This window comes from Stenotrophomonas maltophilia R551-3, assembly GCF_000020665.1.
Taxonomy (GTDB): domain Bacteria; phylum Pseudomonadota; class Gammaproteobacteria; order Xanthomonadales; family Xanthomonadaceae; genus Stenotrophomonas; species Stenotrophomonas maltophilia_L.
Window position 1 is genome coordinate 2,114,582 of sequence record NC_011071.1, and the last position, 55,939, is coordinate 2,170,520.

At 66.2% G+C, this 55,939-nt stretch carries 55 protein-coding genes (2 of these 55 cut by a window edge); 11 read left to right on the forward strand and 44 right to left on the reverse strand.

From position 1 onward, the window contains the following. From SMAL_RS09605 to rpoN, 9 genes are all read right to left on the reverse strand, one after another. Positions 1-1,331, reverse strand: the 5' portion of a protein-coding gene (locus SMAL_RS09605; RefSeq protein WP_006365721.1) for a FliI/YscN family ATPase. 55 nt of this gene lie to the left of the window's left edge; only the first 1,331 of its 1,386 coding nucleotides appear in the window; its start codon is at positions 1,329-1,331; its stop codon lies off the left edge, out of view. Further along, positions 1,328-1,969, reverse strand: coding sequence for a FliH/SctL family protein (locus SMAL_RS09610; protein ID WP_012510971.1), 642 nt, complete (start codon positions 1,967-1,969; stop codon positions 1,328-1,330). The genes SMAL_RS09605 and SMAL_RS09610 overlap by 4 nt, the downstream gene beginning before the upstream one ends. Continuing rightward, positions 1,966-2,952 (reverse strand): flagellar motor switch protein FliG, encoded by a 987-nt coding sequence (gene fliG / locus SMAL_RS09615; RefSeq protein ID WP_024958226.1) that lies wholly within the window; start codon positions 2,950-2,952, stop codon positions 1,966-1,968. Before fliG ends, SMAL_RS09610 begins: the two co-directional genes overlap by 4 nt. A gap of 7 nt (positions 2,953-2,959) precedes the next feature. Continuing rightward, positions 2,960-4,606: a flagellar basal-body MS-ring/collar protein FliF gene (gene fliF / locus SMAL_RS09620; RefSeq protein ID WP_012510972.1), complete on the reverse strand. Its 1,647-nt coding sequence runs from the start codon at positions 4,604-4,606 to the stop codon at positions 2,960-2,962. 12 nt (positions 4,607-4,618) lie between these two features. Beyond that, the gene (gene fliE, locus SMAL_RS09625; RefSeq protein ID WP_005409552.1) at positions 4,619-4,984 is read right to left on the reverse strand and encodes a flagellar hook-basal body complex protein FliE; all 366 of its coding nucleotides are present in this window, start codon (positions 4,982-4,984) and stop codon (positions 4,619-4,621) included. A gap of 438 nt (positions 4,985-5,422) precedes the next feature. Further along, entirely contained in the window at positions 5,423-5,839 is a 417-nt protein-coding gene (locus SMAL_RS09630; protein ID WP_012510973.1) for a hypothetical protein, read from the reverse strand. A gap of 197 nt (positions 5,840-6,036) precedes the next feature. Further along, positions 6,037-7,542, reverse strand: a complete 1,506-nt coding sequence (locus tag SMAL_RS09635; RefSeq protein WP_012510974.1) for a sigma-54 dependent transcriptional regulator — start codon at positions 7,540-7,542, stop codon at positions 6,037-6,039. Next, on the reverse strand, positions 7,539-7,916 hold the full coding sequence (locus SMAL_RS09640) for a response regulator (RefSeq protein WP_012510975.1): 378 nt from the start codon (positions 7,914-7,916) through the stop codon (positions 7,539-7,541). Before SMAL_RS09640 ends, SMAL_RS09635 begins: the two co-directional genes overlap by 4 nt. Positions 7,917-7,930: 14 nt before the next feature. Beyond that, positions 7,931-9,340: an RNA polymerase factor sigma-54 gene (gene rpoN, locus SMAL_RS09645; protein WP_012510976.1), complete on the reverse strand. Its 1,410-nt coding sequence runs from the start codon at positions 9,338-9,340 to the stop codon at positions 7,931-7,933. Between the two features lie 413 nt (positions 9,341-9,753). Here rpoN and SMAL_RS09650 point away from each other — a divergent pair, with 413 nt between their 5' ends. Both SMAL_RS09650 and SMAL_RS09655 read left to right on the forward strand, forming a co-directional pair. Beyond that, on the forward strand, positions 9,754-10,698 hold the full coding sequence (locus SMAL_RS09650; RefSeq protein WP_012510977.1) for an IS481-like element ISStma3 family transposase: 945 nt from the start codon (positions 9,754-9,756) through the stop codon (positions 10,696-10,698). An 84-nt stretch (positions 10,699-10,782) separates the two neighbouring features. After that, entirely contained in the window at positions 10,783-11,727 is a 945-nt protein-coding gene (locus tag SMAL_RS09655) for an IS481-like element ISStma3 family transposase (RefSeq protein WP_012510977.1), read from the forward strand. 121 nt (positions 11,728-11,848) lie between these two features. Here the strand turns inward: SMAL_RS09655 and SMAL_RS09660 are convergent, their stop codons facing one another. From SMAL_RS09660 to SMAL_RS09755, 20 genes are all read right to left on the reverse strand, one after another. Beyond that, positions 11,849-12,481, reverse strand: coding sequence for a response regulator (locus tag SMAL_RS09660; protein ID WP_032970105.1), 633 nt, complete (start codon positions 12,479-12,481; stop codon positions 11,849-11,851). Positions 12,482-12,572: 91 nt separating this feature from the next. Continuing rightward, entirely contained in the window at positions 12,573-13,151 is a 579-nt protein-coding gene (locus SMAL_RS09665; protein WP_006365893.1) for a PilZ domain-containing protein, read from the reverse strand. Further along, complete coding sequence (locus SMAL_RS09670) at positions 13,148-13,441, reverse strand: flagellar protein FliT (protein ID WP_012510978.1); 294 nt, start codon at positions 13,439-13,441, stop codon at positions 13,148-13,150. The genes SMAL_RS09665 and SMAL_RS09670 overlap by 4 nt, the downstream gene beginning before the upstream one ends. Continuing rightward, complete coding sequence (gene fliS, locus SMAL_RS09675) at positions 13,438-13,854, reverse strand: flagellar export chaperone FliS (protein ID WP_005416447.1); 417 nt, start codon at positions 13,852-13,854, stop codon at positions 13,438-13,440. The genes SMAL_RS09670 and fliS overlap by 4 nt, the downstream gene beginning before the upstream one ends. A gap of 130 nt (positions 13,855-13,984) precedes the next feature. After that, positions 13,985-15,403, reverse strand: a complete 1,419-nt coding sequence (gene fliD, locus SMAL_RS09680) for a flagellar filament capping protein FliD (RefSeq protein ID WP_012510979.1) — start codon at positions 15,401-15,403, stop codon at positions 13,985-13,987. 441 nt (positions 15,404-15,844) lie between these two features. Next, positions 15,845-17,023 carry a flagellin gene (locus tag SMAL_RS09685; protein WP_012510980.1) on the reverse strand — a complete coding sequence of 393 codons (1,179 nt, stop codon included), beginning with the start codon at positions 17,021-17,023 and terminating at the stop codon, positions 15,845-15,847. Positions 17,024-17,109: 86 nt separating this feature from the next. Then, positions 17,110-18,297, reverse strand: a complete 1,188-nt coding sequence (locus SMAL_RS09690) for a flagellin (protein WP_012510981.1) — start codon at positions 18,295-18,297, stop codon at positions 17,110-17,112. A 72-nt stretch (positions 18,298-18,369) separates the two neighbouring features. Next, positions 18,370-19,587: a flagellin gene (locus SMAL_RS09695; RefSeq protein ID WP_012510982.1), complete on the reverse strand. Its 1,218-nt coding sequence runs from the start codon at positions 19,585-19,587 to the stop codon at positions 18,370-18,372. Positions 19,588-20,004: 417 nt separating this feature from the next. Next, a complete protein-coding gene (gene flgL, locus SMAL_RS09700) occupies positions 20,005-21,207 on the reverse strand; it encodes a flagellar hook-associated protein FlgL (RefSeq protein WP_012510983.1) in 1,203 nt (400 codons plus the stop codon). After that, positions 21,204-23,084: a flagellar hook-associated protein FlgK gene (gene flgK / locus SMAL_RS09705; RefSeq protein ID WP_012510984.1), complete on the reverse strand. Its 1,881-nt coding sequence runs from the start codon at positions 23,082-23,084 to the stop codon at positions 21,204-21,206. Before flgK ends, flgL begins: the two co-directional genes overlap by 4 nt. An 8-nt stretch (positions 23,085-23,092) precedes the next feature. Next, positions 23,093-24,292 (reverse strand): flagellar assembly peptidoglycan hydrolase FlgJ, encoded by a 1,200-nt coding sequence (gene flgJ / locus SMAL_RS09710; RefSeq protein WP_012510985.1) that lies wholly within the window; start codon positions 24,290-24,292, stop codon positions 23,093-23,095. A 1-nt stretch (position 24,293) separates the two neighbouring features. Further along, positions 24,294-25,430 (reverse strand): flagellar basal body P-ring protein FlgI, encoded by a 1,137-nt coding sequence (locus SMAL_RS09715; RefSeq protein WP_006366094.1) that lies wholly within the window; start codon positions 25,428-25,430, stop codon positions 24,294-24,296. A 2-nt stretch (positions 25,431-25,432) separates the two neighbouring features. After that, on the reverse strand, positions 25,433-26,125 hold the full coding sequence (flgH, locus tag SMAL_RS09720; protein ID WP_012510987.1) for a flagellar basal body L-ring protein FlgH: 693 nt from the start codon (positions 26,123-26,125) through the stop codon (positions 25,433-25,435). Positions 26,126-26,147: 22 nt separating this feature from the next. Further along, positions 26,148-26,933, reverse strand: coding sequence for a flagellar basal-body rod protein FlgG (flgG, locus tag SMAL_RS09725; protein WP_005409571.1), 786 nt, complete (start codon positions 26,931-26,933; stop codon positions 26,148-26,150). Positions 26,934-27,035: 102 nt separating this feature from the next. Next, positions 27,036-27,785, reverse strand: coding sequence for a flagellar basal body rod protein FlgF (locus SMAL_RS09730; protein WP_012510988.1), 750 nt, complete (start codon positions 27,783-27,785; stop codon positions 27,036-27,038). A gap of 32 nt (positions 27,786-27,817) precedes the next feature. Continuing rightward, a complete protein-coding gene (gene flgE, locus SMAL_RS09735; protein WP_006366152.1) occupies positions 27,818-29,041 on the reverse strand; it encodes a flagellar hook protein FlgE in 1,224 nt (407 codons plus the stop codon). Positions 29,042-29,073: 32 nt separating this feature from the next. After that, positions 29,074-29,757: a flagellar hook assembly protein FlgD gene (locus tag SMAL_RS09740; RefSeq protein WP_012510989.1), complete on the reverse strand. Its 684-nt coding sequence runs from the start codon at positions 29,755-29,757 to the stop codon at positions 29,074-29,076. Between the two features lie 23 nt (positions 29,758-29,780). Then, complete coding sequence (flgC, locus tag SMAL_RS09745; protein ID WP_005416461.1) at positions 29,781-30,188, reverse strand: flagellar basal body rod protein FlgC; 408 nt, start codon at positions 30,186-30,188, stop codon at positions 29,781-29,783. Between the two features lie 3 nt (positions 30,189-30,191). Then, positions 30,192-30,587 carry a flagellar basal body rod protein FlgB gene (flgB, locus tag SMAL_RS09750; RefSeq protein WP_006366156.1) on the reverse strand — a complete coding sequence of 132 codons (396 nt, stop codon included), beginning with the start codon at positions 30,585-30,587 and terminating at the stop codon, positions 30,192-30,194. Positions 30,588-30,736: 149 nt separating this feature from the next. Continuing rightward, on the reverse strand, positions 30,737-31,681 hold the full coding sequence (locus SMAL_RS09755; RefSeq protein ID WP_006366257.1) for a chemotaxis protein: 945 nt from the start codon (positions 31,679-31,681) through the stop codon (positions 30,737-30,739). Between the two features lie 211 nt (positions 31,682-31,892). On the opposite strand from SMAL_RS09755, the gene flgA reads away from it, so the two are divergent. From flgA to SMAL_RS09775, 4 genes are all read left to right on the forward strand, one after another. Then, positions 31,893-32,549 carry a flagellar basal body P-ring formation chaperone FlgA gene (gene flgA / locus SMAL_RS09760; RefSeq protein ID WP_006366321.1) on the forward strand — a complete coding sequence of 219 codons (657 nt, stop codon included), beginning with the start codon at positions 31,893-31,895 and terminating at the stop codon, positions 32,547-32,549. A 75-nt stretch (positions 32,550-32,624) separates the two neighbouring features. Beyond that, positions 32,625-32,930: a flagellar biosynthesis anti-sigma factor FlgM gene (gene flgM / locus SMAL_RS09765; protein WP_006366323.1), complete on the forward strand. Its 306-nt coding sequence runs from the start codon at positions 32,625-32,627 to the stop codon at positions 32,928-32,930. Continuing rightward, a complete protein-coding gene (locus tag SMAL_RS09770; RefSeq protein ID WP_012510990.1) occupies positions 32,927-33,265 on the forward strand; it encodes a flagellar protein FlgN in 339 nt (112 codons plus the stop codon). The genes flgM and SMAL_RS09770 overlap by 4 nt, the downstream gene beginning before the upstream one ends. Positions 33,266-33,356: 91 nt before the next feature. Then, positions 33,357-34,577 carry an ATP-binding protein gene (locus tag SMAL_RS09775; RefSeq protein ID WP_006366327.1) on the forward strand — a complete coding sequence of 407 codons (1,221 nt, stop codon included), beginning with the start codon at positions 33,357-33,359 and terminating at the stop codon, positions 34,575-34,577. A gap of 93 nt (positions 34,578-34,670) precedes the next feature. On the opposite strand, the gene SMAL_RS09780 is transcribed toward SMAL_RS09775, so the two are convergent. Further along, complete coding sequence (locus SMAL_RS09780) at positions 34,671-36,443, reverse strand: EAL domain-containing protein (RefSeq protein WP_006366330.1); 1,773 nt, start codon at positions 36,441-36,443, stop codon at positions 34,671-34,673. A 4-nt stretch (positions 36,444-36,447) separates the two neighbouring features. Beyond that, the gene (locus SMAL_RS09785) at positions 36,448-38,550 is read right to left on the reverse strand and encodes a sensor histidine kinase (RefSeq protein ID WP_012510991.1); all 2,103 of its coding nucleotides are present in this window, start codon (positions 38,548-38,550) and stop codon (positions 36,448-36,450) included. Positions 38,551-38,681: 131 nt separating this feature from the next. Here SMAL_RS09785 and SMAL_RS09790 point away from each other — a divergent pair, with 131 nt between their 5' ends. Continuing rightward, positions 38,682-41,441 (forward strand): bifunctional diguanylate cyclase/phosphodiesterase, encoded by a 2,760-nt coding sequence (locus tag SMAL_RS09790; RefSeq protein WP_006366334.1) that lies wholly within the window; start codon positions 38,682-38,684, stop codon positions 41,439-41,441. Between the two features lie 117 nt (positions 41,442-41,558). Here SMAL_RS09790 and SMAL_RS09795 read toward each other — a convergent pair whose 3' ends face one another. The 7 genes from SMAL_RS09795 to SMAL_RS09825 all read right to left on the reverse strand — a co-directional run bounded on the left by SMAL_RS09795 (position 41,559) and on the right by SMAL_RS09825 (position 46,516). Continuing rightward, positions 41,559-42,086, reverse strand: a complete 528-nt coding sequence (locus SMAL_RS09795; protein ID WP_012510992.1) for a hypothetical protein — start codon at positions 42,084-42,086, stop codon at positions 41,559-41,561. A gap of 67 nt (positions 42,087-42,153) precedes the next feature. Further along, positions 42,154-42,369: a hypothetical protein gene (locus SMAL_RS09800; protein ID WP_041864514.1), complete on the reverse strand. Its 216-nt coding sequence runs from the start codon at positions 42,367-42,369 to the stop codon at positions 42,154-42,156. Between the two features lie 104 nt (positions 42,370-42,473). Next, entirely contained in the window at positions 42,474-43,664 is a 1,191-nt protein-coding gene (locus tag SMAL_RS09805; protein WP_012510994.1) for a methyl-accepting chemotaxis protein, read from the reverse strand. Between the two features lie 165 nt (positions 43,665-43,829). Further along, the gene (gene hflD, locus SMAL_RS09810; protein WP_006366435.1) at positions 43,830-44,444 is read right to left on the reverse strand and encodes a high frequency lysogenization protein HflD; all 615 of its coding nucleotides are present in this window, start codon (positions 44,442-44,444) and stop codon (positions 43,830-43,832) included. Continuing rightward, a complete protein-coding gene (mnmA, locus tag SMAL_RS09815; RefSeq protein WP_012510995.1) occupies positions 44,441-45,583 on the reverse strand; it encodes a tRNA 2-thiouridine(34) synthase MnmA in 1,143 nt (380 codons plus the stop codon). Before mnmA ends, hflD begins: the two co-directional genes overlap by 4 nt. Next, on the reverse strand, positions 45,580-46,041 hold the full coding sequence (locus SMAL_RS09820; protein WP_012510996.1) for an NUDIX hydrolase: 462 nt from the start codon (positions 46,039-46,041) through the stop codon (positions 45,580-45,582). The genes mnmA and SMAL_RS09820 overlap by 4 nt, the downstream gene beginning before the upstream one ends. Before the next feature lies 1 nt (position 46,042). Further along, positions 46,043-46,516 (reverse strand): hypothetical protein, encoded by a 474-nt coding sequence (locus tag SMAL_RS09825; RefSeq protein ID WP_006366498.1) that lies wholly within the window; start codon positions 46,514-46,516, stop codon positions 46,043-46,045. A 112-nt stretch (positions 46,517-46,628) separates the two neighbouring features. Between SMAL_RS09825 and clpS the strand changes: the two genes are divergently transcribed. Continuing rightward, positions 46,629-46,955, forward strand: a complete 327-nt coding sequence (gene clpS, locus SMAL_RS09830) for an ATP-dependent Clp protease adapter ClpS (RefSeq protein WP_006366596.1) — start codon at positions 46,629-46,631, stop codon at positions 46,953-46,955. Positions 46,956-47,035: 80 nt separating this feature from the next. Here clpS and SMAL_RS09835 read toward each other — a convergent pair whose 3' ends face one another. Continuing rightward, positions 47,036-47,848, reverse strand: coding sequence for an APH(6) family putative aminoglycoside O-phosphotransferase (locus SMAL_RS09835; RefSeq protein WP_012510997.1), 813 nt, complete (start codon positions 47,846-47,848; stop codon positions 47,036-47,038). A 138-nt stretch (positions 47,849-47,986) separates the two neighbouring features. Between SMAL_RS09835 and clpA the strand changes: the two genes are divergently transcribed. Further along, the gene (clpA, locus tag SMAL_RS09840; protein WP_006366657.1) at positions 47,987-50,272 is read left to right on the forward strand and encodes an ATP-dependent Clp protease ATP-binding subunit ClpA; all 2,286 of its coding nucleotides are present in this window, start codon (positions 47,987-47,989) and stop codon (positions 50,270-50,272) included. A gap of 75 nt (positions 50,273-50,347) precedes the next feature. Here the strand turns inward: clpA and SMAL_RS09845 are convergent, their stop codons facing one another. From SMAL_RS09845 to aat, 4 genes are all read right to left on the reverse strand, one after another. Beyond that, positions 50,348-50,731, reverse strand: coding sequence for a hypothetical protein (locus SMAL_RS09845; RefSeq protein ID WP_012510998.1), 384 nt, complete (start codon positions 50,729-50,731; stop codon positions 50,348-50,350). 128 nt (positions 50,732-50,859) lie between these two features. Next, positions 50,860-51,132 (reverse strand): hypothetical protein, encoded by a 273-nt coding sequence (locus SMAL_RS09850; protein WP_006366661.1) that lies wholly within the window; start codon positions 51,130-51,132, stop codon positions 50,860-50,862. Positions 51,133-51,303: 171 nt separating this feature from the next. Then, complete coding sequence (gene infA / locus SMAL_RS09855) at positions 51,304-51,522, reverse strand: translation initiation factor IF-1 (protein WP_005409596.1); 219 nt, start codon at positions 51,520-51,522, stop codon at positions 51,304-51,306. Positions 51,523-51,608: 86 nt separating this feature from the next. Next, positions 51,609-52,349, reverse strand: coding sequence for a leucyl/phenylalanyl-tRNA--protein transferase (gene aat / locus SMAL_RS09860; RefSeq protein ID WP_012510999.1), 741 nt, complete (start codon positions 52,347-52,349; stop codon positions 51,609-51,611). A 72-nt stretch (positions 52,350-52,421) separates the two neighbouring features. Between aat and SMAL_RS09865 the strand changes: the two genes are divergently transcribed. Next, the gene (locus tag SMAL_RS09865; protein WP_012511000.1) at positions 52,422-53,690 is read left to right on the forward strand and encodes a hypothetical protein; all 1,269 of its coding nucleotides are present in this window, start codon (positions 52,422-52,424) and stop codon (positions 53,688-53,690) included. Between the two features lie 177 nt (positions 53,691-53,867). Here SMAL_RS09865 and SMAL_RS09870 read toward each other — a convergent pair whose 3' ends face one another. Next, complete coding sequence (locus SMAL_RS09870; protein ID WP_006366667.1) at positions 53,868-54,992, reverse strand: GNAT family N-acetyltransferase; 1,125 nt, start codon at positions 54,990-54,992, stop codon at positions 53,868-53,870. 177 nt (positions 54,993-55,169) lie between these two features. On the opposite strand from SMAL_RS09870, the gene SMAL_RS09875 reads away from it, so the two are divergent. Then, a protein-coding gene (locus SMAL_RS09875; RefSeq protein WP_157628461.1) for an N-acetylmuramoyl-L-alanine amidase family protein crosses the window boundary here: on the forward strand, positions 55,170-55,939 show its 5' portion. The gene runs 742 nt beyond the window's last position; only the first 770 of its 1,512 coding nucleotides appear in the window; the start codon lies at positions 55,170-55,172; its stop codon lies off the right edge, out of view.

A 55,939-nucleotide genomic window follows, 5' to 3' on the forward strand; every position in this document is an offset into this window, starting at 1 on the left:
GCGGCCTTGGCAACGTCCTGGCCGAGGAATTCCATGATTTCCGGCCAGCGTTCCAGGGCTTCGTCGGTGGCCGCGTCGTTGCCGCGCTGATAGGCACCGATGGCGATCAGGTCACGGTTGGCCGAATAGGCCGAGACCAGTCGCTTCAACTTGCGGATGCGTAGGCGCCACGGCTCGTCGGCGATTTCCGTGACCACGCGGCTGACCGACGATTCGACGTCGATGGCCGGATACAGGCCGCTGTCGGCCACGCGGCGCGACAGCAGGATGTGGCCATCGAGGATCGCGCGCGCCGCATCGGCGATCGGATCCTGCGGATCATCGCCTTCGGTCAGCACGGTGTAGAACGCGGTGATCGAGCCACGGCCCTTGGCACCATTACCGGCGCGTTCGACCAGCGCCGGCAGCTTGGCGAACACCGAAGGCGGGTAGCCGCGGGTGGTCGGCGGTTCACCAACCGACAGTCCGATCTCGCGCTGCGCCTGCGCGAAGCGGGTCAGCGAATCCATCAGCAGCAGTACGTTCAGGCCCTGGTCGCGGAACCATTCGGCGATGGCGGTAGCGCGGTAGGCGCCGTGCAGTCGCGCCAATGGCGGCCGGTCGGCGGGACTGGCCACCACCACGGCGCGGCGCAGGCCTTCCTCGCCCAGCGTGGTCTCGACGAAATCGCGTACTTCGCGGCCACGCTCACCGATCAGGCCGACCACGATCACGTCGGCGGCGGTGTAACGGGTCATCATGCCGAGCAGCGTCGACTTGCCGACGCCGGAGCCGGCGAACAGGCCGACACGCTGGCCACGGCCGATCGGTAGCAGCGCGTTGATCGCGCGCACGCCCACGTCCAGCGGCTGGGTAATGGGTTCGCGCGCCAGCGGATTGATCGAGACACCCGCCATGCCGACATGGCCTTCGGCGCGGATCGGTCCCTTGCCATCCAGCGGCACGCCATCGCTGTCGATGACGCGGCCGAGCAGGCCTTCGCCCACTTCCACGCCGCCACGGCGCGCCGACGGCACCACCCGTGCATTGGGCAGCAGGCCATGCAGCTCGGCGCTGGGCATCAGGTAGGTGCGCTCGCCGGCGAAGCCGACCACTTCGGCATCGACCCAGCCGCCGTCGACCACTTCCACCTTGCAGCTGGCACCCAGCGGCGCCTCGCAGCCGACCGCTTCCAGGGTCAGACCGACTGCCCGGCGCAGCACGCCCTCGCGGATCAGGCCGCGTCCATGCCCGGTGTCCACGCGCAGGCCGTCCAGGCGACGGGCCAGGCGCAGGTTGCGGGCCACGGCCCAGTCAGCCGGCGGCAGGTTCGGTTGCGCTTCGGGGGTCATGCGCCTGCTCCGGTCTGGCGGATCACAGCGTCCAGCGCGCCGCGCAGGCGGGCTTCGAGGGTGCCGTCGATGCGCACCGCTTCGGCATGCACGCGCAGGTCGCCACGGCTGAGGCTGGTATCGGGTACCAGGCGCTGCTGCGGCGACAGGTTCAGGAGGGGAGCGAGCGCGGCGATGTCGTCCGGGTGCAGGCGCACTTCCACTTCGCGGGTGCTGCCACCGACCGCGTCGATGGCTTCACCGACCAGCTGCGCCAACAGCTCCGGATCGGTCTCGTAGGCACGGCCGACCAGCGCACCGGCGATGCGTACCGCCAGCTCGCCCAGCGCACCGACCACTTCGTTTTCCAGTCGCACCAGCGGGCGGCTGAAGTTGTCGAGAATGCCCTCGATCTGCGCGGCGAGGCGACGCACCTCGGCCTGACCCTGGCCGTAGCCATCCGCATGGCCGTGCTGGAAGCCTTCCTTCTCGGCACTGTCCTGGATCGCCTGGATTTCTTCCAGGGTGGGCAGGTGCAGCGGCGGTTCCGGTTCGTGCTCCGGGTCCGGCTCGGTGAATTCGAACGCGCTCTCCTGGTCCAGCGCCGGTTCGGGCGGGGCCAGCAGGTCCGGGGCAAGCCAGCGCACGACGTTGCTCACAGCATCGCCTCCGCGCTTCCGCCGATGGTGACGGTGCCTTCATCGGCCATGCGCTTGACGATGGCCAGGATCTCGCGTTGTGCGCCTTCCACGTCGGACAGGCGCACCGGACCGCGTGCTTCCATGTCTTCCAGCAGGATCTCGGCCGCGCGCTGCGACATGTTGCGGGTGATCTTGTCGCGCACCTTGATGTCGGCGCCGCGCAGGGCGAGGCCCAGGCGCTCGCCACTGACCTCGCGCAGCACCAGCTGCATCTCGCGATCGTCCAGGTCGACCAGGTCGTCGAACACGAACATCAGGTCCTGGATGCGGTTGCTCAGCGGCGCGTCGATGCGCGCGATCTCGCCCAGGATGGCCTGGTCCTGGCCGCTGTCCATGAAGTTGAGGATGTTGGCCGCGCACTGCACGCCGCCGATGTTGGACGACTTCAGGTTCTGGTTGCCGGCGAACTGGCGCTCCATGATCTCGTTGAGCTCATTGAGTGCGTTCGGCGGGATGCCGTCGAGGGTGGCGATGCGCAGCAGCACGTCCACGCGGGTGCGGTCGGGCAGCAGTTTCAGCGCGTCAGCAGCCTGGTCGGTTTCCAGATGGGCCATGACGATGGCGATGATCTGCGGGTGCTCGTTGCGCACCAGATCGGCCACCGCGCGCGGGTCCATCCACTTCAGCGCGTCCAGGCCGGTGGTGTTGCGGCCGAGCAGGATGCGATCGATCAGGTTGCCGGCCTTTTCGCTGCCCAGCGCCTGCACCAGCATGTTGCGGATGTAGTCGTCCGAGCCCACGCCCAGCGAGGTCTTCGAGCCCAGCTCCTGGCCGAACTGGTCCATCACCCGTTCCACCTGCTCGCGGGTGATGTCGGTCATGGTGGCCATGGCGATGCCGATCTTCTGCACTTCCTTGGGTTCCATGTGGCGCAGCACTTCGGCTGCATCCAGCTCACCCAGGGACAGCAGCAGCACGGCCGCGCGCTGTACGCCGGTCAGTTGTGCCTCAGTCATTGGCCACCCAGCCCTTGACCACCTGGGCCACGCGCTTGGAGTCGGTCTTCACGGCTTCACGCGCCATCCGCAGTCGTTCCTCATATGAATCCACCGGCAGAGCCAATGCGTCCGGCCCGCCCAGGCTGGCCCGGTCGGCGCCCAGCGCCGGCAGCGGCATGCCATCGTCATCGACCAGCTGCACGTCCGCGGTATGCGGTTCCAGTGCCTGCTCGTCGTTCTTCTTGTTCTGGCCGGTGATCGCGCGCAGTGCAGGGCGCAGCACGCCGAACAGCAACGCCAGCACCACCACGGCACCCAGCAGCATGCGGCCGGCGTCGTGTACCCACGGCAGCTCCCACCATGCCGGGCCTTCGACCGGCGTGGTGTCACGCACAAACGGGGCATTCATCACCGACACGGTGTCGCCACGCTCGGCGTTGAAGCCGACCGCCTGCTTGACCAGCGCCTCGACGCGGGTCAGTTCGGCGGCCGACAGCGGCTGAGGTGCGACCTTGCCGTTGGCACCGGCGCGCGGCACGTTGTCCACCAGCACCGCCACCGAGACGCGCTTGATGCGGCCGGCCGGCTGGCGGGTGTGCTGCAGGGTGCGGTCCAGCTCGTAGTTTCGGGTCGCGTTCTTGCTGCTTTCGGTCGGAGTCTGTGCGGTTGCCGGCGCAGCGGCCTGGCCCGGCGGACTGTTGCTGGTGGCCCCCGGCACGCCCTGCGGACCCGGCGTGGTGGTGCTGTTCTCGCTCATCTGCTCGCTGCGCAGCTTCTGCGGCTCGCCGTTGTACAGTTCGCGCGCTTCCTCGGTCACCGAGAAGTCCATATCCACGCTGACTTCCGGGTTGACCCGGCCGGGGCCGGTCATCGGCTCAAGCAGTTCGCGGATGCGCTGGTTGAACGAGGTTTCCTGGCGGCGCACCTGCTCGAACTGGGCGGCGTTGACCGCGGCCTCGCTGTTCGGGTCGCTGACGCTGAGCATGCGGCCGCTCTGGTCGACCACGGTCACGCGTTCCGGTGCCAGGTCCGGGATGCTGGCTGCGACCATGTGCACGATGGCGTCGACCTGGCTGCGTTCCAGCTGCTGGCCGCCACGCAGTTCCAGCGTCACCGAGGCACTGGCGACGTCGCGCTGGCGGGTGAACGCGCTGGGCTTGGGAATGGCCAGGTGCACGCGCGAATCGCGCACCGGGCGCAGCGTGTTGATGGTGCGCGACAGCTCGGTCTCCAGCGCATGCTGGTAGCGCGCGCTTTCCACGAACTGGCTGACACCGAAGCCCGGGTCGCGTTCCATCAGCTCGAAGCCGAGTTTGCCGCTGTCGGTCAGGCCGGAGCCGGCCAGCTTCAGGCGGGCGTCGTGCAGGTTCTTTTCCGGCACGGTGATGCCACCGGTGGCCGGGTCCAGCTGGAACGGAATCTGGGCGGCGCGCAGCAGGTCGGTCGCCTCAGCGGTGGCCTTCTGGTCCAGGCCGGTATACAGCGGGACCATGCCGGGCTTCTGCGACCAGAAGAACACGAACAGCCCGGCCGCTACGGCCACGGCAATCATCGCCATCAGTCCGAGCCGACGGGTGATCTGCAGGCTTTGCAGCCGATCGAACCACTGGCCCGCCTTTTCGGCGTTCAGGGATTCCTTGGAGAGCGACAGGGCCATGCGGTTCTATCCTTACAGCGGCATGTTCATCACGTCCTGGTAGGCCTGGACGAGACGGTTGCGGACTTCCACGGTGGCGCGGAAGGCGATCTGGGACTGCTGCGAGGCGACCATGACCTTGGCGAGGTCGGCGCTGGGGTCGCCCATTTCGAAGGCTTTGGCCAGGGCGCCGGACTTCTGTTGCGCGTCGTTGACGCCGGCAATCGCACCACGCAGGGTTTCGGTGAAGCTGGCCGGCTGGGCCTGCGGTGCATCCAGCACCGTGCCCGGCAGGGCGTTGCTGCGCGGCGTTTCGCCCAGCGGGTTGAGCGCCGGTTGTCCCATCTGGGTCTGATAGGAGCGGATCTGCGAAAGGATCGACGTGACGGAGTGGGACATCTGCAACGGTTCCAGAAACAGGGGATGGGGTTGTCTGCTGGAGCAGGTGCAAGTGCCGTGCCGAAACCGGTTTTCGATTCAGTGAAGTGAGGGTTTTGGGTGTGCTGGCAGGGCTGCGCCCTGCACCCGCCGAATCAACGGCAACGGCAACGTCAACGGCGGGCTATCCGTGGGGTGGCGGGGTGGGTCCGGTTGCGGGGGACGGCGCAAGTACGTCCATGTAGCCTCGGTCGCGCCATCCATGGCGCTCACGCCCCCGCAACCGGACCCACCCCGCCTTCGACAGTTTCCCGCGATCTGTCGGACGGGCATGGACTGCCCTTGGTGGGTGTCGACCTTGGTCGACACGTTTTGTTCGGCACGGGGTCGGATCCCGTTGCGACGCAACGGGCTCTGACCCCATTGGAGGCGCCATTTAACCGGCGTCGGTTTTCTGGCCTACGGCTGCAGGGTCCAGCGGCCGGAATTCTGGCGTTGGCGCGGGGCAATGGGGCCGTCGTGCTGGGTGTAGATGAAACGGCCCTGGTGATTGGTCTGGCAGGTCAGCAGCAGGGTGTAGCGGGCCGGTCCTTCGGGGTGGGCTTCAGTCATCTGGATTTCCGCGATGTGCGGGGCCAGGCGCTGGTAGTGGTAACTGCCGCCGATGCGGAGGTCGGTGCCGAGGATGTCCAGCACGTACTGGTTACCGGCAAAGCTGACCTGCACCATGCGTCCGGCATTGGGGTTGTCCGGTGCGTAAAGCGGGTCGCTGAGGTTGGTGAACTGGCGCTGGTCCAGCGCGGTGGGCAGGGTGCAGTTGGCGGCGGTGGCCAGGGCCGGGCAGAGCAGGGCGGCGAGCAGGGTGAGGCGATGCATGCTGGGACCTCCTTGGGATGTCCATGCAATGCACCGCAGTTCGGCTCCGCTGTCTTTAGGAAAACGTGTAAATGCAGAAGGGGGCTGCGGAAAGGGTCAGATCTCTCCCGCAGGGAGGGCTCTGACCCCGAGTACTGGAAACACCAACGCCCGGGCTAGCCCAGGCGTTCGTGCCCCCTTCATGCTGGTGACGCGCTTCAGCTGGCCAGTTCGGCCTGCTCGCGTTCAACGCCGTACTTGCGCAGTTTTTCCACCAGGGTGGTGCGGCGCAGGCCGAGCAGCTGGGCGGCGTGGGCGACCACGCCCTGGGTGCGCTCCAGTGCCTCGTTGATCAGGCCCAGTTCGATGTTGGCCATGTGGTTGCGCAGGTCCATGCCTTCGTCAGGCAGTGCGACCGGTGCCGCTGGGCGATTGACGGCGATGCCGTGTTCCAGTGCAGGCTGGTTGCCGCTGCCCGGGGTGTGGAACGAGAAGCTGCGCAGGTCCAGGCGTTCTTCGCTGGCGACCGGCTGCGCCGGTGCCGGTGCGGCCACTGCTGCCAGGACGGCATCGCCACGGTAGCGCGCCGGCAGATCCTGCACGCGCACGGAGCCACCCGGATGCAGCACGGCGAGGCGCTCGACCAGATTGGTCAGCTCACGCACGTTGCCCGGCCACTCGTAGCCGGCCAGTGCCTGCAGCGCTTCGGCGGTAAAGCGCACTTCGCCACGGCCGGTGCGGGCCAGCTGCGCGGCGATGGTCTCCACCAGCACCGGCAGGTCTTCGCGGCGTTCGCGCAGGGCCGGCACGTCGATCGGGAACACGTTGAGGCGGTAGAACAGATCCTCGCGGAACTTGCCTTCGGCGATACGGGTTTCCAGGTCGCGGTGGGTCGCGGCAACGACGCGCACGTTGCAGCGGATGGTCTGGTTGCCACCCACGCGTTCGAAGCTGCGCTCCTGGAGCACGCGCAGCAGCTTCACCTGCATCGGCAGGCTCATGTCGCCGATTTCGTCGAGCAGCAGGGTGCCGCCCTCGGCCATTTCGAAACGGCCCTTGCGCGCGGTCAGTGCACCGGTGAAGGCACCCTTTTCGTGACCGAACAGCTCGCTTTCCAGCAGGTCCGGCGGAATGGCGCCGCAGTTGATCGCCACGAACGGGCCATCACGGCGCGGCGAGCGCTGGTGGATCGAGCGAGATACAACTTCCTTGCCGGTACCCGATTCGCCCAGCACCAGCACGGTGGTGTCGAAGGCGGCTACCTGTTCGATCATGGTGCGCAGTTCGGTTACCGCCGGGCCATGACCGGTCGGGCCCTGTTCCTGCACGGCACCGGCCTGGTGCTCGGCATCCAGGCGCTTGAGGCTGGCGCGACGCAGCAGCGCTTCCATCTGCGTATGCCGCAGCGGGGTTTCCAGCGGCCAGATGTTGGCTTCATGCAGGCCGTGCTGCTGCGCGAATGCGGTGGCTTCGCCATCGGCCAGCAGCACCGGCGGTGGCAGGCTGCTGCCGCCGAGCCAGTTGTACAGCGCGGCGCTGGCGGCGCTGTCGTCGAGGCTGCCGACGATCACTGCCATCCAGTCGTTCTGGCGCTGGCGGCCCAGGTCGAAGTCGGCCGCGTCGGAGACCCAACGCGGGTTGAAGTCCATGAATTCGAGCAGGGCAACGGTGCGCTCTGCGCGCACGGCGTCGTTGTCCAGCACCAGGATGCGCGATTCGCTCACGACTGATCCTCCCTGAGGCCTTCCAGGATCGGCATGACTTCCTGGATGTAGGACAGCTTGCTGACGAAGTTGTCGGCGCCGGCGCGCAGCGCGTGTTCGCGGTGCTCGACGTCGTCGAAGTGGCTGGCGATCACGATGTACGGGGCATCGTCCTGCGACTTGATCAGGCGGGTGGCCTGCAGGCCGCCCATCTCCGGCATTGCCAGGTCCATCAACACCACCTGCGGGCGCAGCGTTTCCGAACGCTCGATCGCTTCCAGGCCGTTGCCGGCACTGCCGACGATCTGCAGCCAGTCGATCTTGCGGAAATGGCGCATCGCCGCGTTGATGAAGCCCTCGTGGTCATCGACCAGCAGGACCGTGAGCTTGTTCATGTCCAACATCCTTTTCAGCCCACCCGGGCCAGCTGCGGTTGCCTGGCGCTGAGCCGGCGCCGTTCACGGGCCGGGGCGATATCCAGTTGTTCTCGGTATTTTGCGACGGTTCGGCGGGCAATGTTCACCCCCTGGCGCGACAGCAGGCCGGCAATGGCCTCGTCGGCCAGCGGCCGGCCGGCCGGTTCGGCGTCGATCAGGCGGCGGACCATGGCCTTCACGGCCTGGCCGGAGACGCTGGCGCCTTCCAGGCGCACGGCGAAGAAGTGCTTCAGTTCGAAGGTGCCGCGCGGGGTCTGCAGGAACTTGCCGGTGGTGATGCGCGAGACGGTGGACTCGTGCATGCCGATCTCTTCGGCCACTTCCTTCAGGGTCAGCGGTGCCATGGCTTCCTCGCCACGCACCAGGAAGGCGGCCTGGCGTTCGACGATCACCCGCGCGGTGCGCAGCAGGGTGTCATAGCGCATCGATAGTCCGCGGCTGAACCAACGCGCCTCCTGCAGCATTTCGCGCAGCGCCGGGGCGGCCTCGCTGGTCTCGGCCAGGGCCTGTTCGTACTGGCTGTTGATCGAGACGCGGCGGCTGGTGGCGGGGTTCAATGCCACTTTCCACTGGTTATCGGCGTGCCAGGCGACCACGTCCGGTACCACCACGGCATTGCGTTCCGGCAGCAGGCTGTCGCCCGGGCGCGGCTGTAGTGACAGGATCAGGCGCACCGCTTCGCGAACGTCGTCGATCTCGGCGTCGTGCTGGCGGGCGAGGGCGGGGTAGTCGTGCGCGGCCAGTGCATCCAGCGCGCCGTCGAGGATGCGTGCTGCCAGGTGGCGTGCAGGTACCACGCCGTGCAGGCTGCGCAGCTGTGCCTGCAGGCCTTCGCGCAGGTCCTGTGCGGCCATGCCGGCTGGCTCGCCATGCAGCAGCTGCTGGCGGATGGCTTCCACGCCATCGGCGGCGATGTCGAACTGGGCGCTGGCCAGCAGTTGCAGTTGGGCCAGCGGCGCCTGCAGGTAACCGGCCTCGTCGCAATGGTCCAGCCAGAACGCAGCCACGGCGAGCTCACGGTCATCCATGTCCAGCGAAAGACGCTGCAATACGCGCAGCTGCGGGTCGCTGGATTCGCCGGCCGCGATGCGTGCCATGCGGTCATCGTCGCCGTCCTGCCAGCTACTGCCGGCCACATCCCACATCGAGGATTCGGGCAGTTCGTCGAAGGCGGCCGTTTCCAGCGTGGTGGCGTCGGCATCGGTGGACTCGGCAGCCGGGGCTTCAGCTTCTTCGATCTCCAGCAGTGGGTTGGAATCCAGCAGCCGCTGGATTTCCTGTTCCAGGTGCAGACCGTCGAGCTGCAACAGCCGGATCGACTGCAGCAACTGCGGGGTGAGGTGAAGTTGTTGGCCCAGCTGGGTCGAGAGTGCAGCCTTCATCGTGGTTCCCCGGCACCGCTCCCCGGCGCCTTGTGGAACGCATCTTGCTTTTGATCCGGCGGGGGCGGAATCGGGGGGTTCCTGAGGGCCCTGGTGGATATCCCGACAGCGCGTGGGGATATTCCCTACATTGGCGCGGAATGTTGACGATGCGTGTCGCCAAGTTGTTGATTCGTCGTGGGTGACGAAGAGTGGCGGCGGACCTGCGTGTACGGATTCCTGTCGGGACGTGTCGGGGTGACGGGAATTCGTCGTCAGTGAAGGGGCTGGGTGTGGGTTGGCTGCGTCGGCTGTTGATAGAGACGATTGCCGGTAGAGTCGACTGTTAGTTGTGATCTCTCTGTAGGTTGTTCATCCGGGACATCTTTGGAAAATGGTGGTTACCACACCGTTCCAGTCCCCAAAGAGCCCGGATGAACAATCATAAAAATGCCCGTTTGACGCCGTTTAGTCGAGCGCTTCTGGTCCGCCGCATCCTCCACGAGGGCCTACGCCCGGAAGAAGCAGCTCAAGCGTGTGGCGTAAGTGTGCGTACGGCCTACAAGTGGCTGGCCCGATTCCGCCAGTTCGGGGCACCGGGCCTGGAAAACCGCAGCTCACGGCCTCACCAGACGCCGCATGCCACACCTGCTCCGGTAGTCGAGCAAATCAAGGAGCACCGCCGTAAGCGGCAGACCTACCTGACCATCTCCAAGGCGCTGGGGGTCGGCCACAGTACGATTTCAAGGCTGATGCGCGCCCACGGCCTCAATCGGTTGTGTCGGCTTGATCCGCCCAAGGAGGTCATCCGATACGAATACGATCAGCCCGGAGGGCTGCTGCATCTGGACATCAAGAAGCTGGGCAACTTCCAGCGGCCAGGGCACAGAACCGATGCCAAGCGCAGGGGAAACGCCGCCGGCGGTGGCTGGGGCTACGTCCACGTGGCCATCGACGATCACTCCCGGGTCGCCTTCAGCAGCGTCCACCCCAACGAACAGGGCGAAACCGCCTGTCAGGCGTTGCTGGGCGCTCTGGAGTACTACGCCAGCCTGGGAATCACCTTCAAGCGGATCCTGACCGACAACGGTGCCTGCTATCGCTCTACCGCCTTTGCCAAGCTGCTCAAATCCCTTGGGATCAAGCACATCAGAACCAAGCCCTACACGCCGCGGACCAATGGCAAAGCCGAGCGCTTCATCCAGACCAGCCTGCGCGAGTGGGCTTACGCCTGCGAGTACGCATCCTCGGACCAGCGCAATTCCGTGTTGAACCAATGGCTGCACCACTACAACTGGCACCGTCCCCATATGGCGATCGGCGGCCAGCCACCTATCTCAAGAGTACGGCTGAACAACGTAGTGGGTTTACACAGTTAGTTGTGATCTCTCTGTAGGTTGTTCATCCGGGACATCTTTGGAAAATGGTGGTTACCACACCGTTCCAGTCCCCAAAGAGCCCGGATGAACAATCATAAAAATGCCCGTTTGACGCCGTTTAGTCGAGCGCTTCTGGTCCGCCGCATCCTCCACGAGGGCCTACGCCCGGAAGAAGCAGCTCAAGCGTGTGGCGTAAGTGTGCGTACGGCCTACAAGTGGCTGGCCCGATTCCGCCAGTTCGGGGCACCGGGCCTGGAAAACCGCAGCTCACGGCCTCACCAGACGCCGCATGCCACACCTGCTCCGGTAGTCGAGCAAATCAAGGAGCACCGCCGTAAGCGGCAGACCTACCTGACCATCTCCAAGGCGCTGGGGGTCGGCCACAGTACGATTTCAAGGCTGATGCGCGCCCACGGCCTCAATCGGTTGTGTCGGCTTGATCCGCCCAAGGAGGTCATCCGATACGAATACGATCAGCCCGGAGGGCTGCTGCATCTGGACATCAAGAAGCTGGGCAACTTCCAGCGGCCAGGGCACAGAACCGATGCCAAGCGCAGGGGAAACGCCGCCGGCGGTGGCTGGGGCTACGTCCACGTGGCCATCGACGATCACTCCCGGGTCGCCTTCAGCAGCGTCCACCCCAACGAACAGGGCGAAACCGCTTGTCAGGCGTTGCTGGGCGCTCTGGAGTACTACGCCAGCCTGGGAATCACCTTCAAGCGGATCCTGACCGACAACGGTGCCTGCTATCGCTCTACCGCCTTTGCCAAGCTGCTCAAATCCCTTGGGATCAAGCACATCAGAACCAAGCCCTACACGCCGCGGACCAATGGCAAAGCCGAGCGCTTCATCCAGACCAGCCTGCGCGAGTGGGCTTACGCCTGCGAGTACGCATCCTCGGACCAGCGCAATTCCGTGTTGAACCAATGGCTGCACCACTACAACTGGCACCGTCCCCATATGGCGATCGGCGGCCAGCCACCTATCTCAAGAGTACGGCTGAACAACGTAGTGGGTTTACACAGTTAGTCGACTGCTCTCTGATCAGACCAAGGAAAAGGCCCGCGCTCCGCGCGAAAGTCGACTAACAGTCGACTCTACCAATTGCCCACTCTACCCAGCCATCGTTTCGCGCCGCCGAGGCTGGCGCTTATTCCAGCTCGTGCTGGTGGCGCGCGGCGAGCAGCAACAGGTCGTTGGCGCGGCGGCAGCCCAGCGACTCCATCATGCGTGCACGGTGGGTTTCCACCGTCTTGACGCTGATGCCGAGGTCGGCGGCGATTTCCTTGTTGCTCTCGCCCTTGCCGATGCGGCGCAGGATCTCGCGCTGGCGCGGCGACAATGCGGCGATGCCGGTGGGTTTCTCGCGCCCAAGCATCGGCGCCAGCATCTTGGCGGAGATCTGCGGGCTCAGGAATACCTGGCCGGCGTGCGCGGCGCGCAGCGCCAGTTCCAGTTCCTGCGGTGCGGCATCCTTGACCAGGAACCCGACCGCACCGCGATCGAGTGCATCGCGCACGTGCGCGGCGTCGTCGTGCATGGTCATCATCACCACCCGGGTGCCAGGGGCGCGCAGGCGGATGTCGCTGAGGGCTTCCAGGCCGGTGCGGCCGGGCAGTGACAGGTCCATCAGGATCACGTCCGGGGCGTGCTGCAGGGCCAGCTGCAGTGCCTGCTCGGCATTGCTGGCCTCGGCGACGAGCTGCACGTCGGCAAACCCCTGCAACAGCCGCGCCAGGCCGGCGCGGACAAGGGTGTGATCGTCGACGATGAGAACTCGCACAGGCACGTTGGAGGTCCGTGAGGGGAGTCCACCTTAACTTAGCTGAACGGGCACGCCAAGGGCCGTCCGTACTGCTTCATGCTGACAGCTTTCAGCGTGCGCGACGCGCTTCGGCCACCTGGCGACGATGCAGGCGGAACAGATGCCGCTCCATCGCCATTTCCAGGCCGTCACCGAGGCGCTGGAAGCGCAGCCAGAGATAGTGACCACCGCCGCCATCAGCGGCTTCGGCAATCACCTCCACCGGCAGGTCAATATGGTCGGGCAGCCAGTCGCTGGGCTGCAGGCGAACCACGCCGGCCTGGCCGGGACTGGCGCCGCTGCGCGGACCCAGTTGCAGGCGGATGCCGCGGCGTGACCAGCGCACCGGGCGCAGGGTCAGCTCCTGGCCCTGCTGGCGAACCAGCCGGCCGAGCAGCACCATCGCCAGGTCCAGCTTGGCCTCCAGGCGCTGCAGCTGCAGGCTGGCTTCACTGCGTTCTTCATGTTCGTCGACCCGGCTGTCCTCGACCAGCGCCAGGCTGCGCAGCAGGCCTTCGGCGCTGCTGGTACGGCCAGCGGCGCTGCCCGCTTGAAATTCGGCCGGCAGTGCCAGTTCGCAGCTGAGCGTTTCGTCGAACAGTTCGCTCTCGGCTGGGTGGTGCAGCGACGTGGTCGGCAATTGGGTCATGCCAGCGATTCTGCCTGCAGGTAGGCATGCGCCGCGCGAAGGGAACGGCGGCCATCATGCAGCTGCACCGATACCGCATCGCGGCGCTGGCGCAGCAGGCCGAGCAGGCTCTGCTGACGTTCCAGCAGCGCCGACAGCGGCGCGTGGTCGGCATCGGTCAGTGGCTGGCTCAGCAGGGCGTGCAGGGCGCTGTCGTGGCCATCCAGCAGGCTGTCGGCCTGTTCGAAGGCTTCTTCGCCGAGCGCCTTCTCGAAGGCATCGAGCTGTGCGTTTAGCTCAAGCACGCTCATGGTGCCACCGCCGCCGGGCGTCGCTGCTCATGCGGAATCGCATTCCAGGCGCTGTCGATCTCGCCCAGCAGCTGCAGCGACTCATCCAGCGCGGCACGGTCGTTGTGCAGGTTGGCCTCGGTCAGGCGCTGCAGCACATAGTCATACAGCGCCGACAGATTTCCGGCGATCTCGCCGCCGGCTTCATGATCCAGCGAGCCGTTGAGGTGGCCGACGATCGCACAGACCTCGCCGATCGCCTTGCCCTTGCCGGCCTGGTCGCCACGCTCGAGGCTGGCCAGGGCACGCCGCACGCGCTCCAGCGCGCCGGCCAGCAGCATCGCCACCAGCTTGTGCGGATCGGCATCGGCGACCGCACTGGTCACTCCCACCTGGCGGTATTGCTCGGCGTACTGACGGCTGGAACCGTACATTCGTGATTCTCCCTTGCGCTGGGTGCCGGCGTGCGGTCGAAAGGGACCGTTGGCGCCGGCGCTGCGATGATTGCTGTTGCGTCCGTTATCGGTGCGTACGACGCCAAACTTGAGCGTCGCACGCGTTTCCTCAGCGGTTCAGCTGTGACAGCTGCTGCGACAGCGTGTTGCTGCTCTGCTGCAGCTTGCCCATCAGGCTGTCCAGTGCCACGAACTGCTTCTTGTAGCGGGCTTCGACACCGACCATGCGTGCGTCCAGGTCCTTGCGACGCTTGTCGATGTTGTCCAGGGTGCTGTTCAGGCCCTTGGTGCGGGCGACGAATGCACCTTCCTTGCCGACCGTGGTGCTGACGTAGCCGTCGACCATGGTGTACAGGCGGCCGGCACCGCCGGTGTCGCCGGTGATCGCCTGGCGGATCTTCTCGGGCTGGGCGGCGAGGGCGGCGGCGAACTTGGTGGTATCCAGCACCAGGGTGCCGTCGGCGTTGGGGTAGCCGCGGGTCTGCAGGCCCAGCGCCTTGGCGTCCAGTTTGTCGCCTGCCAGGTCCAACAACACGCCGGACATTGTCGAACGCAGCTGGGCGAGCGCGCCGCGCATCTGTGCATCGCCGGTCAGCGCGGAGGCTTCCTTGGTCTTGGCGTCGTACTTGGTTTCGGTGTTGATCGCCGCGATGGCCGCGTTGTAGGCGGTCACGAACTCCTGCATCACCTTGGTCGCGGCGGTGGTGTCGGTGCTGATGACGACGGTGCTCAGTCCCTTCACCTTCAGATTCAGGGTCAGCCCCGGCACTGCGTCGGTCACGGTGTTGCTGGCACTCACCACTTCCACGCCGTCGATGGTCAGCAGTGCATCGGTGGCCGGGCTGTTTTCCTTAAGGCTGCCGACCAGCGCGCCCAGTTTCGGGTCGCTGCCACCGTACTCCAGCTTGATCGCGCTGGCCGCGCCGGTCTTTTCCTGCGCGATGGACAGGTACTGGTTGTCGCCGGAACTGATCAGCGTGGCCTGTACGCCTTCCTTTCGGCCGGCGGCATCGATCTTGTTGCGCACCGTGGTCAGCGTGTCGCCGGCCTCGACCTCGATGTTCATGGTCTTGGCCTTGTCGCCCACGCCGACGGTCAGCGTCAAGGTTCCGGCGCCGAAGGTATCGGTCTTGGGCACCGAGGTGTCGGCGATCAGCTTGTGCGCCGACGCCAGGTTTTTCACGTCGATCTTGTGGGTGCCGTTGGCGGCGGCTGCCTTGCTGGTGCCCAGGTCGTACAGCGCCACCGACGCGGTCAGCACATCGTCGGCATTGTTGGGGCCGGCCTTGCCGGTGGCGGTGACGGTGCGGGTGTCGAAGGCCGTGGTGGCTTTCAGTGCAGTCAGAGCGGTCTTCAGCTTGTCGAAAGCCGAGGTGACCGTGCCGACAGACGACAGCTGCATCTTGGTCTTGGACTGCTGCAGGTTCAGTGCGTTGTCGGCGGGCTTGCGGTCGGCTGCGACCAGCTTGTTGACGATGTCCGAGATGTTGAGTCCCGAGCCAATGCCACCGTATCCAAAGTCTGCCACGTCGTTTCTCCTGGTATACGGGCCTGGCCGTCGTGCGGTGGCCCGTCGTCAACGAAAATAGCGGCCTGCGCCGCTGGGTCTTGAGGACTTCGTTGATGCATGCGCCGTGCCAATGGTCTGGCGCGGGTTCTGGCACGCAGGTTGCAGGAGGGTTGGGGCAGGGTGCGGGGAAGTTCACCGCGGGCTGCCGGGAGTCTGCAAAAGACCCTCCCCCAATGCAGGGGAGGGATCAGGCTACTGACAATCGGGGGGAGACGAAGCCGCCCGGTACGTACAGTCAAAGGTACAGCGCTGAAAGAGAGGTCCGCAGGAGCGGGCGATGCCAAGCCGGTTCGGGAGAGTTCCCGGGCCGGGCATGGCCCGCGCCTTCGTGCACCGTGGCTTCCGGGTTGCCGCTGCCATCGGTTCAACCCGACGGCAGCGGCGCCTTCTTGCCGTGGATCAGCGCAGCAGGCTGAGCACGCCCTGCGGCACCTGGTTGGCCTGGGCCAGCATGGCCGTACCGGCCTGCTGCAGGATCTGGGTGCGGGTCAGTTCGGCGGTTTCCTTGGCAAAGTCGGTGTCCTTGATGCGGCTACGCGAAGCCGACAGGTTTTCCGACGAGGTCTGCAGATTCGCGACGACCGAGGTGAAGCGGTTCTGGATCGCACCGAGGTCGGCGCGGGTGCTGTTGATCGCACCCAGGGCCTTGTCGACCACTTCCAGCGCCTGCTGGGCACCGAGCACGGTGCTCACGTCCAGCTTCTGCACGTTGGCAGCGGTGTCGGTACCAGCGGTGTACGCACCAGCCGCAGCCTTCGCGCTCCACACGCCGGTAGCGGCGGTCAGGTCGCTACGCTCAAGAGCGATGTCGGCAGCGACGACGGCCTTGCCTTCTTTCACCGAGCTCAGCTTCATCGAACCATCGGCATTGGCTTCGGCGTAGATGCCGGCCTCACCGATCTTGGCGTTGATCGCGGTGGCGACCGCCTTGGAAGCATCGGCAGTGGTAGCACCGGCCTTCAGTTCGACCGTGCCGATGTCCACGCCCATCACCTTACCGGTAATGCGCGAGCCATCGGTGCTGGCGGCCAGCACGTCAGTGGCACCGGCAGCGAAAGTCGAGGTGCCCAGCGAGCCAGCCTTGGCGTCGATGGTCTTGTCGATGGCGATGGACTGGCCAGCATTGGCACCGACCTGGAACAGCTGGCTGGAGAACGAGCCGTCCAGCAGCTTGGTGCCGTTGAAGTCCGACTGCTTGGCGACGCGGTCGATTTCCGAAACCAGCTGGGTCACTTCGGCCTGCAGCGCCTTGCGGTCGCTGGCCGAGTTGGTGGCGTTGGAGGCCTGCACCGACAGCTCGCGGACGCGCTGCAGGTTGTTGCCGATCTCGGTCAGTGAACCTTCGGCGACCTGAGCCAGCGAAATGCCGTCGTTGGCATTGCGGATGGCGACGTCGGTACCACGGATCTGGGTGCCGAAGCGCTCGGAGATCGCCAGGCCAGCGGCGTCGTCCTTGGCGCTGTTGATGCGCGAACCGGAGGACAGGCGCTGGATGGTGGTGGCCAGCGAGCTGCCGCTGGTGCTCAGGTTGCGCTGAGCGTTCAACGACATCGTATTGGTGTTGATGACTTGTGCCATGGTGCTTTTCCTTTGGCGAAGGTGGAGCGTGTTTCAGGATCCGGGCGCCGCTTCATGCGGCGCCCAGAGGTCGATCAGAGAGCGGATCAGCGCAGCAGGCTGAGCACGCCCTGCGGCACCTGGTTGGCCTGGGCCAGCATGGCCGTACCGGCCTGCTGCAGGATCTGGGTGCGGGTCAGTTCGGCGGTTTCCTTGGCAAAGTCGGTGTCCTTGATGCGGCTACGCGAAGCCGACAGGTTTTCCGACGAGGTCTGCAGATTCGCGACGACCGAGGTGAAGCGGTTCTGGATCGCACCGAGGTCGGCACGGGTGCTGTTGATCGCACCCAGGGCCTTGTCGACGATTTCCATCGCCTGCTGGGCGCCCTTTACCGTGCTGACGTCCAGATCGCTGGCGTACTTGGCGGCCGGGGCGGCAGTAGAGGCGGTGAAGGTCGGAGCGGCGGCGCCGCCGGTCCAGGTGCCCGGGGTGGCGGTGATGGCCTTGAACGAGCCATCGGCATTGACGCTGTCCTTGACCGAGGTCAGGGTGACGCCGGCGGTGCCGTTCACTTCGGCGTAGACGCCGGTCTCGCCGATCTTGGCGTTGATCGCGGTCACCAGGGCTTCGCGGGACGCCTTGCCGGTGGCAGTAGCGTCGGCACCCTGCTTGACGTCGATGCCAGCAATGGCGACGCCATTGATCGACATGCCGGTGGTCTTGAAGTCGCCGTTGGCGGCCGGATCGGCCAGGGCCAGCGCGTTGGTATCGAACTTGGCACCGCCCAGGGCATTGGCCTTGGCGTCGATGGTCTTGTCGATGGCGATGGCCTGGCCGGCGTTGGCGCCGACCTGGAACAGCTGGCTGGAGAACGAGCCGTCCAGCAGCTTGGTGCCGTTGAAGTCCGACTGCTTGGCAACGCGGTCGATTTCCGAGACCAGCTGGGTCACTTCGGCCTGCAGCGCCTTGCGGTCGCTGGCCGAGTTGGTGGCGTTGGAGGCCTGCACCGACAGCTCGCGGACGCGCTGCAGGTTGTTGCCGATTTCGGTCAGTGAACCTTCGGCGACCTGGGCCAGCGAAATGCCATCGTTGGCATTGCGGATGGCGACGTCGGTGCCGCGGATCTGAGTGCCGAAGCGCTCGGAGATCGCCAGACCGGCGGCGTCGTCCTTGGCGCTGTTGATGCGCGAACCGGAGGACAGGCGCTGGATGGTGGTGGCCAGCGAGCTGCCGCTGGTGCTCAGGTTACGCTGAGCATTCAACGACATCGTATTGGTGTTGATGACTTGTGCCATGAGGAGAGGTCCTTGAGCGGTTGCACGTGAGTTGGGTTAGACGCCCCCGACGTGCCCCGGGGGCGGCTCATGTCAGCGCTGCAACAGGCTGAGCACGTTCTGCGGTACCTGGTTGGCCTGGGCCAGCATGGCCGTACCGGCCTGCTGCAGGATCTGGGTGCGGGTCAGTTCGGCGGTTTCCTTGGCGAAGTCGGTATCGCGGATGCGGCTGCGCGAGGCCGACAGGTTCTCCGAGGAGGTCTGCAGGTTGGCCACCACCGAGGTGAAGCGGTTCTGGATCGCACCGAGGTCGGCGCGGACGCTGTTGACCGATTCCAGGGCCTTGTCGACGATCGACAGCGCCTTCTGCGCGCCTTCGGCGGTGGTGACGTTCAGGTCCTTGACGAAGCTGGCCGAGGTGCCGGTGAGCGTGCCGCCATTGGTGCTGGTCTCGGTCAGGCCGAGGCCGGCGATGGTCGCGGCGGTGGCGCCGGTCGGCGGGGTCGCGGCGCTGACGCCGAGGGTGAAGGTCTGGCCGTCCTTGACCGAAGCCAGGCTGATCACGCCGGCATTGACCGAGGCCATGACGCCGGTTTCGCCCAGCTTGTTGTTGATCGCAGCGGAGGTGGCCGAGGTGATCGACTCGCCCGCCTTCACGGTGAAGTCGTTGACGGTGATCGTGGTGGCGGTGCCGCCCGGCGGGGTTACCGAGATCTGCAGGCCGGAGTAGGTGGTGTCGGCGGTGGCCTTGTCGGTCGCCAGCGCGGTGCCGGTGTAGCCGTTGGCGAAGGAGGCGGCGCCCAGCGAATCGGCCTTGGCGTTGACCACGCTGTTGATGGCGATGGCCTGGCCGGCGTTGGCACCCACCTGGAACAGCTGGCTGGTGAAGGAGCCGTCCAGCAGCTTGGTGCCGTTGAAATCGGCCTGCTTGGCGACGCGGTCCACTTCCGAGACCAGCTGGGTCACTTCGGCCTGCAGCGCCTTGCGGTCGCTGGAGGAGTTGGTGGCGTTGGAGGACTGCACCGCCAGTTCACGGATGCGCTGCAGGTTGTTGCCGACTTCACTCAGCGAACCTTCGGCGACCTGGGCCAGCGAGATGCCGTCGTTGGCGTTGCGGATGGCCACGTCCAGACCACGGATCTGGGTGGTGAAGCGCTCGCTGATGGCCAGGCCGGCCGCATCGTCCTTCGCGCTGTTGATGCGCAGGCCGGACGAGAGGCGCTGGATGGTGGTAGCGAGCGAGCTGCCGCTGGTGCTCAGGTTGCGCTGAGCGTTGAGCGACATCGTATTGGTGTTGATTACCTGTGCCATGGGGTCGTCTCCTCTTATATGGAACCCGTTGGTGAATGAAACGAAGCGCCGCCTGTTTTTTTGTGTGGCTGTGTGCTTCGCTGTTGCCAAATGAATAACGGCGCTTTGTCAACAACCTTTAGCCGTGAATTCCGTTGAGGCCGGATTTCGTTGCCGGAGGCCGTTTTCCCGGGCTTTTCGAGCCCCGGAGGAGGCGGTTGGGCATGCCCAGCCAGCGCTGATGAAGGTATCGGCGGGGCAGCGGCGGGCTTGATGGGTAATCACGGAAAATCCGCCGGGCATGGCCTGGCGCTACCAGAGCCAGCCATTCGGTAGCGCCGGGCCATGCCCGGCGAGCGCAGCGGGCGATGGCCGCAGAAACGAAAAAGGCCGCGATGCAGGGCATCGCGGCCTTTCAGGGGTGACGCAGGAGATGCGTCAGCGGATCTTGTTGAACAACGACATCGACTGCATCTGCGAGAAGATCGTCTGCGCAGCCTGCAGTGCCGTGCTCTGCAACTGGTACTGGCTCAGCGCATCGGCATAATCCAGGTCGCGCATCTGCGACAGCGTGGTCTTCAGGGTCACGCCGTTGGCTTCACGCATGTCGGCGGCATTGTCCAGCGCCTTCAGCTGCGCGCCGCCGGCTGCACGTGAGTCGATCATCCGTTCCGACGCGCGTGCCACGTCGCGCAGCGCATTCTGCAGCTCGTTCTGCTGTGCGCTCATCTTCGCCGTGGTACCGGTATCGGCATCCAGCGCGGCGATCAGTTTGTCCATGGTGTCAAAGATGTCGCGGCTGGTCGCAGGCTTCACATTGAAGCTGTCGCCCGCAACGGGGGCACCGGTGATCTGCAGGCGCACCCCGTTTACTTCGAGATTGTCACCGGCCTTGTAGGTGCCGGTACCGGTCACGTTGCCGGCGCCATCGAGCACTTCGTACTGGTTGGCTGCGGTGAAGCGGACGCTGAAACTCTGGCCGTTCCAGCTGTCGCTGCCGTCGCGGGTGATGTTGGTCAGCACGCCATTGCCGGTATTGCCCGCCGCGGCACCGCCGTCGACGAAGCCGTCGCCGGTGGGGATGCGCATGAAGATCTCGCTGCCGGGCAGGGAATCACGCACATAGGTATCCGGGCCGACTTCGACCTGGCGCTGGGTCTGGTCACCACGGTAGACCACCTTGCCATTGATCTTGGCGAATGGCGGGTCGCCGTCATTGGTGCCGCCGAACACGTAGCGGCCGGTGCCGTCGTCGGCGTTGGCCAGCGACAGCAGGCCGTCGCGGATCTGGTTCAATTCGGTGATCAGCGTCTTCTTGTCGGCCGCGCTCAAGGCGGGGTTGCTGGCCTGGATGGTCAGGTCGTTGACCCGGCCCATCAGATCGTTGACCTGCGCCAGGGTGTTTTCCTGCACGCCCAGACGGTTCTGCACGTTGCCGGCATTGAGCTTCATCCGGTCCAGTGCGGCCAGGCTGCGGTCCAGGCCAACGGCAGCACCGGCGCCGACCGGATCGTCCTTGGCGCTGACGATCTTGCTGCCGGTGGCGATCTGCTGCTCCAGGTGGCTGAGCTTGGCCTGCTTGGCCATCATCAGCGACACGGACTGGTTGAACATCATGCTGGTGGAGATGCGGCTGCTCATCGGCGGACGGCTCCCAGGATGGTCTGGAACATGCTGTCGGCGGTGGAGATCAGCTGCGAGGCGGCCTGGTAGGCCTGCTGCAGGCGCAACATGTCGGCTGCTTCTTCATCCAGATTGACGCCGGATACCTCGTCGCGGGCCTCCTGCGCCTTGTCATTGATCACCAGCTGGGCATCCAGCGAGTACTCGGCCGAACGGGCCGCGGCACCGACCTGGGTGGTCAGGCCACCCAGCGCGCCGTTCAGCGTCACCGTGCCGGCGTTGAACGCCTTGGCGCTCTCCACCTTGGCCAGCTTGGAGGCATTGCTGTTGTCGGAGGAGCCGGCCGGGGTCGGGGTGATGTTGAAGGTGTCGCCGACCTTGGGCGCACCGTCCAGCACGAAGCTCCAGCCGTTGGCGCTGATGGTCTGGCCAGGGGTGTAGGTCTGTGGCGGGCCGCCATCGATGGTGTAGGTGGTGGCCGAGGTGAACACGATCGCCGCCGGATTGCGCAGGTTGGCGTTGTTCGAATCGGTGACGGTGACGCCGCTCAGCTTGCCGGTGCCGGTGTTGGCGGTGGCTGCGGCGCCCTTGACTGCCGCAGCGGCAGCAATGCGCGACGGATCGGTGATCGCGATCTCCATGCTGCCGGCCACGCCGGCGGTCGGCTGCAGCAGGAAGCGGTCATTGGCAGCCGGAGTGCCGCCGACAACCATTTTGACGCCGTTGATCACCAGCGGATCGGCGGCCGTGCCGGTGCCGGTCAGCGGAACATTGGCGCCGGTGTCGGCACGGCTGGCCTTCCAGTTGCTGCCATCGAACTGCAGCACCACGTTCTGCGCGTCCAGCTTGCCCAGGTCGCCATAGGTGGCGGTGAGGCTGGCGGTGCCGGTGTTGGCATTGTTGGCGGTGACGCGCGGATTGCCGATGTTGAAGAAGTCGCCGCCCAGCTTGCCGTACAGGTCCACGCCCTGGTGGTGGGCCTGGTTGAAGCTCTCGGCCAGGCCCACGGCCAGCTTGCCCAGTTCGGCCTGGGCCGGGGTCAGCACGGTGTCGCGGAACTCCAGCAGGCCGCCGATCTGGCCACCGACCGCCTTCGGGTCGAGCCGGATCGTATTGCCCTGGGTTTCAAGCGCCAGCTGCAGGCGTTCCGGTTGGTACGGGTCGGCCACGGTAGTGACCTTGGTCGCCGTGGTGCCCACCACCAGCGCGTTGCCGCCGGCGGTGTAGACATTCATGATGCCGCCGTCCTGGATCACCGCCGTGCCGCCGGTGTAGCCAATCAGCTGGGTGATCAGCTGGTCGCGGCGGTCGAGCAGGTCGGGGGCGGCGTTGGCGATGTTGGTGCCGATGGCACCATTGATCTGCGCGATCTCCTGCGCCAGGCGATTGACCTCGGTGGCACCGGCCAGCAGGCCGTTGTTGACCTCGCCGTTGAGGTTGTTCAGGTGCGTGTTGAGCTGCACGAAACGATTGGCCAGGGCCTTGCCGCCATCAAGCATGTTCTGGCGGTCGGCGGTGCCGGCGGCATTGGAGGACAGGCCGCTGACCGAGTCGAAGAAGTTCGACCACACACCGGAGACGTTGGTGGCCGGATCGGACACCAGCGCATTGACCCGGTCGGCCATGCTGGAAAGCTGCTTCAGGCGCGCCAGTTCGCCACTGCTGTCGAGCAGGCGCGAGATCGCCAGCTGGTCGGCCGTGCGGCGGATGTCGGTGATGCGGGTACCGTTGCCGACCGTGCCGTAACCGTAGTTCTGCGGATCGGCGGTGGCGAAGTTGACCTTCTGCCGGCTGTAGCCAGGCGTGTTGAGGTTGGCCACGTTGTGGCTGGTGGTCGCCAACGCACGCTGGAAGGCGAGCAGGGCACCGGTACCGGTGGAAAGTACGCTGGACATGGGGTTCCTCAACGACGAGTGATACCCAGCGCCGCGGTTGCGGTGCTGGCGAAGGTCTGGCCAAGGCGGCTGCCTGCATCGGCCACGGCGCTTACGGCGCGCTCGATGGTCGGGCCGCCGGCAATCGCGGCGATCTTGGCCGCGTAACGCGGATCGGTGGCATAGCCGGCGCGCTGCAGGCCGCGAGCGAAGCCCTGCACATCGGTGCCGGCCTGCAGGGCCTGCTGGTAGCGCGGGCTGGTCTTCAGCAGGCGCACGTAGTCGGCGAAGCTCTCGGCCGGCGAGCTGTAGGCACGGAAGCTGGCGGTCTCGTTGCGGCGCACGCCATCGACATACTCGTGGGTGCCGGCCACGGCGCGCTGGCCGTTCCAGCCATTGGCCTTGATGCCGAACAGATTGTGCGAGGTGCTGCCGTCGGCGTGCTTGATGTGGCGCTTGCCCCAGCCGGTTTCCAGTGCGGCCTGGGCCACCAGGGCGCGGGCATCCACGCCCAGTTCCTTGGCCGCGCTCTGCGCGTGCTGCCAGATGCTGGCGACGAAGCCTTCCGGGGTGTGCTCGCCTAGCTGAGCCACGGCGGTACGGGTGGCCATCGCGTCAGCCGGGTTGATCGCCGTACCGCGATTGCTCGCCGTTGCGGACCACTGGTCGCTGCTGGCCGCCCAGTCATCGCCCTGCAGGCTGCCGATGTACGGATCGTCGGTGCCCAGCGAGCGGTGCATGCTGCTGCTTTCACGGCCAGCGATCAGGTCCAGCGCCTGTTCCATCGGCGCAACCGCGGCCTGGGCGCCATGTTGGGCACCGGCAGCCATCTGCTGCAGCAGGCGCACGGCCTGGCCGCCGTCTTCCAGTGGCAGTGACGGTGCTGGCTTGGCCGGCGCGTTGAGCTGGTAGGCGCGGCTGGCCTTGGCCGGGTCCACGCGGGTATCCAGTGGCGGACCTTCGGCGGCCTGCCCGGACAGCTGGCGGCTGATCATGCCCGACAGGCCCAGGCCCTTGCCGCGGGTCATCGCCTCGGCAATCTTCTGGTCGTACATGTCGCGGAACATCTTGTTTTCGCCTGGGAACAGCGAATCGCCAAAACTGGCGTCACGCATGCTCTTGACCAGCATCTGCGCGAACTGGCCTTCCAGCTGGCGCGCGACCTTGTCGATCTTGGCCGGATCGTTCTGTTGCGCCGGGTGCAGATCGAATGCGGGAGTGATGCGCATATCAGATCACCTCGAGCTCGGCACTCAGTGCGCCGGCCTGCTTCAGGGCTTCCAGGATCGCGATGAGATCGCCTGGTGCTGCGCCGACCGCGTTCACCGCGTGCACGATCTCGTCCAGGGTGGTGCCGCCGCTGAACTTGAACATGCGGCTGCCGTCGTTGGTGGCGGTGATGGTCGACTGCGGGCTGGCCACGGTGCGGCCGCCGGACAGCGCATTGGGCTGGCTGACGTTGGTGTTCTCCTGGATCGTCACCGTCAGCGAACCGTGCGAGATCGCCGCCGGGCCGACCTTCACCTGCTGGCCGATGACCACGGTGCCGGTACGCGAATTGACCACCACCTTGGCCGGGGCGCTGCCCGGCGTCAGTTCCAGGTTCTCGATGCGGGCCAGCAGGCCGATGCGCGCGCCCGGGTCAGTAGGTGCGGTGACCGCGACGGTCACGCCATCGACTGCGCGTGCCGCGCCTTCGCCGAACGCATTGTTGAGCGCGGCGACCATGCGCGACACCGTAGTGAAATCGTTGTTGTGCAGGTTCAGGGTGATGTCGCCGCCATTGGCCAGCGGATCGGGCAGAGCGCGCTCAACGGTGGCGCCGTTGGGAATGCGGCCGACGCTCGGTACGTTCACCGAGACGCGGGAGCCGTCCTTGCCTTGTGCGCCGAAGCCACCGACGATCAGGTTGCCCTGGGCGATGGCGTAGATCTGGCCGTCGGCGCCGCGCAACGGCGCCATCAGCAGCGAACCGCCACGCAGCGACACCGCGTTGCCGATCGAGGACACGGTGATGTCGATCGGCTGGCCCGGCTTGGCGAACGGCGGCAGTTCGGCATGGATCGCCACGGCGGCCACGTTCTTCAGCTGCGGGTTGACGTTGGCCGGCACGTTGACACCCAGCTCGCCGAGCAGGTTCTTCAGGCTCTGCACGGTGAAGGGCGCCTGGCTGGTGCGGTCGCCGCTGCCATCCAGGCCGACCACCAGGCCATAACCCACCAGCGCATTGCCGCGCACGCCGCCGACCTGGGCCAGGTCCTTGATGCGCTCGGCACTGGCGGGGGCTGCCACGATCAGCAGCATCAGTGCGACGATCGACGCCGCGCGACGCTGCCAGGAAGAAGAGAAGAAGGAATTCATGGCCATACTCAGAACGGCGTCAGGCCGGAGTTGAAGAAGCGGCTCAGCCAACCCATCGCGTTGGACTGCGCAACCGGGCCGCGACCGCCGTAGACGATGCGGGCCTCGGCCACGCGGCTGGAAGGAATGGTGTTGTCCTGGCTGATGTCGCCGGGACGGACGATGCCCTGCACCTGCACTAGCTCATCGCCCTGGTTCAGGCGCAGGTTCTTCTGCCCCTGCACCACCAGGTTGCCGTTGGGCAGGCGCTGGATCACGGTGACCGTGACGTTGCCCTGCAGGCGGTTGCTCTGCGCGCTGTTGCCCTTGCCGGTGAAGTCACGTGCACCCTTGGCAGAGGCGCTCAGAATGTCCTTGCCGCCCAGGGTGACCGGTGCACCGAAGATGGACGGTGTGCCCAGGCTCAGGTTCGATTCCTTGTTGGTGGCGGTGTTGGCACTGGTCTGTGCGGTGGTGTTTTCCAGCAGGCTGATCGTCAGCAGGTCGCCCACGTCGCGTGCGCGACGGTCCGAGTACAGCTGCAGGGTCGGGCCAGCGGCATAGATCGCGCCAGCGGTCGGCTGGGCCTGCGGCGGCATGATCGGCTGGATCGGTGCCATCGTCGGGTAGGGGCGCACGTCGCCCGCGATCACGCAGCCACCGAGCAGGGCGGCCACGGCGCAGGCGAGGGCGGTACGGGCGAAGTTGGAAAGGGGCGACATGGCGGTTTCCCGGTTGGGCCGGTCAGAGCTTGTTGTTGAGGTAGCCGAGCATCGAATCGGTGGTGGAGATTGCCTTGGCGTTCATTTCGTAGGCGCGCTGGGTTTCGATCATCGACACCAGCTCTTCCACCACATTGACGTTGCTGCCTTCCAGCGCACCCTGCACCACGGTGCCCAGGCCATTGAGGCCGGGATTGCCGTTCTGTGCCGGGCCGGACGCGGTGGTCTCCAGGAACAGGTTCTCGCCGCGGGCCTGCAGGCCGGCCGGATTGACGAAGTCGGTCAGGGTCAGCGCGCCCACTTCCACCGAAGCGGCACCGTCGGCCATCTTCACGCTGATGGTGCCGTCGGTACCGATGGTGACCGACTGCGCGCCTTCGGGAATCTGGATGCCCGGCTGCACCGGATAGCCGCTGTTGGTGACCAGCTCGCTGTCCTGGTTGATCTTGAACGAGCCGTCACGGGTGTAGGCCGAGCTGCCATCGGGCATCTGCACTTCGAAGAAGCCGCGGCCGTTGACCATCACGTCCAGGGCGCGGCCGGTCTGCTGCTGGCCACCCTGTTCGAAGTTCTTGGCGGTGGCGACCACGCGCACGCCGGTGCCGAGCTGAAGCCCGGTCGGCAGCTGGGTCTGTGCCGACGAGGAACCGCCGGGCTGGCGCACCTGCTGGTACAGCAGATCTTCGAAGCTGGCACGGTCCTGCTTGAAGCCGGTGGTGTTGGTGTTGGCGAGGTTGTTGGAAACCACCGACATGCGCATCTGCTGCGCATCCAGTCCGGTTTTTGCGATCCACAATGCCTGGTTCATCTTCGCTGTCCTGTCTGGTGAAGCCGGCCACGTAGTGCGGCCCTTGAATTCGGGTGTGCAAGCGGTGTGCCAGCGCCGGCATCAACCGGCGCCGGAATCCCGTCAGCTGCCCAGGCGCAGCATGCTGTTGGCGCTGCGCGCGTTTTCGTCGCCGTGCTTGATCACCTGCACCTGCATTTCGTACTGGCGCTGCAGCTGGATCATCTGCACCAGTGCACCGGCGGCATCGACGTTGCTGCCTTCCAGCTGGCCGCTGTGCACGGCCGTGCCCTGTGCCGGTGCGAACGGCTGCAGCGGGTCGGTGTTGCGGAACAGGCCATCCAGGCCGCGTTCAAGGCGCTCATCCGGTGCCTGCACGACCTTGATCCGACCGATCTGCGCCATGGTCTGCGGGCCTTCGCCCTGCGGAATGATCGAGATCGTGCCGTCGGCACCGATCTCCATCGCCTGGTAGGGCGGGATGGCGATCGGGTTGTTGTTGTCGTCCAGCACCGGGCGGCCGCTGGAGGTCACCAGCTGGCCGTTGGGTGTCACCGACAGCGCCGCGCCGCGCGTGTACGCTTCGCTGCCATCACTGGACTGCACGGCCAGCCAGGTGCCGGTCTGCAGAGACAGGTCCAGCGGCTTGCCGGTGATGTGCTGCGAGCCGGGCGTGCGGTTGAACCCGGCGTCGACATGCAGCGCATCCACCCGCGAGGCAAAGCCCGGGCCGCGGATCGGGAAGGCTTCGGTGTTGGCCAGCGCTTCCTTGAAGCCAGGGGTATCCGAGTTGGCGAGATTGTGGCTGAGCGTACCCTGCGCCTGCAGGGAGGCGCGGGCACCGGTCATCGCCACGTAAAGGGCTTTATCCATGCGGGGAGTTCCGTGGCAGGGTCAGCGCGTCATCAACGGATGTTGATGACGGTCTGGGTGATCTGGTCCTGGGTGGTGATCATCTGCGCGTTGGCCTGGAAGTTGCGCTGCGCGGTGATCATGTTGACCAGCTGCTCGGTGAGGTCGACGGTGGACGCTTCCAGCGAACCGGCCTGGATCTTGCCGAGGTTGGAGGTGTCCGGCATGCCGGTGCGCGGCGTGCCCGAGCTGAAGGTATCCACCCACAGGTTGTTGCCCTTCGATTCCAGGCCCTGCGGATTGTTGAAGGTGGTCAACGCAACCTGGCCCAGCGGCTTGTCGGCACCGTTGGAGTAGCGGGCGTAGACCACGCCGGTTTCCGACACGGTGATCTCGTTGAGCTTGCCGGCGGCGTAGCCATCCTGCTGGGTGTTGCGCAGGGCGAACTTCTCGCCGTACTGGGTCGAACCGCTGACATCGAGCGTCATGTTCAGCACGCCGGCACCGGTGGTCGGGGTGAAGGTGCCGAGGCTGACCTTGCCGTTGGCAGGTGCAGTCAGCTTGCCGCTGTTGTCGAAGGTGACCGGCGTCGGCGCGCCAGCCGGTTGGCCATCGACGTAGTTGCGCACCGTCCATTCGTTCGGGTTGGCGCCCTTCACGAAGTAGGACACCTGGATGTGGCTCACGCCCAGCGAGTCGTACACGGTGATGCCACCGCTGGAGTGGTTGTAGCTGTTGGAATCGGTCGGGTCGAAGGTCGTGACCGTCGGCTGCTTGGCGTTGGCAGGCAGGGTGAAGCCGACCTTGACTTCGCTGGTCTGCTTCGGCGCGCTGTCGGTGGTCAGCAGCTGCAGGTCGACCATGCGGCCGGCGTCGAAGTTGGTGCCATCGGCGTTCGGCGCGAACACCTGCAGGCGTGCGCCCTGCGGGTTGATCACATAGCCGGACGGGTCGGTCTGGAAGTTGCCGGCGCGCGAGTACACGCGGGTGCCGTTCATGTTCATGGTGAAGAAGCCCTCACCGGAAATGGCCATGTCCAGGCTGCGCCCGGTCTGTTCGTTGTGGCCCTGCTTGAACTGCTGGGCGACGTTGGATACGCGGACACCCGAACCGACCGCGTTCTTCGACAGGCCGTAGCCGGTGGCCGAGAACAGGTCGGCGAATTCCGCGCGCGATTCCTTGAAGCCGGTGGTGTTGACGTTGGCGACGTTGTTGGCGGTGACGCTCAGGTCGGAATTGGCGGCATTGATGCCGGACAGCGAGACATTGAAGCCCATGGGATGCTCCTGGTAAGTGCGGGGTGTGCGGCTCAGCTGACGCGGAGCACGTAGTCGATCGGGGCCGTGCCCAGGCCCTTGAGGTTCAGGTACAGGCCGTCGGAACCGACGGTCACGCTCTCCACCGGTGCCTGCACGAAGGTGGACAGCTTGGTGCTCTTGCCGGCGGTGTCGACGTGGTTGGCGACGATGGAATACTTGCCCGGCTCCATGCGCTTGCCGTTGGCATCCTTGCCATCCCACTTGAAGGCGGTTTCGCCGGCGGCCTTGGCTTCCACGCTCAGCGAAGTGACCTTGGCGCCATTGGCGTCGGTGATGTCGACGGTGACGATGCCGGCTGCCGGTGCGGCAACGGTGCCTTCCACCGTGCCTTCCTTTTCCAGCACCAGTTTTTCCGAAGGCACCAGCACCTCGTGGCCGACCAGCGCGGCGCCACGCAGCACCTGGTCGCTGGCCATCGATTCCTGGAAGCCCTTGACCGTCTTGTTCAGATCGGTGATGCCCTGCACGGTCGACATCTGCGCCATCTGCGCGACCATCTGCGTGTTGTCCATCGGCTTCAGCGGATCCTGGTGCTGCAGCTGCTCGGTCATCAGGCGCAGGAAATCGGCCTGGTCCAGCGTGTTCTTCTTTTTCGTGGCGTTGCTGTTGGGAGCATTCAGGCCGAGCGCGGAGTAGACGTCCTGGTTGGTCTGGTTGTTGACGGCGGTGGTCATGGCGGTATCCGGTGCTGCGGGCCTCAGCGGCCCATGGTCAGGGTGGCCAGGGCCAGTTCCTTGGCGGTGGTCAACATCTCCACGCCGGCCTGGTAATTGCGCGAGGTCGAGATCAGGTTGACCATCTGTGCCACCGGATCGACGTCGGGCTGGTAGATGTAGCCGTCGGCGTCGGCCAGCGGATGGCCCGGCTCGTAGCGCTTGATCGGCGCCGCCTCGCTCTGGGTGATCTCCTTCACCTTCACCGAGGTGATGTTCGGATCGTTCTTGCTGGTGACAGCCTGGAAGATCGGCTCCAGCGGCTTGTACACAGCGTCGGCGGAACCGGCTACGGTGTCGGCGTTGGAGAGGTTGGAGGCGATGGTGCTCATGCGCACCGACTGCGCCTGCAGCGCGGAGCCGGCGATGTCGAAGATCGGCAGGTTGCTCATGGCTTATTGCCCCGTGATCGCAGTCAGCATGGAACGCACCTTGCTCTCGACGAAGCTGAGCGACGCGCGGTACTCGAGCGCGGCACGGCCATAGGCGGCACGCTCGGCATCGGGATCGACGGTGTTGCCGTCGAGGCTGGGCTGCACGCCTTCGCGCGCGATCTGGAACGGGTTCAGGCCACTACTGATCTCGTAGTGCTGCTCGTTGGTGGTGGTCATCAGGCCGTTGGCATCCTGACCCTGGGCATGGCGCAGGGCGGCATCGAAGTCCAGGTCCTGGGCCTTGTAGCCGGGAGTGTCGGCATTGCCGAGGTTGCTGGCGATCAGCTTCATCCGCTGTTCGCGCAACGGCATGGCCTGGGCGTGGACGCCCAGGTAGTCGGTAATCAGGTTGCGCACGATGCACTCCCACGGGAACGTTGCCCGGGAAGCTGCAAGGCGTGTGCCAAAGGCGCGGGGTCAGATCCCCGCAGGGGCTCTGACCCCGTGGTCGACGCGTTGCGATGCGGGGTCGGAGCCCGTTCCGGGATCCGACCCCGCGGCCGGCCTTACGCCGCCATCGCCACCTTGCGCAGGCGGTCCAGCACGAAGTCGGCCAGCTCGTGCGGCGAATACTTGGCGACGAAGGCATTGGCGCCGACGCGCTCGACCATCGCATTGTTGAATACGCCCGACAGCGAGGTGTGCAGCAGCACATACAGGCCGGCCAGGCCAGGATGGCGCCGGATTTCCGTCGTCAGCGTGTAGCCGTCCATGGCCGGCATCTCGATGTCCGAGATGACCATGGCGTAGCGCTCGGCAGGGTTCTCGCCCGAGGCGTGGATCTGCAGCAGGTGGTCCAGCGCCGCCTTGCCGTCCGAGAGCAGGGTGGCGCCCACCCCCAGCTGGTCCAGCACGCTGCGGATCTGCTGGCGGGCCACACGCGAGTCGTCCACCACCAGCACCTGCAGCTGCGGGCCATCGGACGGCATCGCCATCGCCGGGTCGAGCACGGCTTCACCGCGCACCTGGGCGATGTCGGCCAGTACGCTTTCAACGTCGATCACCTGGATCAGCTCGCCCTGGAAGCGGGTCACCGCGGTCAGGTAGCTGGATTCGGCGCCCAGTTCCGGCGGCGGATGGATGTCTTCCACCGCAATGTTGACGATGCGCTCCACGCCGCTGACCAGGAAGCCCTGGATCGAACGGTTGAATTCGGTGACGACCAGGTAGCCGGGCGCGGTATCGGCATCCGGCTCGCGCTCGGGGTGGCCGATCGCCAGGCCCAGGTCCAGCACCGGTACCGAGCGGCCACGCACGTCGGCCACGCCGGCGAACTGGCTGGGCAGGCCGGGCACCTGGAACAGTTCCGGGCGGCGCAGGACTTCCTGCACCTTGAAGACATTGACGCCAAAAAGCTGACGTCCGCCGAGGCGGAACAGCAGCAGCGCCAGGCGGTTGTGGCCGGCCAGTCGGGTTCGCTGGTCGATCCGGTTGAGCAGGTCATGGGACATGGCTGCTGTATCGGCGTGGTGGCCGCCGAACTTGAGCGCTTTTGTAGAGTCGAGCCGTGCTCGACTGCTCTGCTCCGAACGGCCAGTCGAGCAGGGCTCGACTCTACAGAAGAGCAAGTCGAGCACGGCTCGACTCTACAAAAGTCAGCCCTGTCGCTCTGGCACACCCCTTGCACGCACCTGGGCCAGGTCTTACCGATAAGGAGGCGCCATGCGCCGGGTCACATCTCTATTCGCCATCGCGCTGGCCGCGGCCTCGCCGTGGGCGGTCGCTGCCGACTGGCAGCCGGTGGCCAGCATCCGCGCGGCAGCGTTGTCGACGCTGGCGGCCGGCAGCGAGGGTGAGGCCCAGGTGGCCGATGCGCTGCGCTTGCCCAGGTGTGGTGGCGCATTACAGGTGCAGCCGACCGCCAACACCACGGTGGAGGTCAGCTGTCCCGATGCCGGTGGCTGGCGCCTGTTCGTACCGGTGAAGGTCCGGCGCAACCAGACCGTACTGGTGCTCAACCGTGGAATCGGCACTGGAGAAACCCTCACTGCCGCCGATATCACCACTGCCCAGCGTGATGCCGCCCGGATTGCCGGTGCGGTGCTGGCCGATCCCAATGCGGCGATCGGCCGCATCGCCCGTCGTCCGCTGCAGGCCGGGGCCCTGCTGTCGAACAACGATCTGGTGGTGCAGCGTCTCATCAAGCGCGGAGACAATGTGGCCCTGGTTTCGCGTCGCGGCTCGGTCGAGGTCCGCATTGCCGGCCGCGCGATGGGTGATGCCGGTGAGAACGAACGGGTTTCGGTAGAGAACCTGTCCTCGCGGCGGATCGTACAGGGTACGGTCGATGCCGCAGGTGACGTAATCGTGGCGCGTTGAATTACTGCAGAATATCCCTAAAGATCACGGCCCTGCGGCCGTTATCCCTTGTGTACGGCAACTCCAGGACACCCCATGAGCCAGAAAATCGACGGCAACCTGCAGGTCCCCCAGGCACTGCGCAGCGTGACGACCCCGGCCAACAAGCCCGGCGTCAGCAGCGATGCGCCGACCCGCCCGGTCGAGGCGGCCGACAGCCTGCGCCTGACCGGCGAGGCCACCAATCTGCAGGCCATCGAGCGTGAGCTGACCACCGCACCGGCGATCGACGCCCAGCGCGTGGCGGCCGTGCGCGAATCGCTGCAGAACGGCACCTACAAGATCAATCCGGACGCGATTGCTTCGCGCATGCTCGAGCTGGACCAGCAGCTGCACGGATGACCGCGGCGATGAGCGAGCCGCTGCAGCGCCTTGCCCAGGCCCTGGACGTTGAACGCCAGGCCCTGGTCGAGCACGACGTGCACGCCCTGATCCGGGCGACCGGTGCCAAGCTGGAAGCGCTGCGTGCGCTGGAAGGCGCGCCGCCGGTCGGCGAGGGCGAACACCTGCAGGAACTGGCCGAGCGCAACCGCGCCAACGGCGTACTGCTGTCGCGGCGACGCCGCGAGGTCAACTGGGCACTGCGCCAGCTGGGCCGCACCGAGGATGCCTCGGCCTACGATGCCAAGGGCCAGTCGCATACGGTCACTGCGCGCCGCCCACTCGCCGTCGCCTGACGCGACGGCGGTCGCACAACCCATTCCGGCGGGCTGAAGCCCGCTGCATGACCGCGTATATTGGGCGCCTGTTCGAACGCCCCGAGTCGCCGTGTCCGCTGCCAACGCCCTGGTTACCGCCCCCCTTCCGCCGCAGCCGGTGCTGCAGGCATTGCTTGAGCGCCTGCGCGAAGGCCTGCTGCTGTTCACCGAAGACGGGCAGGTGGCCCTGGCCAACCCGGCCGCCCAGAACCTGCTCGCCAGTGGTGAGGATGGCGCCTTGCCGCCGCCGCAGCGCCTGCGCGAACTGCTGCCGCCCGATGCGCTGGAGCAGGCGCGCCAGCACGGCCATTGGAATGGCAGCCTGCCGCTGGGCGAGGGCGTGATCATTGCCCACCTCTACTATCACGGCCCGGTCGGCCAGGGGCATTTCCTGGCCCTGTTCCGCCACATCGAAGGGCAGGAAGACTACGAGCGCGAGCTGCAGCAGCGGCATGCCGAGCTGCGGCAGGCCTATCTGCGCCTGAACGGCACCCAGGAAAAGCTGCTGCAGTCGGAGAAGATGGCCTCGATCGGCCAGCTCGCCGCCGGCGTTGCACACGAGATCAACAACCCGATCGGTTACGTGCACTCCAACCTGGGCAGCCTGCAGGAGTATCTGCGCAGCCTGTTCACCGTCATCGAAGCCTATGAGCGCGCGTTGCGTGCGCCGGACCCGAAGGCGCTGATCCCGGAAATCGACGATATCCGTGACCGCCTGGACATCGATTTCATCAGCCGCGACCTGCCGCAGCTGATGGCCGAATCACGCGAGGGCATCGAGCGGGTCACCCGCATCGTGCGCGACCTGAAGGACTTCTCGTACTCCGGCCGCGATGAATCGTGGAAGCTGGTCGACCTGCATTCCGGCCTGGAATCGACCATCAACATCATCTGGAACGAACTCAAGTACAAGGTGCACCTGGTGCGCGAGTTCGGCCAGCTGCCGCTGGTGGAGTGCCTGCCGTCGGAGTTGAACCAGGTCTACATGAACCTGCTGCTCAACGCAGGCCATGCCATTGCCGAGCGCGGCACCATCACCGTGCGCACCGGCGTCGATGGCGATCATGTGTGGGTGGAATTCGAGGACACCGGTGGCGGCATCTCGCCGGAACTGCGCCAGCGCATCTTCGATCCGTTCTTCACCACCAAGCCGGTGGGCAGCGGTACCGGCCTGGGCCTGTCGATCTCCTACAGCATCATCAACAAGCACCACGGCCGCATCGACCTGGACAGTACCCCGGGCGTGGGTTCGCGCTTCCGCGTGGTGCTGCCGGTGAAGCAGCCGCGCTGACCGCTTATGGTAGTGCCGGCCGCTGGCCGGCAACCTCATTGAACCCGACATCCAGCGCAGCCGGCCAGCGGCCGGCTCTACCAGAGGGGATCGTTACCGCAACGGACGATCCTCGCCGCCATCGACTGGTTCAGCCGGCGCCGGCCCGGCATTGCTGCGGCGCTGTTCCTCGTAGGTGCGGAACGCCTGGTGGATGTGCTTGCGCAGCTCGTCGTCGTTCCACGGCTTGGTCAGGAACCGGTAGATCGCACCACGGTTGATCGCATCGGTCACCGTGTTCAGATCGGTGTAGCCGGACAGCACCAGGCGGATCGTGTCCGGGTACAGCATCTTCACCCGGCCGAGGAACTCGGTACCGCTCATGTCGCTCATGCGCTGGTCGGACAGGATCACCTGCACGTCGTTGATCGCCAGCAGGTCGAACGCATCGCGCACGTTGCCGGCGGCCAGGATGCGGTAGCCGTCGCGACGGAACAGGCGCACCAGCGAGCGCAGCACGTTTTCTTCGTCGTCCAGCAGCAGCAGGGTGCGGTCCGGCCGCGTTTCGGCGAACGCTTCCGGGCGCAGGTAGCGACGGCGCAGGGTCATGCCGGCGGCATCGGCCGACATCGGCTCGCCGAACAGATAGCCCTGGAACACATCGCAGTCGTTGCGGCGCAGGAAGCCAAGCTGTGCCTGCGATTCCACGCCATTGGCAATCACCGTCATGCCCAGCTGGTGGCCCATCGCGATGATGGCGCGGGCGATGGCGGCCTCGCGGTTGCCGGCCGGCGCGCTCTTGATGAAGCTGCGGTCGATCTTCAGCTTGTCCACCGGGTAGCGCACCAGCGCGCTCAGGCTGGAGTCGCCGGTGCCGAAGTTGTCCAGGCTCAGGCTGATGCCTTCGTTGCGCAGGTTGGCCAGCGTCTCGTGAACGAAGTTGACGTTGTTGGTCAGTGCGCTTTCGTTGATTTCCAGCGTCAGCATCTGCGCCGGCACGCCCGAGGCCTGGATCACCCCCATCACTTCGGCAAAGAAGTTCGGCCGCAGCAGCTGCAGGGTCGATACGTTCACCGCAATGGTGAAGTCGTCGAAGCCCTGGTCGCGCCACAGACGCGCCTGCTTCAGCGCACCCTCCAGTACCCAGGTGCCGATCTGCACGATGATGCCCAGCCGCTCTGCCGTGCGCATGAAGCGTTCCGGCACCAGCATGCCCAGCGTCGGCGACTGCCAGCGCAGCAGCGCTTCCATGCCCACCACGTGGCCGTCGCGGGCACTGACCAGCGGCTGGTAGCGCAGCTTCAGCTCGCCGTTGGGAATGGCATCGACGATCTGCCGCGCGATGATGCTTTCACTGTGCGCGCTCGGCGGCGTGTCCACGGCGTGGATGCGCACGGCGTTGCCCCCTTCGCGGGCAGCCTGGTACAGGGCGTCCTCGGCGTGGTCGAGCAGGCGCGAGGTGCTGCTGGCGTGTTCCGGGCACAGGCTCACCCCCAGCTTGCCGGTCATGAACAGCGTGTACGGCAGCACCGACAGCGGAAGCTCCATCTGTTGGCGGATTTCCTCGGCGAAGTCCTCCGGCAGCGGCACCTCGACGGTGCGCGGAACGGCGATCAGGAACTCGTCGCTGCCGTGGCGCCACAGCTTGCCGCGACCGCGCAGGTAGGACTGCAGCCGTTGTGCCACCAGCACCAGTGCCTGGTCACCCACCTCGGCGCTCATGTTCTCGTTGACCGATGCGAAGTGGTCGATGTCCACGTGCATCAACATCAGCGGGGTACCCCCGGAGGCGGCTTCGGCGACCATCACCTGCAGTTCGGGGTTGCCGGCGCCGAGGCGGTCGGGGGCATCATCGATGCTGACCGGCGGCTGGTTGGGATTCCACATAGGCTCAGTATTCCGGTGACTCGATGGCGGCCGTGCTGGCCGCCTGGTAGGGGAGGTGGACGTCGATCAGGGTGCCTTCACCGTGCGCGGACTCGATCCGCACATGCCCGCCGACGCTCTGTGCGCGTTCGCGCATCACGATCAGGCCGAGCCCGCGCGGACCGTCCGGGTCGAAACCCTCGCCATCATCGCGGATCTGCAGGTGCAGGCTACGCTGGCCGACGTCGCGCAATTGCAGCAGCACCTGGCTGGCGCGGGCATGGCGCAGGGCATTGGTCAGGCTTTCCTGGGCGATGCGGAAGCAGGCCTGCTCGATGCTGTTGTCGGGACGCTGTGGCAGGGGCTCGATCTCGGCCAGCAATTCCACCGGCGAGGAGCGGAACAGCACCCGTGCCTGCCAGCTCAGCGCGGCCTCCAGGCCCAGTGCGTCCAGCTGTGGCGGCCGCAGCAGGGTGGAAATGTCGCGCAGCTTGGACACGGTGGTGTCGGCGAGGCTGACGATCTGCGCCAGGTCCTCGGCGCGGCGCTGCGGATCATGCTCGTCCTGCGCAGCATGGGCGGACAGCTTGATCGCGGTGATGGCCTGGCCGATGTCATCGTGCAGGTCGCGCGAGATCGCACGGCGCTCATCCTCCTGCAGGGAGAACAGGCGCCCGGCCATCGCCTGCAGCTCGCGGTTGCTGGTTTCCAGCGCGGCGCGGGTGCGCTCCGAATCGCTCAGGTCGCGTACGATCAGCAGCTTGCAGTCGCGGCCGCCATAGCGCACTTCGCCCACCGCCAATCCGGCATGGAAGCGGCGGCCGTCCGCGCGCTGCATTGCCACCACGCTGCTGTGGCCAGGGCCCAGGTGAGGCTGGCCGGCACGCAGCTGGGCGCGCACGCGCACCAGATCGGTGGCGGCAACCAGCGCCGACAGCGGCTCGCCGAGCAGGGTGTGGCTGCCATAACCGAACAGGCCTGCTGCCCAGGCATTGGCATACAGCACATGCTCGTCGGAAAGGATCACCACGCCATCGGGCAGTACCCGCACCAGCTCGCGGAACTGCTCTTCGCGCTCACGCAGCAGGCGGCGTGACTGTTCGCGCTCGGTTACGTCCTGCAGGGTGCCGAGCACACGGTTGCGGCCGGCTTCATCAGTGCCACTGGCGGCGCGCAGGTGCACCATCAGTGCATGACCGTCCATCGCCAGCAGTGGCAGCAGCACGTCCACCTGTACAGGCTCGCCTGAGCACAGCTCGGCCAGCAGCTGCTCGGTCTGTGACGCGGTGGCCGGGTCGGCCGGCACCAGCAGTTCATCGAAACGGTGCCAGCGACGGGCTTCGGGCGGGCGTCGGCCGAGCAGGCGATAGACCTGGTTGGAATAGCGGCCCTGTCCGCTGGACGGGTCCAGCTCCCAGGCACCGATGCGGGCCAGCTCATGCGCTTCCTCGACCCGTGCCAGGGCTTGGTCGCGGCGCAGCTGCGCCAGGTCCTCGGCGGTACGGTCGATGGCGATCAACAGGCGGGCATTGTGTCCGTCGTAGCTGATCGCGTTTGAGCGCAGCTCCATCTGCCGCAGGCTGCCGTCGCGCAGCTGCAGCTGCGTACGCAGGATGCACAGCTCCTCGGGCGCCTCGCGGATCGCCTCCAGCTTGGTCTGCAGCGCCTGTTCCTGGCCCGGTGGCCACAGCGCATCGATGGTCTGCTCCAGCAGTTCATCACGTTCCCAGCCGAAGGTGCTGCAGGCGGCCGGGTTGGCATCGAGGATCGCCAAGGTATCCAGGTCGTAGACCAGGATCGGGCCGGGGTTGCCTTCGAACATCTGCCGCAGGCGCAGTTCGGAGGCCTGCTGGCGGGCATGGGTATGCAGCACGTGTTCGGCCAGCGGGCGCAGCAGCAGGTACAGCAGGCCGGCGCTGGCCAGGGCGAAGAACGAGCCCTTCAAGCCCTGCCACAACGCCGCCTGGTGCGGGTCGGGCACCAGTGCCTGTACCGCGCTGTCGGTAGCGATCATCCAGGCCAGCGCCATCGCCAGGTAGCTCAGCACCACCCGCCGCCGGTCGCGGCTCAACGCCTGCGCCATCCGCGGGTCGGGAACAGGGGCGTTGCCGGTCGGTTCTGCGGGCATGGACGGGGTGGGTGAAAGGGGCGCCGGCCATCTTACCGCGCGGGTGTGCCCTGACCACTCAATTATCCGGCGCAGGCGCCGTTAACCACTGCGTGCCCCGCTGACGGGCGTGTCATCCGGAGCAAGATCGCGTGGACCAAGGGATCATCGCCAGCCTGCTGCAGCACCCGCTTGCGTCGGCGCTGGTCATCGTCGACCGCACGGGCCGCCCGCTGGCGGCCAATCCGGCTGCGCGCGAGCATGGCCTGCCGGCCACCGTGGCTGCGTACGCGCCGATGCTGGAAGATCTGCGCCTGTTGGCGGCCGATGGTGGCATCGTGGCCTGCACGCTTCCTGGCGGCCCGCGCGGGCACTACGATGGCCACCTGCGCGCCGTGCACGATGGCGCAGGCAACTTGCTGGCCTTCACGCTGAGCATCCCCGAGCCGGTGCCGGTCGATGGTGGCGGGCGCTGGGAACTGGCCTTGGACAGTGCCGGCCACAGCTTGTGGGACTGGGACATTCCCAGCGACCGCGTAGTCCGCACGCCGGCGCTGGGTGATGAAACCGCCACCGAGATACTGGCGCGCGTACACAGCGAAGACATCGGCCAGGTCCGTGTCGCGCTGGACCAGCACCTGCGTGGCCTGAGCGAGCAGTACAGCGCCCAGTTCCGGTTCCGCCAGGCCGATGGCCAATGGCGCTGGGTGCTTGATCGCGGTCGTGTGGTGGCGCGCACCGCCGACGGCCAGCCACTGCGCATGGTCGGCACGCATACCGATATCGAGCAGCAGAAACAGCTGGAAGGCCTGCTGCAGGAGCAGCAGCTGCACCTGAGCGAGGCCCAGCGCATCGCCAGCATGGGCAGCTGGTCGTTCGACCCCGATAGTGGCCTGTTCTGGTGGTCGCCGGAGCTGCGTTCGCTGCTGTCGCTGGAGCAGGGCAGCGTGCCCGGCCAGCGGCGCTGGTTGAAACAGCTGCATCCGCGCTCTCGTGGTGCGCTGCGTGCCGCCTGGCGGCGGGTATGGCGCGATGGCCGCGCAGCCAACATCGAGCTGGAACTGACTCGCGGCAACGAGCCCTCGCAGCACCTGCGGCTGTGGATGCAGCCGCTGCTGGACACCGATGGCCAGCCCAAGCGCCTGCTCGGCCAGGTGCAGAACATCACCGAGCAGCACCAGACCGACGCGTTGATCCGCTGGCGCACCGAGCTGCTCAACCGTGTCTCCGCACTGGGCCGCATCGGCGGTTGCGAGATCGAAGTGCAGACCCGGCACATGCAGTGGACCGAGGAGTGCTACCGCATCCACGGCCTGCGCAAGGAGCCGATCAGCCTGGACCAGGCACTGGCGCTGTACACCGAAGATTCGCGCAGCGCCTTCGAGGCCGCACTGGTGCGGATTGCCGGCGGTGGCCTCCCCGAGCAGCTGGACCTGTGCTTCTACCGCCAGTCCGGCCTGCGCGTGTGGGTGCAGGTGCTGATCGAGCTGGATCGCCGCGATGGCCTGCCGCCGCGCTTCGTGGTCCTGTTCCGTGACATCACCCGCGAGCGCGAGGCCAACGAGCGCATCGAGCTGCTGGCGCACTACGATCTGCTGACCGGCCTGCCCAATCGCGTGCTGCTCGGCGAGCAGACGGCAGAAGCCATCGAGGAAGCGCGCGACCGCGGCACCTCGCTGGCGATGCTGTTCATTGATCTGGACGGCTTCAAGACCATCAACGACAGCTTCGGCCACGCCACCGGTGATGCGCTGCTGAAGGCCGCGGCCACGCGCCTGCACCAGAACCTGCGCAACAACGATCTGTTCGGCCGTTTCAGTGGCGACGAGTTCATCGTGGTGTTGCGCGACCTGGCCGAGCCGGAAGACGCCGGCCACGTGGCGCGCAAGCTGATCGCTTCGCTGGCCGAGCCGCTGCGCCGTGGCGACACCACGCTGAAGGTCGGCGCCAGCGTTGGCATTGCGATGCTGGGTGACGCGCAGACTGATTTCGACTCGCTGCTGCGCGCCGCTGATGCCGCGATGTACGCGGCCAAGGAAGCCGGGCGGAATACCTACCAGTACTACAGCCAGGACGCGCTGGCGCGTATCCAGCGTCGGCTCGAGCTCGAGCACGCGCTGCATGGCGCGATCGAACGCGAAGAGTTCAGCCTGGCCTACCAGCCGCTGCTGCATGCGCATCATGGCGAACCGCCGGCGATCGAGGCACTGTTGCGCTGGCATCGGCCCGGCATCGGCTACTGCAGCCCGGCCGAATTCATTCCGATTGCAGAGAAGTGCGGCGAGATCGTGCGCATCGGCGACTGGGTGCTGAACGAAGCCTGCCGGCAGGCAATCGCCTGGGACCGGGCTGGCCTGTGTTTTGACCGCATCGCAGTCAATGTGTCGGCAGTGCAGCTGCGTGATCGCGGTTTTGCTGAGCGGGTGATCGAGATCTGCCACGCCCACGGCTGGCCGCCGCAGCGGCTGGAGCTCGAGCTGACCGAGTCGGCGTTGATCCGTGACACCGACATTCTGCGCCACTGCTTCGACGTGCTGGAACGGCACGGCGTGCCACTGGCAGTGGATGACTTTGGTACCGGCTTCTCCAATCTGAACTACCTCAACCGTTTCCCGGTGGGGCGCCTGAAGATCGACCGCAGTTTCGTGCAGGGCATGCTGCATGATTCGGGTACGGCCGAAGTGACCCAGGCCATCGTGCACCTGGGCCACGCGCTGGGCATGAAGGTAGTGGCCGAAGGCGTGGAAACGCACCAGGAAGAAGACATGCTGCGCCGCCAGGGCTGCGACGAGATCCAGGGCTACCTGTACTCGCGCCCGCTCAGCCCGCGTGACCTGGCGCAGTGGTTGCGACAGCAGCACGCCGCGCCAGGGCGCACCGATGCTGCCAGCGAGGCCGTGCTGGCACGCTGAGGGTAGCGCCGGGCCATGCCCGGCGGGATCGCCGCACGCCGACGCACCGCTCTGGTAGGTGTCGACCTTGGTCGACACGAATGCCGGTGCTCGCGATCATCCACGCACAGCGTGGATCTACTGCAGCTTGGTAACCATTCGCTGCGGAAATTCGGAGCGAATTCGTGCGCGCACTGCTTCCACCACATGTGCATAGCGTCGGCGCTGGATGAAATAGCCCATGTAGAACAGCAGCAGCGCCACCAGCATCGGCGACGCAGCTGGCCGGATGAGGATGATCGGCACCAGCATCAGTGTCAGGCCCAGCGCGAACCAGCTGCACCGCCCGACCACCCGCACCTCCCTGCGTCGTGCGTCGATCATCACCCGCCCGCGCATCAGCGGAAAGTAGCGGCCGCCAAAGCTCGGCGCGAAGCTCTCGCGAAAGGCGATACTGCCGTCCGGCAGCGCGCGGAACACCAGGCGCAGCCAGGTATCGGCCGGCAGATCATGCTCCAACCCGGCCAGCGAGAGCTGCGCCAGCTCTGCCGGCGTAGCGGCGATGCGCTGATTGAACAGTACGATGCCGGTGCGGAAGAAGAACGGCGCCCACAGCACAAGCAGCAGGACTTCGATCAGCAGCAATGCGATCAGGGCGATGGCCATCGGTCTTCCATGAACGGGACCGGCGCATCATGCCACGTAGGCAGTTGCATCCACGCATGACGTGGATCTACTGCAGGGCTTCGCCGTCCAGGCCCAGATCCCACGCCAGACCCAGCAGCGCGTCGTCCGCCCGTGACGGGCCAGGACGCGCATCGGCCAGCTGCTGCAGTTCGCGGATCTCTTCGCGGGCCACGTCTTCCAGCTGCTGCAGCTGCTCACGCACGCTCGCGTTGCGCGGGCGGTCGTTGTCGGCCAGAGAGGGCAGGGCGCGGATAACGGTCATGGTGCGCGTAGAGGATGCATCCAACGGCGGGTTACAGGCAAAGGCCCCGGACGAACCGGGGCCTTGCGGGCTGCCGGCAGCGGCAGCGGCAGCGGACATCAGGATCAGAACAGCTCGACGGTGCCAGCGCCCATGCTCTGCTGGGCGACCGGCTTGTGCGGCGGGCGTTCCCATTCGCTGCGCAGTTCACGCAGGCGGCTGCCGGTGCGCTGCAGGGCGGTGGCGATCTCTTCGTCGAACACGCCGCCATTGCGGTGCAGCAGTTCCTGCAGGGCCACCGCTTCGCGGTTGATCGCGGTCAGGCGGTCCAGGTGGGTGTGCACGCCGCCCAGCGCCTGGGTGGCGATGTCTTCGAACTGCAGGGCGCGGACGGCTTCGGCCACGCTGCCATCGATCGAACGGGCGCAATCGGATACTTCGCGCATGCCATCGCCCAGCGACGCGTTGATCTGCGCCACGTTATCGAGCATCGCCGCCGCTTCCTGACGCGCTTCACGGGAGCGGTCCATGTCACGCGAGGCCATGTGCGAAACCGTCTCGCGGACCTTGGCGATGGCGTCCTTGGAGCTGTGCGCCAGCTTGCGGATCTGCTCGTTGAACGTGGTCGAGCGCTCGGACAGGTTGCGCACTTCGTCGGCGACCACCGCGAAGCCACGACCGGCTTCACCGGCACGCGCGGCTTCGATGGCGGCATTCAGGGCCAGCAGGTTGGTCTGGTCGGCGATCGACTTGACGTCTTCCAGCAGCGCGAAGATGCCATCCAGGTGCTGCGCCATCTGGTCGATGTGCTGCACGGTGGTGCTGCTCTGGCCGCTCACCTGTTCCAGCGCTTCCACCAGCTGTTCCATGCGGTTGCTGGCGTGCTGGGCAAAACGGGCAACGTCGAGGCCGGCGCTGCCTTCGTCACCGGCGCGGTCGACGATGCGCGACAGGGCCTGGCTCTGCTGGCGCGACTTGCGGTTCATCGCATCGAAGCTGCCACCCAGGCTGGAGACGGCTTGGCGGATCAGGTCGCGGGCGCGTTCCACTTCGCCACGTGAACCGTCGATCTCGTTGCCGACGAAGTTGCGCAGCTCGGTCAACAGCTGGTCCTGCTCGCGCAGGACACGGGCGTGTTCCGGGGAGCGGTGCGCCTGGGCGCGGGTGGTCCACCACGCAAAGCCGAGCCAGCTCAGCGTCATCGTGGTCAGGATCGCCCAGCGCAGGGCGGCCGGCCATTCGAAACCGATGGCGAAGGGGAGCAGCAGGGTCAGAGCCAGGGGGGCGGCCAGACGGATGAAAATGCGTGAGTACATGGACGTTCTCGGGAGGTGCACGGAGGATGTATCGGCCGTACCCCCTTTCTCTTTAACGTCGATATGCCTCGAAGTGCATTCTGAATGCGCCGGTTTTCCGGCGCTGCCGGGGGCGTTCGGGGTCAGGGCTCTTGCCGAGCCGGAAAGGGATCCGCCCCCACACCCTCACGCCAGCTGGCGGTCCACAGCCTCGATCATCGCCTTGCGGCTGAACAGGAAGTCCCAGTAGCTGCCGCCCAGCTGGCGCCAGAGCACCGCAGAGCGCACGGCGGCCAGCAGCAGGGCGCGGATCTCGGCGACCACACCGGCCTGGCCCAGGTAGTGCGGATTGCCCTGGACCATCACCCGCGGCTTGAGGTGGCTGATGGTGTCGGCGTACAGGCCGCCCAGGTTGGCCAGTACGTCCGGGTGACCGCTGTCGCCCAGTTCGGCGGCCTGGCGCTGGGCGCGCTCGATGCCCGAGGCGACCTTGTTCACGGTCTCGCCTTCCTGCACGAAGCGGCGCTCCAGCTGCAGCACTGACAAGGCCAGCTTGGGCAGGATCGGGTCCTGGCCCTGGCTGCGGAAGTAGTTGTGCAGCAGGCGCAGGCCGGCCTTCAGCGCATGACGGTCACCGAACACCTCCTGCGGCGAGGACGCATCGACGCGGAACACGCTCTCCACGGCAGTGCGAACGGCGGCGGCGTCGGAATGGCCGGTATCGGCGATACGGCGTACCTGCTGCAGGGCCTGGGCAATGCCGGCCAAAGCCAGAACGCGGTCGTCGACAGTGAAACTCATGCAGCGATTACCTCAAAAGGAGAAGGGGTGGTGCGCAGGCGCTGTTCCAGCGGCGCATCGGTGGCGGCGATCACCGCGCCACCCAGGCACACGTCGCCGTCATACAGCACCAGCGACTGACCGGGGGTGACGGCGCGCTGTGGGCGCGCGAAGGTGACCAGTACGCTGCCATCGTCCAGCACCTCGACCGTACACGGCTCGTCGGGCTGGCGGTAGCGGGTCTGCGCGGTGCACTCGAAGCGCCGTGCCGGCGGCGCGCCGGCAATCCAGTGCGCGGTCTCCGAGCGCAGGCGGTTGGACAGCATCCACGTGCTGTCGCGATCCTGGTCGACGTACAGCACGTTGCTGGCCACGTCCTTGCCGACCACGTACCACGGCGCCGCAGGGCGGCCACGCACGCCGCCGATGTTCAGGCCCTCGCGCTGGCCCAGGGTGAAATAGAACACGCCTGGATGCTCGGCAATCACGCTGCCGTCGGCCGGGTCGAGGATCTGCCCGGGCTTGGCCGGCAGGTAGCGGCCAAGGAACTCGCGGAAGTCGCGCTCGCCGATGAAGCAGATGCCGGTGGAGTCCTTCTTGGCGTGGGTCGGCAGGCTGACGTCACGCGCGATCCGGCGCAGGTCGGTCTTTTCCAGGTCGCCGATCGGGAACAGGGTCGCTGCCAGCTGCTGCTGGCCCAACTGGTGCAGGAAGTAGCTCTGGTCCTTGGAGCGGTCGGCGCCGCGCAGCAGCAGCCACTGGTGGCCGCGCTGGGCCACCCGCGCGTAGTGGCCAGTGGCGATGCGCTCGGCGCCCAGCTCGCGGGCGGCATCCAGGAAGTGCTTGAATTTCACCTCGCGGTTGCACAGCACGTCCGGGTTCGGGGTGCGGCCGGCGGCATACTCGGCCAGGAAGTGCTCGAACACGCCCTGCCAGTATTCGTTGGAGAAATCGCGGAAGTGGAACGGAATGCCGAGCAGGCCACACACGGCCACCGCATCACGGCGGTCGTCCTCGGCGCGGCACTCGCCGCTGCCGTCGTCGGCCCAGTTCTGCATGAACAGGCCGGCCACGGCTTCGCCCTGCTGCACCAGCCGCCAGGCAGCGACCGAGGAATCGACGCCACCAGAGACGCCGACCATTACGCGCGGAGTGCTCATGCGACCTCCCGGACCAACGAAAGCGGATGGCGCTGGCCGCCCAGGTAGTCGGCCACCACCTGCCAGACCAGCGGGCTGCGCAGGCGCTCGCCGGCGGCCTGCAGCTCGTCCGGCGCCAGCCACAGCGCACGGTCGATGCCGGTGTCCAGCGGCTGCGCTGGGTCGTGCGAGACCGGGCGCGCCGCATAACAGAAGCGCAGGAAGGTGGTGCCGTCGCCGGCGGTCCATTGGTAGCAGCCGATGAAATGGGTCAGCTGTACGGTCCAGCCGGTTTCCTCGCGGGTCTCGCGCAGTGCCGCCTCGGCCAGGCTTTCGCCCGGCTCGAGGTGGCCGGCCGGCTGGTTCAGCACCGCGCGGCCGTCGATGGTTTCTTCAACCAGCAGCACGCGGCCGCCGTCAACCACCACGGTGGCGACGGTGGCGTGCGGTGCCCAGCGCGGGTCCGGCGTAGCGTTCAACTCAGAACTCGTCCTTCTTGGTCAGTTCCAGCTCCATCGCATCGGCGGTACGGATGGCCGCATCGATGGCGTCGCTGAGCTGGTCCGCCGTGGCATCGGCGTCGATCTTCACGACGAACATCGCCGTGGTGTCCTGCTTCACCCAGCCGCCCATCTTGGCGTCCTGCGAATCTTCCAGCAGGCGGTTGGCCACGGCTACCGGGAACTGCTTGGTCTTGGCGTTGTAGGCCGGCGACCAGATCTCGCGGATGTTGTGGGTGCCGAAATCTTCCACCGACGAGCGAACGTAGACCATCTGGGTGCGATCGCCTTCGACATCGAACACCAGGCGGTAGTCGCCGTCTTCGTCGACCTCGTAGTTGTAACCCAGCTTGTCCAGGTGGCGGGCCACGGCCTTGTCGCCCTCCGGCGCAGCAGCGGCAGAGCCGGCGGCAGCCAGGGCGACCAGCAGGGCGGGGAGAAGTGTCCTTTTCATGAAGATCCTGTGAAACAGTATTGAGAGAGGGTGCAATTGTGACGGCGGCCGTGCGTGCCGTCCAATCTGCGGCGGGCCCACGCGGGCCCGCTCGAGCCTCTATAATGGGCAGATGCCCCGCGAGTCTTCCCCCGATTCCCATCACGAGCACGGCGTTGCCGTGGAACCCGCGCGCCCGGAAGTGGCGCCGCCGCCGTTCTACCAGGTGATGCTGCTCAACGACGACTACACCCCGATGGATTTCGTGGTGGACGTGCTGCAGCAGTTCTTCACCATGGACCTGGACAAGGCCACGCAGGTGATGCTGCACGTCCACACCCGCGGCCGCGGCGTATGCGGAGTGTTCACCCGTGAAGTGGCCGAGACCAAGGTCGCCCAGGTCAACGAGTACTCGCGCATGAACCAGCACCCGCTGCTGTGCACGATGGAAAAGGCCTGACCGGCTGCCGATTCTGGTCCGGGCACATCGATCCCGGACACGGCGTGCCCACCAAGGTGGGCACCTACCAGGCGCGGAGGTCACCCCTCCGCCAACGCCTCCAGCGCCATCCGCGCCACCGCGTCGTCGATATCGGCGGTGTCCCCGTCATCCCGGAACCACACCGCTGACAGCCCCGCGCTGGCTGCGATCCAGCGCAGCAGCCTGTGCCGCTCGATCCCCGCCAGCGCAGTGACCTGCTCCACCCGGGCGGCAAACCGCTCGGGCTGTGTCGCAACGTGGATGTCCGGTCCGCACAGGTCCGGGTTGCTGAAGAGCGTCGTGTAATCGAACGCGCGGTCGCCGATCAGTCGCTTCGGGTCGATCGCCAACCAGCCGCGCGCGCCGAAATCGAGCACGTTGTCGTGGTGCAGGTCGCCGTGCAGCGGTCGGATTTCCTGTTCCTCCTGCAACAATGCCGCCGCCAGTGATCCGCACTGTTCCAGCAGTGATGGCAGCGCCGCCCTTGGCTGCAGCAGGTCCGCGAACCATGTACGCAGGCAGACCAGTTCCGCTGGCGGTGCGCTCCGTGGCCGGTGCAGCCGTTGCAGGACCTGGCACAGGATCGTGGTGCAGGTGTCATCGTCGCCCTCGATCGAGCGCTGCCGCAGCGAGTCGCCGCCGGCACGTTCGATCAGGATCGCCGGCCCCTCGTGGGCCAGCAGCCGGGCGGCGCCGTCGCCGTCCCACCAACGCAGCAGGCGGTGGCTGTTCTGCTCCTCGGTTTCGCTGCTGATCTTCAGCATCGCTGGCTGGCCGGCGATGGTCAGTACCGGCCAGAGCTGGGCATGGGGCGTCTCGATGGCCGCGCCATCACGCCGCAATCGCCAGCGGCTCAGGTAGGGTTCGCTCATGCTGGGTGGGCTGTCCTGGAGTGAATGAAGATCAAGCGATCCATACTGCTAACGCCATCTGAACGCAGCAATCCGCTAGGGTGATGGAAATCGCGTAGTCAGGCCGCATATTGTCCCCATCTGCCGCCGGAGTAATCCATGTTCAGCAAAGACCTCGAACACACCATCGGCCAGTGCTACAAGCGCGCCCGTGAGGCCCGGCATGAATTCATGACGGTCGAACACCTGCTGTTGGCACTGCTCGACAACCCGTCCGCCCAGGCCGTACTGAAGGCATGTGGCGCCGACGCCGAACGCCTGCGCCAGGAGCTGGAGCAGGCCATCGAGGCCTCCGTGTCCCGTCTGGCCGAAGATGACGGCCGCGATACCCAGCCGACCCTGGGCTTCCAGCGCGTGCTGCAGCGGGCCGTCTACCACGTTCAGTCCTCTGGCAAGAAGGAGGTCACCGGCGCCAACGTGCTGGTCGCCATCTTCGGCGAAAAGGACTCCCACGCCGTCTATTACCTCAACCAGCAGGACGTCACCCGGCTGGATGTGGTCAATTACCTGTCCCACGGCATTGCCAAGCTGGGCGAGGAGGGCGAGCAGCCGTCCTCTTCCTCCGAGGGCGAGAGCCGCATCGAAGGCGGGGAGGGTGAGCCGAAGGGCGATGCCCTGACCGAATTCGCCAGCAACCTCAACGAACAGGCCCGCGCCGGTCGCATCGACCCGCTGGTCGGCCGTGCCGACGAGATCGAGCGCACCATCCAGGTGCTGTGCCGCCGCCGCAAGAACAACCCGCTGTACGTGGGCGAGGCCGGGGTCGGCAAGACCGCCATCGCCGAGGGCCTGGCCCGCCGCATCGTTGAAGGTTCGGTGCCGGAGGTGCTGTCGGACGCGGTGATCTACTCGCTCGACCTCGGTGCGCTGGTGGCCGGCACCAAGTACCGCGGTGATTTCGAGAAGCGCCTGAAGGGCGTGCTGACCGCGCTGAAGAAGGTGCCCAACGCGGTACTGTTCATCGACGAGATCCACACCATCATCGGTGCCGGCTCGGCCTCGGGCGGCACCATGGATGCGTCCAACCTGATCAAGCCGGCACTGGCTTCAGGTGAGCTGCGCTGCATCGGCTCGACCACCTTCCAGGAGTACCGCGGCATCTTCGAGAAGGACCGGGCGCTGGCGCGCCGCTTCCAGAAGATCGACATCGTCGAGCCGACCGTCGGCGAGACCTACGAGATCCTGCAGGGCCTCAAGTCCAAGTATGAGCTGCACCACGGCGTGACGTATTCCGACGAGGCGCTGCAGGCGGCGGTGGATCTGTCGGTCAAGCACATCGGCGACCGTCTGCTGCCGGACAAGGCCATCGACGTGATCGACGAGGCGGGTGCCCGCCAGCGCCTGCTGCCGGAAGGCCAGCGCAAGGAGCTGATCGACGTCGAGGAAGTGGAAGCGATCGTCGCCAAGATGGCGCGTATTCCGGCCAAGCAGGTCAGCGCCACCGACAAGGATGTGCTGCAGCACCTGGAGCGCAACCTGAAGATGGTGATCTTCGGCCAGGATCCGGCCATCGATACGCTGGCGTCGGCGATCAAGCTGGCCCGTTCCGGGCTGGGCAATCCGGAAAAGCCGATCGGCAACTTCCTGTTCGCCGGCCCCACCGGCGTGGGCAAGACCGAGGTGACCAAGCAGCTGGCGCTGCAGCTGGGCATCGAGCTGGTCCGTTTCGACATGTCCGAGTACATGGAGCCGCACTCGATCAGCCGCTTGATCGGTGCGCCTCCGGGCTATGTCGGCTTCGACCAGGGCGGCCTGTTGACCGAGAAGATCGTCAAGACCCCGCACTGCGTGCTGTTGCTGGACGAGATCGAGAAGGCGCATCCGGACATCTTCAACATCCTGTTGCAGGTGATGGACCGCGGCGTGCTGACCGATACCAACGGTCGCGAGGCCAACTTCAAGAACGTGGTGCTGGTGATGACCACCAATGCAGGCGCGGCGCAGGCCTCGCGGCGCTCGATCGGCTTCACCAAGCAGGACCATGCCACCGACGCGATGGAGACCATCCGCCGCAGCTTCACCCCGGAGTTCCGCAACCGCCTTGACGCGGTGGTGCAGTTCCAGGCGTTGGGCTTCGAGCACATCCTGCGCGTGGTCGACAAGTTCCTGATCGAGCTGGAGATGCTGTTGCAGGACAAGCACGTCAGCCTGTCGGCCACCCCGACCGCGCGCGACTGGCTGGCCCACCATGGTTTCGATCCGTTGATGGGTGCCCGCCCGATGGCCCGCGTGATCCAGGACAAGATCAAGCGTCCGCTGGCCGACGAGCTGTTGTTCGGCAAGCTGGTCAACGGCGGCAGGGTCAGCATCGATGTCCGCGACGACGAGCTGGTGGTCGAGACGCAGGCCGAGCCGGAGCGGTTGTTGCCGGTGACGGTGGAGTAAGGCGGCGCCGGATCGATTCCGGGTGCGGTTGGAAAACAAGGGCGGCTCCGGCCGCCCTTGTTGCGTATCAGCCCTTCAACGTCCCTGCTGGGCCAGGCGCTTGAAGGTTGCCGCATCGACCCGCTCGATCCGGGTCACAGCGCAGTGGTTGCTGTCGGTCTGTAGTGTGCTACGGGCGTCACCGCAGATCTGTTCGGGCGTGTTCGGCGTGAAGAAGACGTAACTGGCCGAGGCGGCGGCGCCAAGGCAGCGCTTCTGCAGGTGGACTCGATAGTGGTTGTTGCCGTCGCGCAGCAGCACTTCGCGTTCCGTACTGGAGGGGCGGATGTCGCGATTGGTGCTAAGGGCGATGCACTCGGCCGTGGTGGAGGGTTTGGCGGGTTCGGCGGCGGGCGCCGACAGGGGGGGGCTGACCAGCAGAACTGCCGACAGCAGGACGTGCGGGAGCAGGGCGTTCATGATCGGGCGAGAGTGGCGATCCGGACTGGATCGGATCCCACGATGCCGCGGTCGCTGCACATGCGAATCTGCCTCAAGCGGGGCTGACCGACGCCACGGTGTGGTCGGTCACAATGACCTATGGCGACTCACGCGGCGATCGAGCGGAACCCTTGCTGGCGCCCCTGGTCGCCACCGTCCTCGATGACGAAGGCAACTGCCTCGTGCGGGATGTGCAGGCGCTGCTTCAGGGTGCCGCCCATGTGCGGGATCTCGCGCTGTACGGCCAGGTAAAGCGGATGCGAGGCATCCATGCTGGTGCAGACCAGGCAGGGCTGGCCGAACCAGGTGCCGTCCGGGCCCTTGCTGGCATAGCAGCGGCTGGTGACGGACTGTGGATCCAGGACGATCAGGTAGGTCATGCACGCAACGCCATCTGTGAAGAACGCATTGAGCCTAGATCGCCTGTGCAGCGCCGGATCTCAGACAAGGTCGAAAAGCGAGTGATATCGAGAATCGCCACTTTGTTGCGCGCACGACAAAGGGCCAGCAGCAAGGCCGGCCCTGTCGGAGTGGCGCCAAGCGCCGACCGCTTACTTCATGCGGTAGGTGATACGACCCTTGGTCAGGTCGTACGGGGTCATTTCAACCTTGACCCGGTCACCGGTGAGGATGCGGATGTAGTTCTTGCGCATGCGACCGGAGATATGGGCGATGATTTCGTGCCCATTTTCCAGACGAACGCGGAAAGTGGTGTTCGGCAGCGTCTCGCTGACGGTGCCCTCGAACTCGATGGAATCGTCTTTCGACATGTAGTCCTGTGCGGTTCAGAAAACGGCCACGCTGGGCCTAAGGCGCGGTATTTTACGCGTGATGGGCCCAGCTTGCAAAGTTTGTGTTAACCCCCGGCCAAATGCCGTGCCGGCAAACGCCCCACCGCCTGGGTCCAGGGGCCTTCACGGCCATCCTGATGGACGGCCTGGCGCACGTGATCGAGGAATTCCGCGCGTGGCAGGTGTTCGGCACCCATCCGCAGCAGGTGCGGATTTTCGACCTGGGCATCAATCAGTTGCCAGCCCCAGTCGCGCAGGGTGGTCGCCAATGCGGCCAGGGCGATCTTGGAGCCGCCACTGGCGCCGCTGAACATGCTCTCGCCGAAAAACATGGCGCCGATCGCGACGCCATAGATGCCGCCGACCAGGGTCTGCCGGTCCCAGACTTCGAAGGAGTGGGCAAAGCCAAGGTCATGCAGCTGGCTGTAAGCCTCGACCATCGCCGGGCTGATCCAGGTGCCGTCCTGGCCGGGGCGTGGCGCTGCGGCGCAGGCGCGCATCACCCGGCCGAAGGCGGTGTCGACGGAAATCTCCCACGTGCTGCTGCGCAACTGGCGGCGGAAGCGGCTGGACAGATGCACGCCATCGGTACGGAACACCATGCGCGGGTCCGGCGACCACCACAGGATCGGCTCGCCCTCGCTGAACCACGGAAAGATGCCGCCGGCATAGGCGTTGAGCAGGCGCACCGGGTGCAGGTCGCCGCCCACCGCCAGCAGGCCATCGGGCTGGCGCAGTGCGGTCTCGGCCGGAGGGAAGGGGGCGTCCGGCGTATCGGCCAGGCGCCAGGGCAGCTGGCGGGTCATGCCGTCATTGTATTCGTCGTGGCGATCGGTGATGTCTGGCACCATCAGCGTCCTACGGCAAGGAGCCCACGCATGAGCGACGCGATCACCGCCATCCTCGATGTGCACGACACCCCGCGCACGCGCAATGACAGCCAGAGCATGCTGCTGATGCTGGCCACTGAGCAGCCGCGCCAGCTCGGTGTGTTGATGCTGCAGGCACTGGCGCGACGCTCGCCGGGCTCAGCCTTCCTCGACATGGCGCTGGACCTGCTGCCGGACGATGCAGTGCCCGCAGTCGTGGCCGAAGCATGGCGTCGTTATCGTGATGGCGAGCGCGGCGAGCTGCTGGCCAGCGTGATGGAGTTCGCCAGCTATCAGGCGCCACAGCTGCTGCAGGACGACTGGGAGGCATTGCTGGCGATCGCCAGTGAGGATGAGCTGCAGCTGGCTTCACAGGTATGGCAGGGCCTGCCTTCTGCCACTGCCGCACAGTGGGCGCAGATCCTGGCTGAAGCCGATGACGATCGCGAAATGGCGCGGGCCCGGGCGCTGCTGCTCGCCGCCCAGCCCGAGACCTACGCCATTGCTCGCGGCTACGTGGTCGACTGGGGGCGATTGGATGCCGAGGTCTGGGCGCACTGGGCCGGCGTTGCCGACGGACCGCAGCCGCGGCGCCTGCATGGGGAGCGGCCGCTGCACCTCCGCTTCGGTCGCGAGCAGCATCGCGCGCAGCAGGCGGACGAGCCGAGCTGGCGCAAACGGATCTGGCGCCTGCACCCGACCTGGAATGGTGGCCAGGTGCATCACGCCGGCCGCATGGGTGGGCCGTTGGAAGCATTGTGCGGTGGTTGTCACGCGCCGCTGCAGCGGCTGCTGCAGACCGATGCTGCTGCGCTGCAGCCGGGCGCGTCCGGTGAGGTCACGCTTGGCCTGTGCCTGGATTGTTGTGGATGGGAGGAACCGCCCGTGCGCTTCTATCGCCACGATGCCGCGGGCCAGCCCGGCTGCCACCCCAGCCAGTACCTCGAGGTGCCGAACACCCCCACCGACAGCGGCGACCTGATGCAGGCCGAGGTGGGTCTGGTCGCCATGGACAGTGCGCGCTGGCAACAACAGGACTGGGGCCAGTCCAACCATCGACAGAACCTGTCGCGCGTGGGCGGCGCGCCGAGCTGGGTGCAGAGTGCCTGGTACCCGGCGTGCATCGATTGTGGCGAAGAGATGCCGTTCGTGATGCAGCTGGATTCGACACTGCCGACCACGGGTGAGGGCACGCTGCTGTGGGGCAGCGGCGGCATGCTCTATACGTTCTGGTGTGCAAAGTGCCGGGTGAGCGGGCACTTCTGGCAGTGCACCTGAGTACAGTGTCCTCGCCACCGCTCTGGCAGGCGCCAGATGGACGCGCGCGGCTCTCGCTATCGCTCCGGTAGGTGCCAACCTTGGTTGGCACGCCTTTTGGCGCAGCCTATTGCCCCGGTAGGTGCCCACCTTGGTTGGCACGCTTTTTGGCGGCGCCCAGGTCGAGCAAGCTCGACGCTACGTTCCTGCGCGGAACGGCCCATGCCCCTGCAGCTCCTGCTGGTAGCGCCGCACATCGCACCGCTCCTGCCGGCACCAGTCCTGCAGTGCTTCTGCGAAATCCGCATCGGCCATCCAGTGCCGGCTGCGCACCAGCGTCGGCAGGAAACCGCGCGCCAGCTTGTGCTCGCCCTGTGCGCCCGGCTCGAAGCGGGCCAGCCCTTCGCGCAGGCAATACTCGATGCCCTGGTAGTAGCAGGCCTCGAAGTGCAGGCCGGGCAGGGTAGCGCCGCCCCAGTAACGGCCGTACAGCGTGTCTCCGCCCCGCAGGCATAGCGCGCCGGCAATCGGCTCGCCGTCCTGTTCGGCCAGGAACAGCACCAGCCCGCGCCCCAGCGAAATCGCCAGATGGCGCAGGAAGGCCTCGGTCAGCGCCGGGGCATTGCCGTACTCGAGGAACGTCTGCAGGTAGAAGCGGTACATCGCCTGCAGATCGGCGCGGCTCGCTTCATCGCCGTGCACCACGCGGAAGGTGATGCCTTGGCGCGTGACCTTGGCCCGTTCCTGACGGATGTTCTTGCGGTGCTTGTGGTCCATCGCGCCGAGGAACTGCTCGAACGAGGTCCAGTCGCCCGGGTTCTGCCACTGGAACTGCACATCCTCGCGCAGCAGCCAGTCATCGCCGAACAGCGCCTCGTCCAACGCGGTGTGGAAGTTGATATGGGCCGAGGACACGCCCAGCGTCGGCAGTGCTTCGCGCAATGCCGACAGCAACGTGGCGCGCTCCGGATCGTGACGGGCCAGCAGCCGCGGGCCGGTGACCGGCGAGTACGGCACCGCGCCCAGCCATTTCGGGTAGTAGTCGCGGCCATGACGGGCATACGCGTTGGCCCAGGCGTGATCGAACACGAATTCGCCGTGCGAGTTGGTCTTCAGGTAACCCGGAATGGCGCCGACCAGAGTGTCGCCCTCCCACAGCGTGAAATGCCGGGGCTGCCAGCCCCAGTCCTCGCGCAGGCAGCCGTGTTGTTCCAGGCCTGAGAGGAAGGCGTGGCTGATGAAGGGGTTGCGGCCGTCGTGCAGGGCATCCCAGTTGCTGGCGGCAATGGACTGCAGGGAGTCGTGGAAGCGAGGGGAAGGCATGAGGAAAGGATAGGGCAGGCGGAGTGCGAAAAGTGTTGCCGCACTCGACTTGAGGATTATCCGAATTGGTCGAAATCGCGAGTCGGTTCAACGAAGTTGCTGGGAGCTGGATGGGAGATTCCATCTTCGCGCCCTTCTGGCGCATACCCACATCGAAGGATTCGATACATGGAATGCATGAATGCTCTCCGTTGCTCTGCGTTTGCACTGATCATTGCTGGTCTAAGCGCTGGGCCGGCAGCGATTGCCCAGCCCGCACATGCGATGATTGAGACTGATCCAGCGCTGGATCTGCTGCTGACGCGAGAGGCGCAGCGGATGCTTGACGCGCACCAGTTCCGAACGTCGCGGTCGACTCAAGTGGTTGTAAATGCTTCCGTCGATCTGGAACGCCAGCGGCTGATCATTCGCTTCGGCCCCGGCATGTTGCCTGCGGAGGATGATCACTCGCTTGAGGAAATCGAGCAGTACATCCGGAGCTCGCTTGAGTTCTATGCTTTGAGGTCCGGCGCAGGCGAGGTCCAGTCGGAGGTCCTGTACGAAGGAAAGCCCTACTGGGAGCACTTTCCAATCATGCCTGCGGCACCCGCTCAGTCATCGGATGCTTCAACGGTGAACTCGGTACTGGTCTCTGCAAGTCACGGCCTGGTTCGTGTGCATCCTGGGTTGGAGTGGGAGTTCCAGCGGCCTGCCAGGAATGGCGTTCAGGAGGATCTGATCACCGTTGGCTATGCCGAAGAACTGCAGCAGTTGATGGAAGAACGTGGAGGACGGGTGGTCCACCGGGCGCGTCGCAATCAGGGCGACCTGCACCCAGAGTCTAAGAGGGCCTGGAGCGAAATGTCATCCAGATACCATCTACGTGATCTGCTGCCAGATCGGCCGGATATCTGGAATCACTTTGCCAACAGCACGGCGACAGACAGGGAGGTTTCCGATGATATTCG

Excerpts from the sequence above, each read along its gene's own strand:
- fliF (WP_012510972.1), bottom strand. The coding sequence starts at position 4,606 with ATGGCCCTGTCGCTCTCCAAGGAATCCCTGAACGCCGAAAAGGCGGGC.
- fliE (WP_005409552.1), bottom strand. The coding sequence starts at position 4,984 with ATGTCCCACTCCGTCACGTCGATCCTTTCGCAGATCCGCTCCTATCAG.
- SMAL_RS09630 (WP_012510973.1), bottom strand. The coding sequence starts at position 5,839 with ATGCATCGCCTCACCCTGCTCGCCGCCCTGCTCTGCCCGGCCCTGGCC.
- SMAL_RS09640 (WP_012510975.1), bottom strand. The coding sequence starts at position 7,916 with ATGAACAAGCTCACGGTCCTGCTGGTCGATGACCACGAGGGCTTCATC.
- rpoN (WP_012510976.1), bottom strand. The coding sequence starts at position 9,340 with ATGAAGGCTGCACTCTCGACCCAGCTGGGCCAACAACTTCACCTCACC.
- SMAL_RS09650 (WP_012510977.1), top strand. The coding sequence starts at position 9,754 with ATGAACAATCATAAAAATGCCCGTTTGACGCCGTTTAGTCGAGCGCTT.
- SMAL_RS09655 (WP_012510977.1), top strand. The coding sequence starts at position 10,783 with ATGAACAATCATAAAAATGCCCGTTTGACGCCGTTTAGTCGAGCGCTT.
- SMAL_RS09665 (WP_006365893.1), bottom strand. The coding sequence starts at position 13,151 with ATGACCCAATTGCCGACCACGTCGCTGCACCACCCAGCCGAGAGCGAA.
- SMAL_RS09670 (WP_012510978.1), bottom strand. The coding sequence starts at position 13,441 with ATGAGCGTGCTTGAGCTAAACGCACAGCTCGATGCCTTCGAGAAGGCG.
- fliS (WP_005416447.1), bottom strand. The coding sequence starts at position 13,854 with ATGTACGGTTCCAGCCGTCAGTACGCCGAGCAATACCGCCAGGTGGGA.
- SMAL_RS09685 (WP_012510980.1), bottom strand. The coding sequence starts at position 17,023 with ATGGCACAAGTCATCAACACCAATACGATGTCGTTGAACGCTCAGCGC.
- SMAL_RS09690 (WP_012510981.1), bottom strand. The coding sequence starts at position 18,297 with ATGGCACAAGTCATCAACACCAATACGATGTCGTTGAATGCTCAGCGT.
- SMAL_RS09695 (WP_012510982.1), bottom strand. The coding sequence starts at position 19,587 with ATGGCACAGGTAATCAACACCAATACGATGTCGCTCAACGCTCAGCGC.
- flgL (WP_012510983.1), bottom strand. The coding sequence starts at position 21,207 with ATGAGCAGCCGCATCTCCACCAGCATGATGTTCAACCAGTCCGTGTCG.
- flgK (WP_012510984.1), bottom strand. The coding sequence starts at position 23,084 with ATGTCCAGCGTACTTTCCACCGGTACCGGTGCCCTGCTCGCCTTCCAG.
- flgJ (WP_012510985.1), bottom strand. The coding sequence starts at position 24,292 with ATGCGCATCACTCCCGCATTCGATCTGCACCCGGCGCAACAGAACGAT.
- SMAL_RS09715 (WP_006366094.1), bottom strand. The coding sequence starts at position 25,430 with ATGGCCATGAATTCCTTCTTCTCTTCTTCCTGGCAGCGTCGCGCGGCG.
- flgH (WP_012510987.1), bottom strand. The coding sequence starts at position 26,125 with ATGTCGCCCCTTTCCAACTTCGCCCGTACCGCCCTCGCCTGCGCCGTG.
- flgG (WP_005409571.1), bottom strand. The coding sequence starts at position 26,933 with ATGAACCAGGCATTGTGGATCGCAAAAACCGGACTGGATGCGCAGCAG.
- SMAL_RS09730 (WP_012510988.1), bottom strand. The coding sequence starts at position 27,785 with ATGGATAAAGCCCTTTACGTGGCGATGACCGGTGCCCGCGCCTCCCTG.
- flgE (WP_006366152.1), bottom strand. The coding sequence starts at position 29,041 with ATGGGCTTCAATGTCTCGCTGTCCGGCATCAATGCCGCCAATTCCGAC.
- SMAL_RS09740 (WP_012510989.1), bottom strand. The coding sequence starts at position 29,757 with ATGACCACCGCCGTCAACAACCAGACCAACCAGGACGTCTACTCCGCG.
- flgC (WP_005416461.1), bottom strand. The coding sequence starts at position 30,188 with ATGAGCAACCTGCCGATCTTCGACATCGCCGGCTCCGCGCTGCAGGCG.
- SMAL_RS09755 (WP_006366257.1), bottom strand. The coding sequence starts at position 31,681 with ATGTCCCATGACCTGCTCAACCGGATCGACCAGCGAACCCGACTGGCC.
- flgA (WP_006366321.1), top strand. The coding sequence starts at position 31,893 with ATGCGCCGGGTCACATCTCTATTCGCCATCGCGCTGGCCGCGGCCTCG.
- flgM (WP_006366323.1), top strand. The coding sequence starts at position 32,625 with ATGAGCCAGAAAATCGACGGCAACCTGCAGGTCCCCCAGGCACTGCGC.
- SMAL_RS09770 (WP_012510990.1), top strand. The coding sequence starts at position 32,927 with ATGACCGCGGCGATGAGCGAGCCGCTGCAGCGCCTTGCCCAGGCCCTG.
- SMAL_RS09780 (WP_006366330.1), bottom strand. The coding sequence starts at position 36,443 with ATGTGGAATCCCAACCAGCCGCCGGTCAGCATCGATGATGCCCCCGAC.
- SMAL_RS09785 (WP_012510991.1), bottom strand. The coding sequence starts at position 38,550 with ATGCCCGCAGAACCGACCGGCAACGCCCCTGTTCCCGACCCGCGGATG.
- SMAL_RS09795 (WP_012510992.1), bottom strand. The coding sequence starts at position 42,086 with ATGGCCATCGCCCTGATCGCATTGCTGCTGATCGAAGTCCTGCTGCTT.
- SMAL_RS09800 (WP_041864514.1), bottom strand. The coding sequence starts at position 42,369 with ATGACCGTTATCCGCGCCCTGCCCTCTCTGGCCGACAACGACCGCCCG.
- SMAL_RS09805 (WP_012510994.1), bottom strand. The coding sequence starts at position 43,664 with ATGTACTCACGCATTTTCATCCGTCTGGCCGCCCCCCTGGCTCTGACC.
- hflD (WP_006366435.1), bottom strand. The coding sequence starts at position 44,444 with ATGAGTTTCACTGTCGACGACCGCGTTCTGGCTTTGGCCGGCATTGCC.
- mnmA (WP_012510995.1), bottom strand. The coding sequence starts at position 45,583 with ATGAGCACTCCGCGCGTAATGGTCGGCGTCTCTGGTGGCGTCGATTCC.
- SMAL_RS09825 (WP_006366498.1), bottom strand. The coding sequence starts at position 46,516 with ATGAAAAGGACACTTCTCCCCGCCCTGCTGGTCGCCCTGGCTGCCGCC.
- clpS (WP_006366596.1), top strand. The coding sequence starts at position 46,629 with ATGCCCCGCGAGTCTTCCCCCGATTCCCATCACGAGCACGGCGTTGCC.
- SMAL_RS09835 (WP_012510997.1), bottom strand. The coding sequence starts at position 47,848 with ATGAGCGAACCCTACCTGAGCCGCTGGCGATTGCGGCGTGATGGCGCG.
- clpA (WP_006366657.1), top strand. The coding sequence starts at position 47,987 with ATGTTCAGCAAAGACCTCGAACACACCATCGGCCAGTGCTACAAGCGC.
- SMAL_RS09845 (WP_012510998.1), bottom strand. The coding sequence starts at position 50,731 with ATGAACGCCCTGCTCCCGCACGTCCTGCTGTCGGCAGTTCTGCTGGTC.
- SMAL_RS09850 (WP_006366661.1), bottom strand. The coding sequence starts at position 51,132 with ATGACCTACCTGATCGTCCTGGATCCACAGTCCGTCACCAGCCGCTGC.
- infA (WP_005409596.1), bottom strand. The coding sequence starts at position 51,522 with ATGTCGAAAGACGATTCCATCGAGTTCGAGGGCACCGTCAGCGAGACG.
- aat (WP_012510999.1), bottom strand. The coding sequence starts at position 52,349 with ATGACCCGCCAGCTGCCCTGGCGCCTGGCCGATACGCCGGACGCCCCC.
- SMAL_RS09865 (WP_012511000.1), top strand. The coding sequence starts at position 52,422 with ATGAGCGACGCGATCACCGCCATCCTCGATGTGCACGACACCCCGCGC.
- SMAL_RS09870 (WP_006366667.1), bottom strand. The coding sequence starts at position 54,992 with ATGCCTTCCCCTCGCTTCCACGACTCCCTGCAGTCCATTGCCGCCAGC.